A 57,671-nucleotide genomic window follows, 5' to 3' on the forward strand; every position below is an offset into this window, starting at 1 on the left:
CACGGGGTAGCACTAATTTGTTCAAGGCCTCTTTTAAAAAACGTATATCCGCGTATTCCGCTTTAAAATTTAATTCGGGTTGCCGAAGAACACCCGCCGTTATTCCCACCGCGGCAATATCACCGGAGGAAATTACCCGCTGAAAAAGGCTGGCAAAATGCTTCTTTTGTTTCGCCGGGAAAGTTTTTTCGCTGCGTAATTGAGCTAAGGCTTCTATACCGTAGGTGCGGATAACGGGTATTTGAGCGGCAATAATTTCTTGCTCCACCAAATTTGCACCCGCTATATCTTTTGCCGCCGCGCTAAGCAAAGCCGCTTTTTCGTAAACATTATTGGTTTGTTGATACCTTTCCTGAATGCTGCTTAAAACTTGTTTTTTATCCGGATGCAGTTTCATGGCTGTTGCCAGCAAATTAGCGCGTACCCGCCAGCGTAGTGTTTGTTCAGCTTTCTGCAAAAGTTCGGGTGCCGCTTCGGGAGTAGCTTTGGTAGAGATAAGTTCGGCGGCGGTAAGGGCCACATTTATATTTTTATCGCTTAAAGCGCGCCATACAATTGGTTTTACCTGAAGCCATTCTAAATTATTAAAAGCCCGAAGCGCATTCAACCGCACCCGGTAATCTGGCTCGGTTTCGATAATTCCGGCTAACTCTTCGAGTAAATTAACGGATTTGGCCTTACTTAAAGCCAACGCTGCGGCCATACGTACCTCTGGGGTCGGATCAATTTGGACGGCGGTTAAAATAGCTGCGGTGTGCGGGGTTAAATCTAATTTTGACGTTCGGGCCAGAAAATGGCTGGCTGCCAGTCGGGTTTCCGGGTTAGGGGTACTTAGTAAACTGACTACTTTAGGAATGGCTGTTTCGTATTGTAATTGTCGGGAATGGGTTCGGTAAATGCCCCAGGCTTGTCCTGCTTGAACTATTGGGTCAGAAAAATCAAATTTCACTAAAGCTTCTAAGCCTTTTTGGGTGGCGCATTTACCCAGAGCTTCTAGCAGTTCGGCTTTAACTGCCACCGCAGGTTCTTTCTCAATGGCCGCTAGTAAAGTTTCTTCCACGGCGTGTTTTCCGGTTTGCCCTAAAGCATAAGCTGCCGCTCGCCGAACGTTTGGCTCTGGGTCGGTAAGTAAGCTGGTAAGCGGGGCAATAGCCTGCGAATCCTGCACAGAAGCAAATGCTTGAGCTGCTTCTTGCCGGTAACGAGCATCGGTGTGCGATAAATAGGGTAACAAAGTAGAGGTTTGCCATTCGTCTTGCGCGGTGTAAATAGCGCGTAAAGTAGCATCGTTAAATTTATTGCCCGAAAGAGAAGAACTTTGCTGGCCTGGTTTGTGGCAGCTCGTACAAAATAAGTAAATCAGCAGAAAGTAATAGTATTTCATAAAGATGAACCTCCTGCCGGAAGATACTGAAAACAACAAAGAATTACCAGAATAGCACTTTTAAGAAAGAGTTTTAATGATTAAGGCTATTTTACGTCAGGTTCGGTAGTGAGATAAACCCTCGTACTCACATTATTCGAATAAAAGCTTCTGCTACTTCGCAGATAGCAAATTTCTATATACTAAGGCTCATATTTCTTACCCTCCATCTTTTCGTAAGCTTTTTATTTGAAATTCTACCTTGCCTTTTCTTTTAAGTAGTATTTATTCCTTATTAAAAAAAAAACTTTTACCCGCTTCATTTTGTAAAATAAAATTTTTGTTTTACAAAATTTTTATTTTACAAAATGAAAGAAATTAAGAAATTATTATTACTATTGAAAAGGTATTGTAAGTTAATATTAAAAAACTAAAAGCTAACGAAAGATATTATTTATCATATACTTGTGTTCTGTTTAAGGAATTAGATTTTATAAGAGTAAAGTAGATAAAGAGAAATATAAAAAATAAAGAATCTTCAAAAATGGGAGACAATGAGAGGGAAATAATAGAAAATTTTGAATCTGAATGAAATGAACTATCTGGGTGGAAAAATCAAGAAGGTAGCTGGTTGGAGTAAGCGATACCATAACCACCTAACTAAACAATCTAAATATTCTTACAACATTGCCTATGAATTTGATACTACTTTAAAATAAATACCACAATAAGGTTCCTTAACTGGTTCCTAGTGTACCTGCTCCAACAGACAATCATGCATAATCTTGATTATACTTCTGACATATTAATCTCCTATTCGGTAACTATTTACATAATCCTTAAACCTTTAAAATATGAAACAAGATTTATACACCCAGTTAATTCAGGTAATTGGAAGGGGGCTATTAGGCCTTTTATTTCTATTTGTTACTACTTATTTATCGCACGGTGCGGTTCGTTCCAATATGGATCATAGTAATTCTATTTTTAGAACAATTGGAAAAAGTAATAGTAACTTAGAAATTGCTAGTGCTGCTGTTGAGGAAACAATTACAGGGAAAGTAATTTCTACTACCGGCGAGCCCTTACCCGGAGTAACCGTTTTACTAAAAGGAACTAACACCGGTACAACTACCACCAGTGATGGGAGTTTTAGCCTGACCATTCCGGAATCCCGTGGAGCATTAGTTTTTTCTTTTGTGGGTTATGCCGAAAAGGAAGTAACCTTAAACGGACAGAAAACTGTAAATGTAACTTTAACGGAAGATACTAAAGCCTTAAATGAAGTAGTAGTAGTCGGTTATTCGGCCAAGAATCAAACGCAATTATCCAGTTCGGTTTCGGTGGTAAGCGCCGAAAAGCTGAGAGGCGTAACGGCCCCTAACCTGGGTAATCTGCTGCAAGGCAAAGCGCCGGGAGTCATGGTGTCGGGTACTACGGGCCAGCCGGGGGCGGCGCCGGTGGTTAGAATCCGAGGAACGGGTTCGATCAGCGCGGGCTCCGATCCTTTATACGTAGTGGACGGGGTAATTGGCGGTACCGCCAACCCGAATGATATTGAATCGGTAACGGTGCTGAAAGATGCCGCTGCCACGGGCCTTTACGGTTCTCGAGCCGCGAATGGCGTAATTGTAATTACCACCAAAAGCGGCAAATCCGGCAAAACTGCCATTAATTTTAATACTTCGGTAGGCGCCAACTGGGTGACTACCGGAAATTTAAAATTAATGAACTCGCAGCAACTCTACGATTTCGAAAGGCCAATGTTTATCAACGACTACAACGGCAAAAGAAATAATTTAATAGCCGAATTATCTAAAACCAACCCTAACCCGAGCGAAGCCGACATTAACGCTTACTTAACCAGTAAAAATTTAGCTACTTCGGTAGATGCCCATTTAAATACCGTTTTACCCGCCAGCTTAACCAACACTAATACCGATTGGTTAGATTTAATTTACAGAACCGGAATTACGCAAAATTATGAGCTTTCGGCTTCCGGCGGGAACGAAAGAACAAAGTTTTATCTCGGGGGCAATTACTATAAAGAACAAGGTACCCTGACCGTTACGGATTATAAACGGTTTAACGTCCGGATGAATCTGACGCACCAGATTAACAATAAGTTATCCGTTACGGGCCGGATAAATACGCGCATGGATTATACCACCAATGATACTCCTCAGCAGGAGCCGTCGGTAAACCAAGCTATTACCAATTTGCCCTGGGATAATCCTTTTAATGCGAATGGCTTGCCTAAAAAAGGGATTGAACCGGAATGGATGGGACGGGAACGGACCAATTATTTTTTCTACAAACAATACAACTATTCGAAAGGGCGAGGCAACAACCTGCAAGGCGATCTGGTATTAAATTACGATATTAACGATTGGCTGAGTCTTTCCACTTCTAACCGGGCCGAAATTTCAAACACCCGGGCCGAGATTTATCAGGACCCCTTAACGCCCGCGGCTTCGGCCCGGAAAGGTTTGTTGGCCAATAATTTTGTTTATACGCAATCGCTGTTAAATTCCAATCTTTTAAAGGCAAATAAAACTTTTGGTGCCCATAGCTTAAGCGGGATACTGGGCGCCGAATTCCAAACCAACTACGGCGATAATACCAACAGCACCGGCGGCTCGCTGCCTTCCGGATTAGCGGTATTAGATATTTCGGCCGTACCGGTTGGTATTACCGGGGCTAAATACCGCAGCGCTTTTAACTCTTATTTCTCGCAGGTAGACTACAATTTTGATAATAAATATTTTGCCGTGGCTTCCTTTCGCCGGGATGGATCTTCTAAATTCGGCGCCAACAATTTGTACGGTAACTTTTACTCCGTAGGCGGTTCCTGGATTATTTCGAACGAAGATTTTTTACCTAAATACGAAGCGCTTTCTTTGTTAAAAGTGCGGGCCAGCTACGGTACCACCGGTAACGCCAACATCACCGATTTTATCTCCCAGGATTTATACAGCTTTACGGCTTTGTTTTCCGGAACTTCCGGCCCCGTGCAGTACGCGGGTAATTCCGGCGCCATTCCGGCCCGACTGGCCAACCCCGACCTAACTTGGGAAAAAGCTTATACTACCAATGTTGGTTTAGACATAGGTTTATTCAAGCGTGTTAACTTATCTATCGATGCTTACCGCCGCATTAATAGTAATTTACTTTTTGATGTGCCTTTGTCCGCGGCGGCCGGTTTCTCTACCCAAATCCAGAACATTGGCAAAATTCAAAATAAAGGCATTGATATCGACCTGAATACCATCAATTTTAATGGGCAGAATTTTAAATGGGAAACCAATTTCAACGTAGGCTTCAATAACAATGAAGTACTTTCCTTGTACCGGGATCAACCCATCGATAACGGTCTGCGGCGGGTAATTGTGGGCCAACCTTTAAGAACCTGGTTCATGCAAAAATGGATGGGCGTAGATCAGCAAACCGGCGCTCCGCTCTGGGAAATGTTAACCTATGATGCGGACGGCAAGGTGGCGAAACGCGAAACCACTACCAATTATAATTTAGCCACCCGCCAGATAGTAGGCAAAGCCAACCCTGATTTTACCGGCGGTTTTACCAATACCTTGTCCTACAAAGGCTTGAGCTTAAATGTATTTTTGAATTTTGTGTCGGGTAGTCAAGTCTACCATACTTCCCGCGAAGGTCGTGATTCGGATGGCGCTTACCCAACTGGTAACATGATGCAATTAGCCGATGGCTGGTCGCGGTGGGAAAAACCGGGCGATGTGGCCACACACCCGCTACCCATGCTGAACGGCGGTGGTACTAATTCGAACAAACCTTCGTCGCGGTATTTAGAAGACGGCAGCTTTATTCGCCTACGGAATGTGCGGCTTAACTACGAAATTCCTACAGGTATTGTAAAAAGAATTGGGGTAGGCGGATTAAATGTATTTGTATCGGCGGATAACTTATATACCTGGACGAAATTCTCGGGTTTAAATCCGGAAAACAACTTCGATGATGGCGCCAACATTACTTACCCCATGAGTAAGAAAGTGCTTTTTGGTATTAACGTAGGCTTGTAATCTTGTTTAATTATTTAATGAATCCGAAAATGAAAAAATATATTATAAACAGCTTTCTAGCAGCAGGTCTAGTTTGCTTGTCGACCGCTTGTGATCTGACCATGGATCCTTACAACGGAAAATCAGCGGACACTTTACTTAGTTCCGACACTGGCGTGCAAACCGCTACTTTTGGTAACTACAGCTTCCTGAAAGATTTTGAATACACCCGCAGCTACCATTTTTTAAATGAATACCCCAGCGATAATGTGATGTTGAGCGGCACCACCACGGACCATTTAACTTTCGCGTATAATTACCGGCACATCGAAAGTATGACGCATACCAGCAACTTCTGGAAAAAGGCGTATCAGCTTATTTACGGCACCAACAAAGCGCTGGAAGCCATTGATTCGGGTACCGCTCCCCTGGCCCAAGCTACCGCAGACCAATTAAAAGGCGAAAACCTGTATCTACGGGCCATGGTGCATTTTAACCTGGTAAACTTATTTGGCCGGCCCTACGCCCAGGACAACGGTGCCAGTCCGGGTATTATGATTCGGAAAGATGCGGATGTTACCGCCTTGCCACCCCGCAGCTCGGTAAAAGAAGTATACGATTTTATCATTGCGGATTTGCTGCAGGCCGCCGAGTTAATGAAAGAAGTTAAAAACAGTAGCTTTGCTTCGAAAGAAGTAGCGTATGCGCTTTTATCCCGCATTTACCTGTACCAGCAAGATAACGCCAAGGCCATTGAATACGCCGATAAGGTAATCAGCTCAGGCCGGTATAAGTTATTGGATACCGAAACGTATAAAAGATACTTCACCCTAGCCAATGAGAGTAATCCCGAGACCATATTTGCCATCCGGCACACTTCGCTCGATGACCGGGGACAGTCTTCTATTGGTTCGTTATATTACAGTAAAAACGGAGCGGGTTACGGGGAAGTATACGCTTCGGCGGCTTACCGGGCTTTATTGGATAAATACCCCGCCGATGTTCGCCACAGTTTTTATGAGCCGGTATACGTTTTAGATGCGCAGGGTCAAATAACCAAAGATGCGAACGGTAACCCGATAATTGCTACCCGGAACGGATTTCCCAAGTACTTCATCAATAAGTACTCGAACCAGGAAAATTTAGTGACCTTAAGCTCGCCGGTATATTTGCGCTTAGCCGAAATGTATTTGAACCGGGCAGAAGCTAACGCTAAATCAGGTAACGACCAGGCGGCCCTGGATGATGTAAACCTCATCAGAACCCGCGCTGGATTAACCGGGGAGGCTTTATACACGCTAGCCGATTTAAAGGGCCATGCCTCGGTGTTGGAAGTAGTACTGGAAGAGCGCAGAATTGAATTAGCTTTTGAGGCGCAGCGGAAGTATGATCTTTTCCGGAATAATTTACCATTAGTCAGAGATTATCCGGGAACCCACCTGTTGGTTGGCCAAACTACCCAGATTGTTCAACCGAATGATCCCCGGGTAATTTATTTTATTCCCCAGTTAGAAACTGTATTGAATCCAAACCTGGTCCAGAATCCGTAGAATAACGAGCGTGCCCGGTTTTAGGATTATTTTTTAAAAAATCTGCCGAACCATGCTTTGGGGCATTTTGAAAATACAGAAAGAACCTCCCTTTTTAGTGAACAATTTGCTTCGCTAAAAACGGGAGGTTCTTTTGTTTGGCATATACCCGCAAAATTACTGTAAAAACAAACCCTTTCAAGCAACCTGAAAGCGCAGATAAAGCCTGCATAACCAGCTTACCGCTGACCTATCTTTTTTCAACCGCGGCTAATGGTTAGTATATGCAAGGGCCGTGGTGAAGCAAGGGTTTTGCATATACTAAACGTTAGCGGACGTTTTTTATATTTCTCCTTCATGCAAGTCCCATATAGGAAAACACAGTTCATAGTCATTCCAGACAATATCACCATATTCAATGCTGAAACCTTGGAACAGGTCCCTGTCCAAGTACTTCTTTGTCATTGGATTTTTGGCTGATTTTAAGAAGCTTTCAAAGTCAATAATTTGGCTAACCCCATCAGAAAAATCGAATTTTATTTTATAGCCGTCCAGATAAACTGCTTTGTCAATTGAAACTATCATAACTAATCAATCTTTTTAGTAATTATTTCTGATTTCACTTCTTTATTGTAAACGAAGAAGTCAACCCACTTCTGCACAATGTCCTCTCTAAAATGCTCTACTAATTTTCTGAGTCTTTTTTCATTTTTACTGTCCAGAGGCTCTTTGCCTTTTACAGAAGATACACGTACTTCTATAAATGCCCCATTTTCGAATATTATCTCGGCTTTGCTTTCTCTTCCTTGATACTTACCATGAACGTGAATGGGTTCATGTTCATTTGAATAGAATAATATAATTAATCCAAAATATTCGTAAAGCTTTGGCATAGGTAATTTCTTAAAAAATTAAAAATTACTCCTTATTCTTAAAATGCCCGCCAACGGCTAGTATAAACAGCGTGCAAGGCCGTCGGCCGTAGCATGCTGTTTATACATTGTTATGCTTAGTTTTTTTGTCAAATTAGGTAATATGTCCATCTTTGATTAATCTATCAATACACTTTTGTGCAAGAAGGTTTTGGATTTCTAATTCTGTTGCAATTTTTTTATGAATGTGCTTTGGCCATGGTTGAGGTGGTAGACTATCTTTAACTTTGAATAAAAGGTAATCAGTAACAACACTTCGATATTTCAGTTTGACATTTCCTTTTGAATGTTGCTCTTTCCATTTATCCAAATAAGTAGCTAATTGTTGTATCTCTAGTAATAAAGGTTTAATTTTTTCATCTTGGCTATGAAAGCTTGACATTGCTTTAGCTATGCTGTTTATACGAATTATTGTCTGTTCAAATTTTAACTTAGTTCTTTGTTGAATTCCATATGTCCTTATTGCTTCGTATAAAGTCTGCTGAATTTGAGCAACGGACTGATAAAGCCTTTTTAGTGATGAAGTATTTCCATAAGAAGCTAATCCACCCTGATTGGCTTGAAAGTGCAGATAGTTATGTATACTGGCTAAGAATCTATATGTACTGCGGCTAAGAGAATATAATTTATCATGATTATGCTCATCTAATGCTTTGTCAATTTGTTCGTCTATTAAATATAATTCCTTTTCAAAATCCACAATTCGACGTTGATGCTCGCTAGTATAAATAAGGCGGAGCATCGCTGATTGTCTTTCGGAAGCTATTTTACCAACAAATACTGCAATTAAGATTAATCCAGAGAGAACTTGAAAAGAAGCCATAAATTTCCCAAATCCAATGGGAGCAATGTCTCCATATCCTAGGGAGCTAAATGTAATAACACAAAAGTATAATGAATCAAACCATCTTAAATTGGTAGTATTAGTGCCATGTCCATACGGATTTATTAACCAAAAGTATAATGAGCAAAAAAGTATGACACCAAAAATACAAGCACCTATTGCAACATAGGATGTTTTGTCTATTGCTCCCCCTATAAATGTCGTAAGTGTTTGATTGTTTTTCTTTTTTATCATTATAAAATTAACCATAACTACCGGATAAACGACATAACATACGCTTATCGGCACTATGTACAGAGTTTACATATCTATTTTTATAATATTTGTAACGGCTTGATGACTGGTTACAGCTACATTCATTTATAAGAGTATTAATATGCAGAAATTTATTTAATTGTTTTACTAGCGGCCGTTTTCTTTATAATGCGTTTTGCCGAGGATAGTTGGTTTTATTAATATTTATAGCTGCTGTCTCCAGCGATTTTCTCCGTAGTTGAAAAATGGGGTATATCGATAAGAGGAAATAATTTAATGAAGACGATTTTTCTTCTAAAATGCTGAGCCGTGTATTTACGCGGGTAATACCCGGATAACTCGTTTATAACATGGGTAAGTAAGTTTGAAATAAAATGAACCGATAAGTACCAAGTTGACTTTAAGTAAGGACTATTTTTAAAATTCTACTTACTAAAAGAATGGGAGAAGGCTTGGTCGTACTGGGGTTTTCGGCGGTATTTTGTTACTTCCGCAAATTAATTTGTAGCTTAAATGTTCGGCTAAAGGGCGAGCTAAAGCTTTCGTAATAACGCTTAGTTTTAATAGTATGGATTTTAAAAAGGGCTACTTTAAACCAAGTAAGTACCATTCGCATACCTCAGCTGATTTTAACTTATCATCCAAAAACAAAACGGGCCACCCATCACGTGATAGGTGGCCCGTTTTGCTTTTAATTAGCAGGCATTTAAACAAAAGTAAGCGGCGTTCTTTCTTTCCATTTGCCGCGGGTAAAATCCGGGAAATCAACCGGGCGGCATTTGCCCGCCACCGAAGCTTCGGTAATCGGGGAGATGGCGCTGCTGGTAACAGAATCATACACATCCCAATCCGGCATTTTATTTTCCCGCAGGGCCATTACCAACCGGTGCCAGACAATGGGCGTTTGATTGGTACTGCCCCCGTGGCCGCGGGTAGCGCCACCTTTCCGGGGGGGCGGGTTGTAGTTTTTGGTCATGGGGTGTTCGTATTCTTTTAAATACTTATCCGCTGGTTCCCACTGGTCGTGTTGCGGGCTCAAACCTTCGATGTAAATGCGTTTGGAATCTTTGTCGCCTAAATATACCCCTTTGGTACCTTGTACCCGGTAGCTTTCCCGGGGGTGCGGAGTGTGGGTGTCATGGTTCAAAGTCATCATTTTGCCGTTTACTGTCCGGATGAGCGTGGCATTATAATCGCCCAGCTTAATGGGCATCTTGGCGTATTTTGAATCCGGACCGTACATTTTGGCGGCGTACTCATTGATCATCACGGATTTGGAGCTCATCGAAACCAAGAAATCAATGCGGTCGCCGTGGTTAATATCCAGGGCTGGCAGCATTTTGTTCATCGGGTGGTCCGGGTACAAGTTACCGTTGCGATCTACGGCGTGCTGCAAACGCCAAGGTTCTTCTTCGGGGTCAAATTTTACGCGCCGCAGGTCGTGGATATAACCCGTTTCGGCGTGGATGATATCTCCCAGCACGCCCTTCCGGATCATGTTTAAAACGGCGGGTTCGCCAAATCCTTCCAGACCAATAGTAGCCCATTTTCCGGTTTTTTCGTAGGTTTCCACTATTTCCCAGGCTTCATCCACGGTTAATACAATCGGTACTTCGCACACCGCGTGCTTGTCGTGGCGCATGGCCGCTAAACAAATGGGAGCGTGAATGTCCCAGGGGGTGGAACAAATAACGGCATCTAATTTATGATCGGAGCAAACTTTTAAATAATCCGTGTTGCCGCTGTACAGTTTCGGTTTGGGGCGCCCCGACTCCTTGACCCACGCGCCGGCCCGTTCCAGGCGCGAAGTGTTAATATCACAAACCACCGGTACTTCAACGCCCTCCATGCCCAGGGCGCAATCCAGGTGGTAAGAACCCCGGCCGCCCACGCCGATAAAGCCTAAGCGAATCGGTTTATTGGCCGCTTCTTTTTGCGCGAAGGTTTGCTGGGGTAAGATCAAGCCACCACCTAAAGCCAGGCTACCTAAGGCCGTGGTGGATAATTTCAGAAAGTTTCTGCGATCAAAATTGTTATTGCCCATAGTTGTTCTGTTAAAAAATTAGTCTCACTTATTTTTACTGGTTTTAAGCATCCCGAATAATTTCAAAGCATTTTTGTTGTAAATTTTTTCCAGCGCTTCATCCGGCAGGTACAATCCGTAAATCATCCAGCGGCCCTGCAAATGATGGCCCTCCGAGGGGTCGATGTATTCATCACTGGTTTCTAAAAAACGGTAGTAAATCCGGTAAGCTTCGGCGTTGGGTGGGGTGTCGGTGCCAAAGAGAATGCGGTCCTGGTGTTTAATCATAAACTTGCGAGCGGTGTAGGGCTGGCGACCTAATTCGCTGATGCGGGCGCTCATTTCCACGTAAAAATTCGGGTAAGTCGCCAGCCAGTTCGAAACTTTGCCCAGTTCTTCCGGTAAATTTCCCATGTGCGCTCCCACAAAAATGGTGTTGGGGTGCCGGGCCATTACCCGGTTGCGTTGGGCCAGAATTTCTTCTTTGGGTGGGTATTCGGGTCCGTAGGCCCAGTTGGGATGGCTGCCCAATTCGTCGTACCGTTCGTTAAATTGATCGACCGGCGTAAAAAAAGCTTTGGGATCCGAAACGTGCATGACAATCGGAATACCGAGTTCGCCGCACTTGGCCCAAATGGGATCAATGCGCGGATCGTCCACGGGTACTATTTTGCCGCTTTTATCTTTCACGGTTAAGCCCAGCGATTTAAAAATTTTCATGCCCCGGGCACCCAACTGCACGGCTTCTTCTAATTTTTTCGCTTCTTTTTGCCCAAAGTTGGGCTCGTCGATTTTACTGAAATCGGGGCTGAAAAAAACCAGGAATCTTTCTTTCGATACTTTTTGTGAGGCGGCTAAATGTTCTTTATAAAAATTTTCGGCGGAGCGGCCATCTAAACTAACGCACTGCCAAACGCCGGCTTTATCCATTTCCTCCAAATATTTAGCGGTATTTTTTAATTCGCGCAAATGATTGTGGATGTCAATCACCGGAAATTTGGGTTTCATGATTTTGGTTTCCGCCACTACCATCTGACTTTTGGGTTGCCAATCCAGCAGCTTTAAATCTTTGGTTTGGGCCAGCAAAACGTTGGCCAGCAGCAAGAGCGCGGGGGCGAGTAAATAGCGGCCGTTAAAAAGAAAAAACTTTACCATAGGACGTTGGCGGTTACAATTTTGCTTTGGTAAAACCAGGAAGCCATTTCTCGGCGTTTTTACAGTACAGCTTATCTACCACGGTCCGGGGCAGGTGCAAGCCTTTGTATGTGCTCTTATTGCTGTTAGTCAGCTGTTCGTCGGTCACAAAAAACTTCCAATCGCGCAGCCAGGCATTGTGGGTGTTTTGTCCAATCGCGGTGGGGTCGTTGTTATTATTGGTGGTGATATCGGAACCGTACAATATCCGGTCCTGGTACTTGATAAAGAAATCGTGCACTTTCGGCCAGTCAGTAACGGCCTGGTGCTGCAAATGCGCGATGCGGGCGGCAATATCTACGGCCAGGTTGGGGTATTTATCCAGGCGTTTGGCAATTTCGTCGACGCTCCACTCCAGGCTGGCCAGGTGCACACTCACTACTTTTAAATCGGGGTGTTTGGCCAGCATGTGGTCGCGGGCTTGCATCTGGGCTTCGTAACTCGGGTACTCCGGGTGCAAATACATGTGGTACTGGGGGTTTTTGCTGTAGTACCGCTTATTGCCTTCCACCGACATTTGGTCCAGGGGCAGCCAGCAATCTTTGGGCTCGCCCTGGTGACTAAGTAAGGTAATTTTGTTTTTAGCGATGTAATCGAAAACCGGATCAAACTTCGGATTATCGATCATCACGAATTTCCCATCTTTATCTTTCAACTCCATGCCGATGTTCTTCCACACTTTCACCCCGATGGCTCCCTGCGCGAAGGAATTTTTTAAATAAGCAATGGTTTCTTTTTGCCAGTTATCCTGGTTAAAATTTTTGACCGAAATAGTAGTGGCGTAATGCAGTTGCTTCGGAAATTCTTGCGCGTGCTTTACCGCTAAAGCTTGTTGTTCGGTGATAGGGGGGGAACCGGGAAAAAGATAACCGTTAATATCCAGCAGGTGAAAATTATCCTCTTGCGCTTGTTTAATAAAGGTGGCCTCCGGCGTATAAACGTGCACGTGGGTATCGTACTTTTTCACCGTTTTAAAATCTTCCACTGAATAATAATCCGGGGCTAGCTTCGCCTCCTTTTTACCCGCGGGAGTGCCGTATAAGCCAGCAACCAGGATGGTAAGATAAACGAGTTTAAGATACATCTTGAAATCTTTTAGTGGTCACGGTTAGGCGGTTTTTGGCCGCTAGAATGAAGAATTTAAAAAAACATTTCGCCAACCCTCCTTTGAAAAAGCGAGGACTAACTTCCTCCGCGCTTTTGCCTCAGCGGTAAATAAACCGGGAGCAACGCAATGGCGTACCGGACGAAGCAAACAGTTACAACTTCACGTTGGTGTTGCCGCCTTGGGCCAGTAGTACATCCACGGGCTTGTTGTTTTTCCAGGAACCGTTGGTGAAATCGGGTATATCTACCGAATTGGAACGTTTGGCCACGGATTGTTCACTCAAAGGCCCAATGGCACTCCAAGCGGCGGCATCATACACGTCAATATCCAGGGGTAAGCCGTTGCGTAAACAATCTACCAGGCGCCAGTTCATCAAAAAATCCATGCCGCCGTGGCCGCCCACTTGCTTGGCCAGTTCGCCTACTTTTTTTACAATGGGAGGTTGGTATTTGGCTTCCAAATCTTTCATTTCCTGCTCCGTTAACCAATCTTTATGGCCCACCGAAACTTTGCCCGGCAATGGGTATTTTTGCGCGGCGCCTTTGGTGCCGCTAATGAGTTGGATGCGGGAATACACACGGGGCGAGGATACGTCGTGTTGCAGCATAATGGAGCGGCCTTTGGCGGTACGAATCGTGGTGGTATTCATGTTGCCCCGGAACGATTTATTGGCGTAGGGTTTAAAAAAGTCGTCGGTGGCGGCTAGTTCTTTGGCCTTGGGGCCCATCATAAAATCGTTGCTCGACATGGCCACCAGGTAATCCATTTTGTCGCCCCGGTTAATGTCCATTACCTGCGCAACCGGTCCTAAACCGTGGCCGGGGTACAAGTTACCGTTGCGGCTGGCGTTTTGCTTGAGCCGCCACATGTCGTAGTAGCCGTCTTTTTTAAAATTTAGCTCCATCAGGTTATGAATGTAAGCCCCTTCGCCGTGGATAATATCCCCGAAGAAACCTTGGCGGGCCATGTTCAGCGTTAGTAATTCAAAAAAGTCGTAGCAGCAATTTTCCAGGTACATGCAATGCTTCTTCGTTTTCTCGGAAGTTTCGACCAATTGCCAGCATTCATCCAGGGTAATAACGCCGGGTACTTCAATGGCTACGTGTTTGCCTTGCTCCATGGCGTATACCGCCATAGGCGCGTGCAAATGCCAGGGCGTAGAAATATAGACTAGGTCCACATCTTTCCGTTCGCACAGCTTTTTCCATTCGTTTTCTTTGCCGGAGTACATGGCTGGATTATGGTTGGCGCCTAGTTTTTCTTTCACGGCGCTTACTTTTTCAGGCCGAATATCGCACAAAGCCGTAATTTGGACGCCTTCTACTTTGCTGGACCGGTAAGCATGCCCCGGCCCGCGCTGCCCTAAGCCAATAAATCCCATCCGGACGGTTTCCAGCTTCGGCGCACCGTAGCCCGACATGTTAAATTTCTGGTTGCGCGGTGGAGCCGGCTCTAAATTACCCAGTACCTTGGCACTGCTAACGGTGGGGGTAGCCAAGCCCGTCAGAAGGCCGGCTCCAACCAAGCCCGTAAATTTTAAAAAATCGCGGCGGTTGTCTTTCATGGTATGTATAAATAGTTGTTCCTTATGAGTTGTTCGTTGTTCGGCATATATGATTTTACAAATCAATAGATTAATCCAACCTATTCTTCTGGAAATTTCCGCCCAATTGCCTGGTTTAGAAACAGGGCGAATAAAGTTTATTGAGTTGAGCTTTTTTTTAATTTTAGAATAAAAAGCGGGTTAAACTTTGCAGGTAAGTTTTTGAGCGATATAGCTAGTTCTAAGTACTTCGACATAATTTATTCAGCTTAAGCTTTGTATTAATTCGCTGCCTATTATAGTTTTATGGATCTAACAACGAGTAACGAGTAACTAACAACTCCTTATTAACTGGCTTGCTTGATGCTGGGAAACCATTTTTCGGCGTTGTGCAGGTAAATTTTATCCACTACTTCGCGGGGCAGATGTAAGCCGTTAAATTCTTTTTCCACCTTGGGGGTTTTCATTTTTTCGCCGGAAGTAAAAAATTTCCAGTGCCGCAGCCAATTTGCGTGAGCATCAATACTTACCTGTTCCGGCGACTTCGCGCCGGTTACGCCTTCGTCGGTTGCATAAATCAGGCGGTCCTGGTATTTAATAAAAAAGTCGTGTACTTTCTGCCAATCCGTTACAGCCTGGTATTGGAAGTGCGAAATCCTTTCGGCTAAATCTACCGCCATGTTGGGGTACTTATCCAGTCTTTTGGCCAGTTCGTTCACGTCCCATTCCAAACTAGCTAAATGCGCGCCCACAAACCGCACGTTCGGGTGTTTTTCTAACATGTGATCGCGGGCCCGAATGATCTCTTCGTGCGAAGGATATTCCGGGTGCAGGTACATGTGGTATTGCGGGTGCTCACTGAAGTACTTCTTATCACCGGCCACCGTCATTTTATCCACCGGAAGCCAGGCGTTACGCGGCTCGGCCAGGTGCCCAATTAAGGTAATGTTGCTTTTTTCAATTAAATCAATGATCGGGTCGAATTTGGGGTCGTCGATCATCACGAATTTACCATTTGCATCTTTCAACTCCAGGCCAATGTTTTTCCAGACCTTCACGGCAATCGCGCCCTTGGCGAACGAATCTTTTAAATAAGCCAGCGTTTTTTGTTGCCAGTCGGGTTGGTTGAAACCTTCCAGGGAAAAAGTGGTGGCGTACAGGATATCGTTCGGTTTATCTTTTACCAGGCGCAGGGCCACTTCTTGTTGCTGCGCTACGGGCGGCGAAGAAGGCGAAGCCACGTTAATATTTAAAAATCGGAAATTATCTTTAGCTGCTTGGTTGATGAAAATCGTATCGTACAGCTTAATGTGGACGTGCGAATTAAATTTTTTAATTTTCGCAAAATCCTCGGGACCGTAAAATTCTTCCGTTGCATTACTGGCAACCGCGTTGTTATTGGCGCTTGCTTTTTCGCTTTTGCCCTGGGAACAATTCTGCAAGAAAAATGAAAGAGAACAAAGAAGGACACTTAATTGGATGGACTTTAACAAGTTTTTCATTCGCTAGGCTTTTCGGGTGAATAGTAATTTTCGGGGTGTGCTTTCCTTTTAAAGCCACCCGGTTACAGGTTTTTCAAGTGGCAAGCTGGGCAGATAAAGCATAAATCAGGGTCAGTTCTAAAAAAGGAAAGTACCTTTTAAACCTTACAGCTTTATTTCGGTGTTGCCGCCTTTTACCATGGATATATCCACGGGGGAGTTGGTTTTCCAACTGCCCGCCGTAAAATCTGGCACATCCACGGAATTAGAGCGATTGGCAACGGAAAATTCACTCAAAGGGGCCATGGAACTCCAAAGCACGCCATCGTACACGTCCATGTCCATGGGTAAACCGTTGCGGAAACAGTCTATAATGCGCCAGTTCATTAAAAAATCTTTACCCCCGTGCCCACCTACTTGCTTGGCTAATTCGCCTACTTTTTTAACAATGGCGGGTTGGTATTTTTCTTCTAACGCTTTTACTTCGGCTTCCGGCAGCCAATCTTGGTGGCCGGTAGCAATGCGGCCCGGCAACGGAAATTTTAACGCCGACGCTTTGGTACCACTCACCAAATGAATCCGAGAATACACGCGGGGCGAGGTGACGTCGTGTTGCAGCATAATCGTTCGGCCGCTGTTCGTGCGGATAGTAGTGGTGTTCATGTTGCCCCGGAAAGTTTTGTTGGCGTAGGGTTTAAAAAAGTCGTCAGTAGCAGCTAATTCTTTGGCTTTCGGTCCCATCATAAAATCGTTGCTCGACATGGAAACCAAGTAATCCATTTTATCGCCCCGGTTCACATTCATTATTTGGCAAATAGGCCCTAAGCCATGAGTCGGATATAAATTTCCGTTTCGGTTGGCATTCTGTTTCAACCGCCACATATCTTGGTACTGGGTTTTCGAGAAATTCATGTCGAAGAGATCATGAATGTACGCGCATTCGCCGTGAATAATTTCGCCAAAAAATCCTTGCCGAACCATGTTCAGGGTCATTAATTCAAAAAAGTCGTAACAGTTATTTTCCAGCATCACGCAATGCTTGCGGGTGCGTTCGGAGGTTTCCACTAGCTGCCAGCATTCTTCGAGGGTAGTAGCCGCCGGAATTTCGACGCAAACGTGTTTGCCTTGTTCCATAGCATATAGCGCCATGGGGGTATGCAAGTGCCACGGCGTAGCAATATAAATAACGTCGATATCCTTCCGGTCGCAAACTTTCTTCCATTCTTCTGCACCACTCGTGTATATTTCCGGCTTGTGGCCCAGGCCTTTCATGCGTTTTTGCGCCGCCGTGATGCTTTCGGGCCGCAAATCACACAAGGCTTTTATTTCGACGCCACCCAAAAGACTGGCATTGTTTAAATGCCCGGGACCACGACTACCCAAGCCAATAAAACCCAGCCGTACCGTTTCCATGCCGGGAGCGGCGTAGCCAGTCATGTTGAATACTTGTTTCCGCTCTTTTTTAGAAATAGTACTCGCCGCCGAACTAACTTTTATTTCTTTCGGAGAACATCCGGTTAATAAACCCGCTCCCGCCAGACCGGTAAATTTTAAAAAATCTCTTCGGTTATTTTTCATATCAGAATGCTTATTCGATTAAAAAAATAGGATGTTGATGCTATAATATATTTTAAAAAGTGGTTAACCTTTGTTCCGGAAATTTAAAAAAGTGGCTTTTAATTCTTGCCGGCAAATGGTATTTTACTGACTTACTAATTCATTCTTTACAATTTCTAATTTTTCTTTTACCAGGTTGGTTACGGCCTGAATAGCGGGTGGAAAAACTTTGCGCAAGTCAATTTCGTCGCTTTTTAACAGGTCGGCCTTTAGCTGGTACATGAATATATTTTTAATTTCCGTAGCCAGATTAATTTTACAAATACCCCGTTGAATAGCTTCTTGCAGCATATTGCCGGCTATACCGGAACCGCCGTGTAAGACCAACGCCGCATCGGTAACCGCATGTATCTGGCTCAATCTTTCCAAATCCAGTTGGGGTTCTTCGGTGTAAAAACCATGTGCCGAGCCAATGGCTACTGCCAGCGCATCAATGCCGGTTTCCTGCACAAAAGAATGGGCCTCATCTGGTTCCGTAAAGCCCATTTTTTCTTTGGATTGACCTAGTTTGGCCACGTATCCTAGTTCTGCTTCTACATTGGCGCCGTACTTTTGGGCCAAAGCAACTACCCGTTGCGTTAAGGCAATATTTTCCTGAATGGGTTTTTCACTGGCATCAATCATCACCGAATCGAAACCAGCGTCTAAGCACTGGGCTACTAAATCGTAAGAATCCGAATGATCTAAATGCAGCCAACCTTCTACGCGATGCTCTTGCAAGGCGCTGCGGGCCATTTTTACGGCCACCGGCAAGGTCATGTAATCGATGGAACTTTTGGTTAATTGTAATATAATAGGTTGCTGCATACTGGAGGCAGCTTCCAGTATGCCCTTGAGGGTTTCGTAATTGTAAAAATTGGTGGCCAGTAACGAAGCTTTTTTGGCTTGCATTCTCTGTAATCTCTCTTGTAGTGTCATGTTAGAGGGCATATCCAAATTTTTCCTGAGCAATTCTTTTGATTTTGTTATAGTCGGTAAAAGCCGTGGTACCGCCCGACTCTGTGGTTGAAATTGCGCCGGTGAGATTGCCAAATCGCTGACATTCTTCTAAAGAGGAGCCTTGAATGTATTTGTATATGAAGCCGGCGTTAAAGCTGTCGCCGGCGCCAATAGCATCCACTACCTCTTTATTTAAAAACGACTCCATGGGCAATACTTTGCCTTGACACCAGGAAACGGAACCTTTATTTCCCATTTTAACCAAAACTAAATGGGCGTTTTTGGGTAAAGTGGCCAGCGCCTCCGATAGAGTGTTCGTTTGCGTTAATCGTAATAGTTCTTTTTCGTTGGGTAGAAATACATCTACCAAAGGAAGTAATTCCGTCAGATTGAGATCCCATTTTTCTTGCGGGTCCCATTGGGTATCGAAAGAGGTAGTTAAACCGAGTGACTTAGCCAGCTGAAATAACGTAGGAAGCCCATTTTTTAAACCGGGTTGTAGAAAGTAAGAGGAAAAATGCAGGTGCCTGGCGCGAGCCAAATGTTCCGGTGAAATATCGGTTAACCGCAACTCGTCCATTGCTCCCGGGTGGGTTACCATGGCCCGGTCCTCGTCGAAATTTAAGACTACGGTGAGGCCGGTGTTTAAAGCAGGACTTTGCAGGATTAAGCTAGTATCTACGCCTTTATTCTGCAGGCTTTGTAAAACAACTTTCCCAAACTGATCTTGGCCTATTTTACCGATGAAAGAAACTTTAGCCCCTAAGCTGCTTAAGTTACTGGCAAATATTGCCGAAGAACTGCCCAGCGTCAAGGTCATTTGGTGCGCTAACTTTTCCTTCCCGATTTCCGGAAAAGAATGCATCTGGTTTAAAACCAAATCCACGTTTAGTTCTCCCACTACAATTACATCTATATCTTTCATCGTTTTCTCGCTTCAGGAAACAGAATTGGTTACACTCGTTTTGGCGGACTTATTTATAAGCACTTGTTTTTTTAAAATTTCTACATCTGATTGATAAAGCAACCCCAATTCGGGACGGATGCAGTTGGCGGCCCCACAAGCCACTGCCAGTTGAGCCACTGCTTGAATATCTAGTTCCCGGTTAAAAGCTACGGCTAAGCCCGCCAAGAGGCAATCGCCGCTACCTACCGCGCTGTACACATCTTCTACCGGGCATTGAGCATGTATTAATTCATCGCCTGCAACCAAGTATAAACCATCCGCCCCTGCTGTGACAGCCGCATAGGTACATTGCTTGGCCAGAAGAAAAGCTATTTGTTCCGGTGATTCTTCTTCGAATAATTTTTGACCTTCCCGACGATTTATATGCACCGAAAAAGGTTTTTGAATTAAGGCTTGATTCAACTGTTCACCGGCACAATCCAGAAAGATTTTTTTCCCCGCTTTATTTGCCAATGAAACTAATTGCGCATAAGCATCCACTGGTGCTCCTTTTGGCCAAGAACCACTCATCGTAATACAATCGGCTTTTGGTAAGATTTGAATAAAAGTGTTTCGAAAGCTTTCGAAATCTGCCGACGAGATAGTCGGCCCACTTCCTAATAGCTCCGTATCGTCAAAGTAAGTATCTGATTTAAGGATTAAACATGTTCGGGTCCAATCTTTTAATTCTGGTCCATAACACTCAATACCTTTAGATTCACAATTTTCCTTAACCCATTGGCCCGTTGGGCCGCCCCAAAATCCAAGTAGCATTACTTGCTCCTCTAATTCCGCAACTGCTAATGCTACGTGCACCCCTTTGCCGCCCGGAAACCGCTCTTCTTTTGTAATGCTATTGGCTTGTCCGGCTTGTAACGTGTTTAACCAGGCATACATATCAATAGAAGGATTTGGGCACAGGCACAGGATCATATCAGGAAATTATTTTTGCTGCTTTCGTATTGGAAGATGCATTCGCCATGGCTGGAAGATCAAAGGAATAAATGGTTACTCCCTGCACTACCCGGGTGATAGTGTCGGAGACGGACGGAGAATCTGGCTTTAGTTTTAAATGCAATGCTTTAAAGAAGCCAAGCATCTGGGCCGGCATAACACTACATACAGCTAATAACTCTTCCTCTATTTTATCTGCTCCGTCGGAAAGCTCAATCAAAAGATCTACTTCTAAATTAGAATCTTTCTCTGCCGATTCAATAATTCCAATTCGGTATAATCCTTTTTCTCCATCATTTATGTTATTGATTAGATCAACTTCATATTGATGGACATATTCCCTGTTCGAAAATAAATAGACCAGTAACGTATGAGTATCTATAACCGCTTTGGGACCGTGCCGGAAACCTAAGAAAGAATCATGTTTGCAGATTATATTGCCATCTGTTAGCTCCTGTACCTTTAAGTCCGACTCCCGGGCTGTCCCGTACAAAGGACCAGAACCTAAAAAAATAGCCCGGGTAAAGTCTAAAGAAGCTACCTCCTGAAGCTTAGTGGTATACTTTTTTAAAATATTCTTGCCGTATTCCGCTAGCTTTTGTACTTGATATTTAAGATCATCTATAAAAGAAAGGCGAGAAATTAATAGTCCGGCCAATAACATAGAAGAGAAACTTCCGGTCATGGCTAAACTTAGATCATTGGCTTCGGGAGGTAAAAGAAACACCGCCGTTTGATTTTGACTTTTATTCGTTACCAAATCACCAGATGGATTGCAGGTAATTATCAAATGGTAAATTTTGCGGCAAATTTTATCGGCTAAAACAACAACTGCCTTGCTTTCTGGGCTATTGCCCGATCTAGCGAAAGATATTAGTAAGGTGGGTACATCTTGCTGGAAGTATCCTTCCGGATGAGAAACCAGATCGGTGGAGGCGATAGCACGCGTTCTTTTTCCGGAATTCCGTTGAAAAGGTCCTTCCAGTACAGTGCCGATAAAAGCGGAAGTACCGGCACCCGTTAAAATTACCTCTAAATCAGGGTGAGCATAAGCTTCTTCCAGAAAGCTCTCCAAATAATATCGCTTTTGGGCAACCAAATTCCAAGTATCTAACCAAAGTGTTGGTTGCTCTGAAATTTCCTTAGCTGTAAAAATGGCTCCTTGGTCTTCTAGTTCCGCCAAACTGTAATTCAGATACTCCTTTGTTTCCTTTGGTTCGGCTACGCCCGTAATCTTAATCATAAAAAATGTGTTTCATTTCCGTTCGATGTAAACATACATATTTATTATTTCCTTGTCAAATACTATTTAAATATTTTTATTATCTTTCGAAATCTTTTATCAAAGTTATTTTATCTTTTCAACATTACATGTACAAAGCCACTCGCTCATACTTAGAAAAGAATTATTAAAAGTTTTAGATAGCTAACCAAAGTTTTATTTGTATTTAAATTTCGAAAAAGGAATATTGCGAAGTATACTATCTTTCGTAAACCTTGTAATAAATAGAATAATGTTAGAGTTAGATAAAAAATCAACGGTAAAGCGCCGAGCTTTTATTTTAGAGAAGTTGGAAACCGATGGGCAAGTAGATGTTAATACTTTAAGTAGTGAGCTACAGGTTAGTGAAGTCACGATTCGTAATGACTTGAGCAAACTGGAAGAAAAGAATATGCTTATCCGGGCCCGAGGCGGTGCTATAAAATTAGACCGAGTAGGAATTGATTTTGCGCTTTCGGATAAAAACAAGCAGCACTACGAAGAAAAGAAAAACATTGGTCAGGCAGCGGCTCAACTAGTGGAAGAAGGTGATACCATTATTTTAGATTCTGGTACCACTACTTTAGAAATAGCTAAAAATTTACAAAAGTTTACGGATTTAACTGTAATTACCAATGCCTTGAATGTGGCTAACCAATTAGCCGAGCATAAGAATGCTAATGTAATTATTCCAGGAGGCTTTTTAAGGAAAAATTCTTTATCGCTTGTAGGATCTACGGCTGAGGAAAGTTTTCGAAATTATTTCTGTGACAAGTTATTTCTGGCGGTAGATGGCCTTAGTACCACGCATGGGCTATCAACTCCGAATGTAGAGGAAGCTCATTTAAACCGAATAATGATTCAAATTTCTAAAAAAGTTATTGTGGTGGCGGATTCTAGTAAATTTTTGAAAAGAAGCTTCGCTTTTATTGCCCCTATAACAGAAATAGATGTGGTGGTAACGGATGCCGGAATTTTACTGGAAGAACAGAAAAAACTGGAAAACATGGGCATACAAGTAATTATAGCCTAACAAGGCTTCCTTATAATATTATGTAATATAAATACTTATACAAATGACGAGACAACCTTGGGTGCTTTATACTTTTATAACTACTCTGTTTTGGGGGGTTTGGGGAGCCTTTATTGAAGTTCCTGAAAAAGCTGGCTTTCCGGCTACTCTTGGTTATTCCGTCTGGGCCATTACCATGATTCCTTGTGCAATAGTAGCCCTCTTAAATAGTAATTGGCAACTGGAATATGATACCCGATCCATATTTTTGGGTTCGGCGGTAGGTTTGCTCGGAGCGGCCGGACAGTTAATTTTATTTCAGGCTTTACGTACCGGCCCGGCCTATATAGTATTTCCTTTTATTTCCCTTTTTCCGGTAGTTACTGTTTTTCTTTCTGCCCTATTTTTAGGGGAAAGAACTACCAGAAAACATTGGATTGGCATTATTCTATCGCTAATTGCTATATTTTGCCTTTCGTACCAAGAACCAAATAATAAAATGTAACCGGTTCTACTTGGTTGTGGCTTTCCATAATTGTTTTTTTCATGTGGGGCATACAAGCTTATGCTATGAAATTCTCTAATAACACCATGAAGGCAGAAAGCATTTTTTTCTATATGATGCTAACGGCAGTTTTAATGATTCCCGTAGCTGTGCTAATGACTGATTTTTCGCAGAAAATTAATTGGGGAATAAAAGGCCCTTATTTAGCGGGTTTGATTCAAGTATTTAATGCTATTGGTGCCCTTACCTTGGTCTATGCTTTACGATATGGCAAAGCAATAATTGTAGTACCTATCACAGCGCTTGCCCCGGTAATTACCATTATAATTTCCCTGATTTTATACGCGGTATTTCCCCACTGGATAGTTTTAACGGGGATGGTTTTAGCCGTAATTGCTATTTATATATTAGCTGAATAAGCTTAAGCTATTTTACTTAAAAAAGTTAAATTTTTCCAGGCTGGATGGGAGCTGAAGCAGTTAAGATTGTTAAACTAAATAGTAATGGTGAGATCGAAGGAAATTAACTCCAGGAAAAATTTAATTAAACGTGTTTCCAATATATTAGGGAGTAGCCATCCTGAAGGACTTGACGGAAAACAAACTATGAAGAATGAACATGTAAGATATTTATTAGAGCATTCCTCTTTTCTCGGTAGGCCTCTTCCTTAATTTTATGCTAATTAATTTTGCTACTGACATACTTGATGTTTTACTCCGTTATGTGAGAAATTAGGGTAATCTTTGAATAAATGATTAAATCAAAATATTCGCTCCTTCGCTTTTAGGTGTCTTCCTTCTTTCGCCATGTGCCTGTTCGTATTGTTAGTTCAGATACCTATAAGCTTGCCGGGAGTACTATTTTGGGGTATTAAAATATTTCAGGAAATGGCCAGTAGAACTTACAAAAATATTCTGCAAGTGAATCGGCAATAATCATGTATTAGAGTTCCCTTTATACTTAATCTAATGGCAGAGAGCAAATTATTACATATGATGTATAAAGGTGAAAGTCTTGAGCAACATTTAACAATAAACCTAGCAGGAGTAAAAGAGTATTGGTTTTATAATTCCCTTTGCTGATGATACTCATAAATAGGCAATAACTTATTTGGATGGGTCTAAACGTATTTTCACTAGATCATCGGCAAAGTAAATTTTTAATACTTTAGGTTCGCGTTTTAACCCTAAACACTCGAGGCAGATAGTAAAATAATTCCTATCCGTAGTTAATTAAATTTTAAAAGTCTTCACTACCCCGAGGGCTTTTTTATGACCCAAAAGCAACCCACCTTTCTCCTTAAGCTTTTCTACTGCTTCTTATCGTTGCACATATCTTAGCTTCGACAGTACCCCCACAATTCGGTAGTTTTAAGTTATGTTAAAGAAAGGCGACATATGGCTGCTGCATTTAAACAACCTTATTCAAACAAGTCAGTTAAGAATAATACCAGGATAGAATACATTGGGATGTGTGACTTTGAATCATTTACAGGTAGAGAATTCTTTCCCCCATGATATAGAGCTGTGGGCAAATTGTGTGCGAACAAAAAAGCACTTACAGAAATTTATCTATAAGTGCTTGAAAATCAGTGGAGAATATCGGAGTCGAACCGATGACCTCTTGCATGCCATGCAAGCGCTCTAGCCAGCTGAGCTAATCCCCCTTGCGTTTGGTGCTACAAAAGTAACAGAAACTTTTAAAAGTAGTACGAGTTGCAGTGAAAATTATTTTAAAATAAAAAAGCCCGCCACTAGGGGGCGGGCTCATGTTAAATCCTAAGCAAAATTCATTAGAAACTATAACGTACCCCTAACTGCATTCTCCAGGTAGCCGTGTTGTTAAAAGTATTTCGGAAAGGGGTAGTGGGCAGCACGGTATTTCCTTTTTCATCCGTAATAGTGATCATATTAAAGGTTGGCACACCATCAGGTGTGACGCTGGCAACATTTAACAAGGGATAGTTAAAGCTAGAACCGCTGTTAAGTTGGTCAGAAATACCCCAATTAGAGTTTAGGAGATTGCCTACGTTTTGTACGTCCAAGCTTAATTGCAGCGTATGCCGATTTTTACCAATATCCGTAAATACATCTTGCAGCAAACGGAAATCAAAACGGTTTAGCCAAGGCAGTAATCCATTATTTCGTAATACGTAGTCGCCTTTACTGTTTTTCAGAACTTTGCTGTTGTTTACAAATTGGTTAAAAGCAGCTCGTTGCTGGTCAGCAGTAAAAGTTACTCCATTAACGGTTCTATCGGCAAAGTTTAATTCCGAAGCATTATTTGGAATGTATAGCAAATCTAAAGTTACGCCGTCCAGGTTTAAATCGCCGTTGGTAGTATAAGCAAAGCGGCCTTGGTTAGAGCCATCATAAAACAAGGAAATGGTAGTACCTAAATGGTTCAGGTATTCTTTGCGGTAAGAAATACTACCCACAATGCGGTGCGGAATAGCATACTGCGAAATACCCAATAACTGCTCGTTCGGATCATTAATGGAATAATTACTCTGCCACACCGAGGAAGCCGTTGAACCCGGATTACCGGTTATATCCTTCGCATTGGTATAGGTGTAATATAAGGAACCGAAGAAACCATTCTGATTGGGTAAGGTAATTCCTACCGTAGCCGCTAGCGAATAGCCTTTTTTAGAATTAGCCAACACCGTAGCAATATTACCCGTGGCCGGATTGTACCGGGCATTAGCGCTGCCACCCCAGAAATCCCGAGTATCACCAGAGTAATTCATTGTTAGCGTGGCGGGTTTCCGGTTAGCGTTAAATTGGTAAACCGACCGGATATCTTTTGTAAATAATAAGTCGGTAGTCGCTACTAAAGGAGTACCCGGAATGCTGTAATCCGCGCCTAAGCTACTTCGCCAAACCTGCGGCATTTTAAAATTTTTGTCAACTAAAGCAATACTGCTGGGGGTACCAGAACTGGGAGAACGTAAGAAAACCGTTTCGGGACCATTGTTATACCAATAGAGTGGATCGGGATTAAATCTAATACTTTCCAGAGCGGTGGCGGGCGCTGGGTCTAAGGTATTCGTAATTAAACCGGTAGCTCCAGGCATGTTGGTAAAATAAACAAACGGAATACGGCCGGCAAAAATACCCGTTCCCCCGCGCAGTTTAATAGTTCCATCGCCGGCGGCATCAAAGTTAAAACCAATCCGAGGTGATAACATTACCCGGGATTTAGGCCAGGAACCGCTGGAATAAGTAGTAGGTTTACCGTCCTGATCTAATAATTCTAACTGATCAATTTGGGGGTTAGCGCCAATATCATTCAGGTAAACGGGTAACTCTGCCCGTAAGCCAGCAGTTATGTCTAATTGGTTATTAATGGAATATCTATCCTGAACATAAAGACCGCCTAAACCAAAACTAACCCGCGTATACCGATCCTGGCCCGGATACGCATAGGAAAGACCGTAAGAAGTAGGTTGAGCATTGTTAATAAAATCATCTACCGAAGCATAGCGATAGTAAGAAGTGGCATTCCGTAAAAATAAATTACCGTACTTAATTAATTCATAACTCGCCCCGGCGGTAAAGGTATGTTTGCCCGCCAAGTAAGTAAAGTTATCGATAAAAGAATAGTTGTCGTTGATCAAATCGTTGGCGCCGGAGAAAAGTTCGGTACCAAAGCTGATGTAATTATCGCCCCCTTGCCAAATATCTACAAACGGAAAGGTTGATCCCGGCGTAGTACGGGTAGCTTGGTTAAAGCTGTAGGTAGCCAGAATCTGGTTGGAAATTTTAGACGTTATGGTGCTGTTTAATTCACCGGTAAGGGAGCGAACTTTGTTTAAGAAACTATAATTAGCATTCTCAAACGCCAAAGCATTAGAACCAATCCGGGCAGAGCTGGCCCGGGGGTTGGGAGCAGAAGTAGCATTTACCGTTTGGTCGCTGGTTCCTTCGGCATAATTGTAACGAACACTTAACCGGTGGTTATTTGTAATGTTCCAGTCAAGGCGAGCCAGGTACCGGGTACTGGTATTAGCAAATTCGTTGGCGTAGTTTTCGTAAGCGCCTGGGTCGTAGTTGTAAGTGTTAATTAAATGCTGGCGAACTCTTTCTAAATCCACCGCAGTAGTGCGCGATACGTTACCGGTGGCTCCCGGACGATTAGCCACCCAAGTTACTCCCGGAAAAATTTCGTTTTCGTGCTCGAAGTTGGCGAAGAAGAATAATTTATTTTTTATGATTGGTCCGGCTAACCGAGCCCCGTAAGTTAAGGTACTGTTATCGGGCTGGGTTGGTAGTTCCCGGCCGGCAACATTCGTTCCTCTTAAATCCTGATTCCGGTAAAAAGTGTAAGCCGAGCCGGTAAAGGTATTGGTACCGCTGCGGGTTATGGCATTAATACCAGCTCCCGTAAAGCCAGACTGACGTACATCGTAGGGCGCAATGTTTACCTGTACTTCTTCAATGGCGTCAATAGAAATAGGACGGGTGCTTCCCCCGGGTAATAAATCGCTAGAGCTGGTACCAAAGGCGTTGTTAAAGTTAGCGCCATCAATCTGTAAATTGTTATACCGGTTATCGCGACCAGCAAATCCTACACCATTAGCCTGGGGAGTAAGACGAGTAAAATCTTCTAAACTTCTGGTTACAGTGGGCAGAGTAGCAATTTGCTGGGTGCTAATGTTGGTGGCGGCGCCGGTTTTATTGGCATTAAACACGTCGGTCCGGTCGGCGGTAATCTCTACTTCTTGTAAAGCAGTGCTGGCCTGGCCTATTCGAGCATCCAGTGCGTACGGTACTCCTAAAGCTAAAGAGATATTGTTGTAGGTTTGAGTTTGATAACCAATATAACTAACCTCAACGGCATAGGGACCACCTACCCGCATATTTTGAATGTTAAACCGTCCATCGATATTAGTAACGGTACCGTATACGGTACCGGAAGGCTGGTGAGTAGCCTTAACAGTGGCGCCAATCAGGGCTTCTCCGTTAGCATCTCTGACCGAGCCGGTTATACTACTAGTTGTTACCTGGGCATACAGACTTGCTGCACCTAGTAACAATAGGAGGATAGTAAGTAAGTACTTTCTCATAAAAAGATTTTTGTTTTTGTTGTGTGTTTAAGCAAATAGAAAATTAAGTAGGATAGAAAATAAAACGATTAATTACAGGATTGGTTATTAAGTATTTAGCCAGAATTAAGTTGATTGTATCTATAAAGGAACTTAAAACCTTAAAAAATAAAGCTCTTTACTAAAATTTATTATTTTAGTAATACAAAATTAATTTAAGTTTTTGGTATTTATGTTAAAAAAATATTAATAAATAACAAAAACCTTTTAAAAAAATGTAATGAGTTGGAATAGAATAATTTAAAAGCTTATCCTAAAACTTTACTTGGAATCAATTTTTCTAGATAGGAAAAAAGGCTCTCACTTTTTTATAACAGTACCTTTTCAGATGCTTAAAGGGCAAAGTGGGTTCCGTATCTTTTATGGAGCAGTTATTCGAAAGTAATTCTACAAACTGAAATCAAAGCAAGAACTTTGGGTTTAATCTTTACTATAAGACAAGCTTTGTTGCAGAGTTGCTTTAATAAAAGAAAAGGATTTTGGATAATGAATAAGAATTTAAATTTTAGGCCGTACGGCTTTTATAAAAATTTTCTGGTAATAGCGCGAGTATAAATTATCTTCAATTACTCCCAAACTGGAAGAGGCATGAATAAACATTATCTGGTCTTTACTTTTTACGTCGGTTACCATACCTACGTGCGTAATTCGATTGCTGAATTTGCTGGCGCCAAAGAAAACTAAATCCCCTTCTCGAATCTCGCGTTCTCGTACCGGGCGGCCAAACTTACTCTGATCGGTAGAGTTGCGGGGTAGGGTTACATTAATAGTTTTAAAAGAAGTACAAAGCAGGCCGGAACAATCCATGCCGATGCGGGTAGTGCCGCCAAAACGATAAGGGGTACCCCGGTAAGAACGAGCCACTTGAATTACTTTAGATACTTTCCTGTCTATTCGGGTTTTAGCTAAACGAGCATTCCGGCGCTCCATACGGCGGGCAATGCGCTCTAGCTTGCGGGATTTTTTTAGAAATGCTTTTTCCAGTAAGCGCTGGCTGGTATCTACGGCCATACCCGACGGTCGCCGGCCAAAGCTAACGGTTTGCCTGGCGGAACGACAGGAAGCCATAGCCAGTAAAGTGCCTAATAAAATAGTAATGTATAATTTAAATAATTCTCTCCGCAACATAGCCCGACACGTTTAGCGATAGGGGTAAAAATAAAAATTCCGGCAGTGCAAAGAAACGAATCCTTCTTTAAAATTTATCCACGATAATTTAAGACAATTGTGGAATAGTATGTGTATAAAATAAACGTTTATAAACCAATTGCTTACCTTTTGTTTTTCAATGAAGTATGTTTAATTTAATTAATGATAGGAAAAAATTATCTTATTTTTGTAAAACAAGGCTCGAAAAATCAGATAAAATTTTAGGATACTAACAGCAAAGTATTCTATAAATGAACTACCCTCGCGTAAAAACCAATACGCCAAAGAATTGCTTTAGGCCTTTTTGTTTAGTAAAAAGATGCGGAACCCGAAAGAAGCATTAAGCGTTTGAAGCCATAAACAATATGGTGCATCTATACTATTTAACCAGCAACACTTTAATTTTACCGTATTATTCTTCCGGGTTATAATTCTTCGTTCATAACCATTAGCAAAACCTGTTTTTACCAGTTAGATACTAATCTATTTAAGCTAGGTTGTGGCGTTAGCGTGCCGGATGCCATATAATAAGGTGAGGGTTGAGTTAAATAGTTTCGGGATATCTAGTAATTTTGCCTCATGTGCGGAATATCAGGAGTATATGCTTTCAGCGACAAAGGACGCGAGTCAATTATAAAATTAAAGAATTCAACGGATGCCATTGCAAGCCGGGGACCAGATTCTCAAGGTCAATATGTGTACGATAAAGTAGGCTTAGGGCACCGGCGCTTATCCATCCTGGATTTAAGCTCAGACGGGGACCAGCCTATGGTAGACGAATCAGGACGTTATACTATCGTATTTAATGGTGAAATATTTAATTTTCTGGAGTTAAAAAGGAAGCTGATTAATAATGGCTACACTTTCTTTTCAGGAACGGATACCGAAGTATTATTGAAGCTTTATATCACCGAAGGCAAAGATTTCTTAAAAAGACTAAATGGTTTTTTTGCTTTTGCTATCTACGATAAAGAAGAAGATTCCTTGTTTATTGCTCGTGACCGTATGGGCGTAAAGCCGTTGTTGGTTTACAAAGACGAAGATCAATTGTTATTTGCCTCCGAAATGAAAGCCATGCTGGCTTTTGGTATTCAGCGAAAGATTGATTTTGTATCGTTGTACCAATATTTGCAGTTCAATTATATTCCCGGACCGGCCTCTATATTTAAAGGAGTAAAAAAACTGGAGCCAGGGCACTACTTATATATCAAGAAAAACCGGGTTCTAAAAAAAGCCTGGTACCGCATTCCTTACGACCGGAAAAAAGCCCGTAAAAACGACTTGTCGTACGAAGAACAACAGAAAAAGCTGGTTAATTTACTCGATGATGCTGTACAGCGTCGCTTGATTGCCGATGTTCCTTTGGGCGCTTTTCTTAGCGGCGGCATTGATTCGTCGGTAATTGTGGCTTTAGCCTCCCGGCATACGCAGCATTTAAATACTTTTTCTATTGGTTATAAAGACGAGCCATTTTTTGACGAAACCCGATACGCGCAATTAGTAGCCGATAAGTATAAGACCAACCACACGGTATTTTCGCTTACCAATCAGGATTTATACGATCATCTATTCGACGTATTAAATTATACCGATGAGCCCTTTGCCGATTCATCCGCACTGGCAGTATATATTTTAAGTAAACGCACCCGCGAAAAAGTTACCGTGGCTTTGTCCGGAGATGGTGCCGATGAGTTGTTTGCTGGGTACAACAAGCACCTGGGCGATTTTAAAGTAAGAAAAGGAGGCTTTGTAGCCGAAGTCGTTACTTTCTTAGGACCCCTCTGGGATGTATTGCCCAAGTCGCGCAACTCTGCCTTGGGTAACCGGGTACGCCAATTTAAGCGCTTTTCCGAAGGAATGCTGGTGTCCGCCAAGGACCGGTATTACAATTGGGCCACTCTTGCTGACGAAGAGGAAGCTAATCTTTTATTAAGTAAACGTATCCGTCGGGCTCTTTCTAAAAACATCTACAAAAAACGGAAAAAACATATTCTGGAACATATCCATCAGGAAGGTGACTTAAATGAAGTGCTTTACACGGATATGCAACTGGTATTACCCAACGACATGCTAACGAAAGTAGATTTAATGTCGATGGCTAATAGTCTGGAAGTTCGCACTCCTTTTCTGGATTACAAAGTGGTGAATTTTGCTTTCACGTTGCCTCAATCGTCTAAAATAGATGCTGATATAAAGAAAAGGATTGTGCAGGACGCCTTCCGACCTCTATTACCTGCCGAACTGTACAAACGACCCAAACACGGTTTTGAAGTGCCTTTACTTAAATGGTTCCGAAACGAACTCCAGCCATTGATTACAAACGAGTTACTTTCCGATGATTTTATTCATTCCCAAGATATTTTTAGCGTAAATGAAATCCGGAAATTGAAAGCTAAGTTATTTTCATCAAACCCGGAGGACGTTCATGCCCGCATTTGGGCGTTGATAGTGTTTCAGCACTGGTGGAAAAAATGGATGATGTAAGTTGATTTCTTTTGTAGAGAAGTTAGAACGCTACTTTTGTTTTTTACCTAAAAAACAAAAGTAGCGTTCTAACTTCTGCTAAAATTAACAATTATCCCCTAGTTTCCGGCTGAAGTTACCTTCCTGTATCTTGTTTTAAATTATTTTATTAAATAATTGCAGATTTTTAACACTTATCAAACTTTTTTATAAAAATCGGAACAATAATTGTAAAGACTGGCAAATATATAAAAATTCCTTTTTAATAATGTCTAGATAATGTATTAGTAATTAGTAATGAACTGTTTATAATAAATATATCGTTTAGCTTATTAAAATTTATCACTATCATATTATCTAAATGTAAAATTTTTTACAAAGAATATCGTTTTTCATCTTTTTTCTTTCATTCAAAAATAATTAGTAATTTTATATCTTAAAATCTTGTATAACCAAAAATTTCTAACTAATAACTTAAAATAATATGAAAATTGCAGTTGTAGGAACAGGCTACGTAGGCCTGGTTACTGGAACCTGTCTGGCCGAAGTGGGCATGGATGTTACCTGTATTGACATTGACGTTAAAAAAATTGAAAACCTGAAGAAAGGTATCTTACCAATCTATGAGCCAGGATTAGAAGAAATGGTGTTACGGAACACCGCTCAAGGCCGTCTGCAGTTTTCAAACGACATTGAAGCCAGCATTCAGGACGCTGACGTAGCATTTATTGCTGTTGGAACCCCTCCCGGCGAAGATGGCAGCGCTGATTTAAAATATGTATTAGCTGTTGCCCGGAGCATCGGTAAATACATGAACAATTACATTGTAGTAGTAACCAAAAGTACAGTACCAGTTGGTACAGCTATTAAAGTTAAAGCTGCTATCACCGAAGAATTAGCTTTACGCAATTCTTATGAGGAGTTTGATGTGGCTTCTAACCCTGAGTTCCTAAAAGAAGGAGCTGCTATCGAAGACTTCCTGAAACCAGATCGTATTGTAGTTGGTGTTGAGTCTGCTCGTGCTGAAGAAGTAATGCGCCGTCTGTACAAGCCTTTCTTATTGAATGGTCACCCGATTATTTTCATGGACGTACCTTCCGCTGAAATGACTAAATATGCCGCTAACTCTATGCTGGCTACTAAAATTTCCTTTATGAACGATATCGCTAACCTTTGCGAAATTATGGGTGCTGATGTGAATATGGTGCGCAAAGGTATTGGTAGCGATCCCCGGATTGGTAATAAATTTATTTACCCAGGTATTGGTTACGGTGGTTCTTGCTTCCCGAAAGATGTGAAAGCATTAATTAAAACTGCATCTGAAAATGGGTATAGCATGCAGATTTTAAAAGCAGTAGAATCCGTTAACGAAAACCAAAAATCAGTATTATTTAACAAAGTGTTGGAGCATTTTGGTGGTGAACTTGCCGGTAAAACGTTTGCCTTATGGGGACTTTCCTTTAAGCCAAAAACCGACGACATGCGTGAAGCGCCGTCTTTAGTTATTATTGAAAAGTTATTAGCAGCGGGTGCCAACGTACGGGCTTACGATCCAGTGGCTATGAACGAAGCAAAACATACTTTAGGTGATACTATTGTTTTTGCTAAAGATCAGCACGATGCCCTGATTGATGCCGATGCTTTGTTAATTATTACCGAATGGCCTGAGTTCCGTACTCCTAATCTGAAAGTTTTAGGCAAGTTAATGAATGATAAAGTAATTTTTGACGGTAGAAATATTTATGAAGCCAAAGAGATCCAGGAAGCAGGATTTGCGTATTATTGCATCGGCGTGAAGACTAATCTTCACGATGTAGCAACCGTCTAAATTATTAATGACTAGAAAACGCGTACTTATTACCGGCGGAGCCGGCTTCTTAGGCTCGCATCTCTGCGACCGCTTTATCCGGGAAGGTTACCATGTTATTGCCATGGATAACCTTATCACCGGTGATTTGCGCAACATCGAGCATTTGTTTAAGCTCGAACAATTTGAATTTTATCATCACGACGTATCCAAATACGTGCACGTGCCCGGTCATTTGGATTACATCTTACATTTTGCCTCTCCGGCAAGTCCTATCGATTATTTGCGTATTCCTATTCAGACCCTGAAAGTAGGGTCTTTGGGTACGCATAATCTGTTGGGTTTAGCCAAAGGAAAAGATGCCCGGATGTTGATTGCTTCCACTTCGGAAGTATACGGCGATCCGGAAGTTCACCCGCAGGTAGAAGAATACTGGGGGCACGTAAACCCCGTGGGACCCCGTGGTTGTTACGACGAAGCAAAGCGTTTCCAGGAAGCTATGACAATGGCGTACCACATGCACCACGGTTTGGAAACCCGCATTGTCCGGATATTTAATACGTATGGCCCGCGCATGCGCCTGGATGATGGTCGTGTATTGCCGGCTTTTATTACGCAGGCTTTACGGGGGGAAGAGTTGTCTATTTTTGGCGATGGTTCACAAACGCGTTCTTTCTGCTACGTAGATGATTTAATTGAAGGCATTTACCGTTTACTGCTTAGTGATTATCCTTTACCGGTTAACATTGGCAACCCTGATGAAATTACTATTAAAGAGTTTGCCGAAGAGATTTGTAATATTACCGGAGTGCCGCTCAACTTAGGATACCAGCCTTTACCAAAAGATGATCCACAGAAGCGTCGACCGGACATAACGAAAGCGAAAGAGATTCTCGGTTGGGAACCGAAAGTTTCGCGGGCAGAAGGCTTAAAACGTACTTTAGAATACTTTAAAGAACACGTATAGTTAAGAAAAAGAACTTACTAAAATAAGAATCAATAATTTCTTTTAACTTGTATAAATAAAAACACCGCAGATGTTCTGCGGTGTTTTTATTTATACAAGTTAAAAGAAATATAAGGCAATAGATCAGAAAGCTGTTAATGTTCCTTTTCTGCTTTTTCCATCATGGGTACTAATCTCCAGAAGCCAAGAGCAGCTAAAGAAGCCAAAGCTCCGGTAAACCACCACAGCCCCGAAAAGCCAAAGTGGGTAATTAAACTGGAGCCCAGGTAAGGCCCTACTACAAAAGCAACGGAATACGATAAAGTAAACATACCCATATAAGCTCCGCGGTTATCTGATTGGGATTGCAGCACCGGTACAGTTGCCATAAATGGCATGGCTAAAATTTCGGCTATACTTAATATAAACATGGCCAGGTACAATACCCATATACCTTGAAACCAGATAAACAGGATAAAAGAAAAGCCGGCCAATAAGGTACCCGCACTAATTAGATGTGTTAACTGGTAGCGTTTACCAATGAGGTAGACTAATACCATTTCTAAAGAAAAAACGACCAGTCCGTTAAGAGCGAAAAGTATTCCAATAGTTGTTCCGGGTAAAAAGTATACTTGTCGGTAGTACAGAGGCAAATTTGAAAAAAACTGGAAGAAAACTATTCCAAAGCAGCAACTCAATAAAGCATATAAAATAAATTTTGTGTCGCGGTAAGGCAACTTATTTGGTGCTAAAACAACTGCTTTTGACTTTATTGTTGAAACTGCTCTCCTACCCGAACGATGGCGAAAGTAAAAGTAAAAAAATAGCCCGGCAGCCAGACTGCTACATCCATCGGCAATAAACAACCACTGAAACGAATAAGTAGCCAATAAACCTCCCAGAGCGGGACCAATAGAAAAGCCCAGGTTAACCGCCATCCGGTTCAGGGAAAATGCACGGGTAATATTAGTGTTGTTGGTGTAAAAACTAACGGAGGCTGAATTAGCTGGTCGTAGACACTCGGTAATTAAACTAAGTACAAAAACACCTGTGGCAAAGGAGATAAATGTTTTCAAAGTTAGAAGTAAAAAGAAAAAGCTGCCGCCTAACATTAAACTAATTATCTGAACCCAAAAATGGCCAAACTTATCGGTAAGCCAACCACCCAGAAACGAACCGAACATAGATCCTAAACCAAATAAACTTAGCGTAAAACCCACCTGTTGCACCGTAAAATGCAGAGTCTCGGTGAGATAAACGCTAAGGAAGGGCAATACCATTGCCCCGCATCGGTTAATAAACATAACCAAAGCCAGCATCCAGGCCGCCCGCGATAAGCCGCCAAAGGCATTGCGGTAAAGGTTATAAATGGAAGTGGAGACAAGGTGGATCACGCACCAAATTAATGATTTTAATAAAATATGTAAGACTAACTTAAGGTTGTAAAAGCATTTATATAGGCTAGGCGACTCTCAGGCTACCGCAACTTGCTATTATCAAATAGTTCAGATACATAAAGTTGCGCGTATAAGTATAAATTTAAAGTAATCCCGTACCGAATAGTTTTAAGAACCTTAAAAGTTAATGGATAATGTGGTTTAAATTTCTCGTTAATTCTAACAGCTTCTTCTGATGATAATCTTCTAGTAATTTAGTTAAAGGTATGGATTCGCCTCTTTCGTTATAAACAAAACGCTCCTGCTCGTACTCGCCAAAAACACGTTCTCTTCTTAAATATTCAGGTGCATTTATTGTTTCCATGGCTATTTACAGTTTAAACTCTACATTGATTAATATCCATAATCAGGAAAGGTTAACCAGCGAATACCAAAAAAATCAGGAAACTTTCAGCAATTTTCACCTGGAAGGTAGATTCGTAGATCTTTATAAATTGTTAATCTTAACTCTTCTTGAAACTATTATTCCGGTAAAATCAGGTTAAATCAGTTTTAATCCAAATAGGGTTGATTTAACAGAAAATCATCCGCAAAAAGAAAAAGCTGTGTTCTTACTTTGTTTTTATTACTAATAATTGCTCAATCTAATATTAACGCCAAAAAATACGGCTTGGCAAAGCTTGCAACTTGTAACCTGTAACTTCTAATCTGTAACTTCTAATCTGTAACTTCTAATCTGTAACTTACAACTACTTACTGGTATCCTTTGGCTTGGAGCCGGAACAATTCGGCATAACGGCCATCTTTTGCCAGTAATTCAATGTGAGAGCCAATTTCCAGAAGTTGTCCGTTTTCAATAACTAAAATGCGATCGGCCATGCGTACCGTAGAGAATCGGTGGGAAATAAGCACGGCAGTTTTACCATGCGTTAATTCGGCAAAACGCTGAAATACTTCGTGTTCGGCACGGGCATCCAAGGCGGCGGTTGGTTCGTCCAGAATAAGTAGTTGGGCATTGCGCATGTAAGCCCGGCCCAGTGCCATCTTCTGCCATTCACCACCCGATAATTCTACTCCTTTGGCAAAGCGACGACCAATCATCTGGTCGTAACCCCCGGGTAATTTCTGAATAACCGAATCGGCCAGGCTTTGAGCTGCCGATGTTTGAATACGAGAAAGATTTTCTTTTTCCTCAATCCGACCTACGGCAATATTGTTTGAAGCGGTCATTTGAAACCGGACAAAATCTTGAAATATCACCCCAATTTCTTTGCGTAAATCTTCCGGATTATATTCGCGTAAATCGTAACCGTCAAGTAAAATGCGACCTTCGCTGGGGTCATAGAGGCGAGCCAGTAATTTAACCAGGGTAGTTTTACCGGCCCCGTTTTCCCCCACCAGAGCCAGTTTTTCGCCGGCCGCGAGAGTAAAGTTCAAATGCCGGATGGCCCATTTATCCGGTGAGTTAGCGTATTTAAAGCCGACATTATCAAAGGTAAACCCGTGCCGGATAGGTTGGGGAAAAGGCCGGGATTGTGGGTTCGTTTTAATGTGTGGCGTTAATTGGAAGAAATCGAAAAAATCCTGAAGATACAAAGCTCCTTCGGCAATGCTGGAAAACCGGTTTAAAATACCTTCCAGCAGACCCCGTAACCGCGCAAACGAACCGGATAAAAAAGTTAGCTGCCCAATACTAATCTGGCCATTGATGGTTTGGTAAATAATATACAAGTAAGCACCGTAATAGCCAATACTACCCAGAGCAGCAAAAACACTGCCCCAGGCGGCTCTTCTTAAAGCTAGTTTTTTATTGTCGTTATAGAATTTATCAGAAAGTTCTTGAAACCGGTTAATGAGAAAATCGGCTAGCCCGAAAATTTTAATTTCTTTGGCCGTTTCGTCGCTGGCTCCGGTTAAACGCAGGTAATCAAGTTCGCGGCGTTCGGGTGTCCAGCTGTGCACGAGTGAATAGCTTCGTTCGTTAAAATGCGATTCTCCTAGAAACGCTGGAATTACGGCCACTAGCAACAGTAAAATTAACCACGGATTAAAAGCAATTAAGCCAACGGCCAGAAATCCCATGGTTATAATATCTTGCATCTGCCCCAAAACCTGCGACATTAAAATGGTCCGGCTCAAAGTCTGACGTCGGGCGCGTTCCAGTTTATCGTAAAACACCGAATCTTCAAACTGTGCCATGTCTAAGGTGGCAGCGTGTTTCATTAGTTCTACGGAGCTTTTATTGGCAAATAAATCTCCCAGCAAACTGTCGAGTAAAGCGGTGCCCCGGTTTAGAATATCCGAAAAAATAGCCAGGCCAAATTCCAGTGCTACCAGCGAGAGGAGGTAGGAAGTGTTTACATCATCCGGAGACTGGGTAATCCGGATTACTTCGTCGATAATGAGCTTGGCAATGTATAAAGTCGCTAGCGGAATAGCCGAACGAATAAGCCGTAAAAAAATGTTGCCCGCTGCCAGAGCAGCATTGGTTTGCCAGATCAGTTTTAAAAAAGCCGGTATATTTTTCAGCGCATTTACCCGCTCTTTTAAGCTTAAAGGCGATTTATCCGCAGATTTAGCACTGGTTAAACGAGTAAAATTTTTTATTCTGGACCAGAAAGACATGTAAAATGGAAAAGTGGTGTATTAATTATACGGAATAAGATTTCATTATTTAAAATAGAAACGTAACAAAATACTCGTGCAGAGAGAATAACACAATTATTAAAAAAGAATATCCCTGCTATTAGATTAAAAAAACAGCCGTTTGCTACTCATTTTAGAATTAAGAGTACTACAACTATTTATTGTATTAACTCAGCACCTTAATAAGGTTAAACTAAGTAGAAGCTTATTTGTTTAAGAAGAACACCTCTCAACTGCTTGTCGTTTGCTAGTAAAATTTATTTATTGTTGAAAGTTTATCAAGGATTTATTAATTCTAATAAAAATTAATAAAAATAATTAGGTAAAAGTTAAAACTCCTGTTAGTTTTGCGCCCTCCCGAATGAACGTTCGTTCGGTTGAAGAAATGAGAAGATAGCAGGTGGAACAAATTACCGATAAAAAGAAAATAATCTTCGCCACCACTTTGGCGCTTGTCCGGGAAAATGGGTTTCATGGTACTACCATGAGCATGCTCATTAAAAACTCGGGAGTAGCAGCCGGTACTATTTACCATTATTTTGATTCGAAAGATACTCTTATAATGGACCTGCATGCTTATATCCGGGAAATAATGGCTAATGCCATTTTGGAGGGCGACGATGAGAATAAAAATTTTAAAGATCGGTTTAGCGCTTTCTGGACCCACCAATGGGAGTTTTATACCCAACATCCGGACGCTTTATACTTTATTGAGCAGTTTGTGAATTCGCCTTACATCCATCGGTGCCCCCAAAATGGTAATGATCGCTGCCAGAATATTATCACCCAATTTGTAAAAACGGGAATTGATACCGGAATTTTGAAACCAATGAATTATAAACTTATGGGTACTATGGTGCACAGCAGTGTCATTACGGCCGCCAAGGTAAAGCTGAATAACCGGCTCCCTTTAAGCGACGAAGAATTGAAACAGGTAGTAGATATGGTTTGGGATGGAATTGTAAAGGATTAAAATTTAACTAATACCTATTGCTTGTAAAGCAATGCAGGGTAAAAAAGTAGTAAAAAGTATGATTAAAGATTACTTAAATCGGCAAAAAGCTTTATGAAAAAAATAAAATGGTGGGCATGCCGGGTGGCATTGGGATGCTTGTTCGCTCCTTTAAACTTATTAGCGCAGGTAAACACCCCAAACACAGCTAATGGACTTACCCTGGAGCAATGCATCGAATTAGCGCTTAAAAATCAGCCGGCAGTACAGCAGGCGCTCATTGATGAAGAAATAGGCGAGCGGGAGATTAACATTGGTTTGGCGGGTTGGATGCCCCAGTTAAATGCGCAGTATAATTTTCAGCATTACTTAAAAATGCCGGTTACCTTCTTCCCGAATGATGCCGGGGTACCTACTCCGCGCACGATTGGGGTAGCGAATACCTCTACGCTGCAGTTACAAGCTAACCAAACTTTATACAGCAACGACGTATTGCTGGCATCGCGGGCAGCCCGGTTTATTCGGTTACAAGACGATCAAAATACGCAGAACGTAAAAATAAGCACGGTAGTAAATGTAAGTAAGGCTTTTTACGATATTCTGCTTACCCAGGAGCAGCTACGTATTCTGGCCGAAGCTATAGTGAGACAAGAAAAGCAACAAAAAGATGCTCTGGCACAATATGAAAACGGCATCGTAGATAAAACCGACTATCAGCGGGCAACTATTTCGCTGCGGAATACCCTTAGCGACCGGAAAAGAACTCAAGAGTCCATTAAATCCAAAACTGCTTTCCTGAAAGAGTTATTGGGTTATCAGCCCGAAACTGGTTTGCAATTAGCTTTTGAGCGTAATAAGATGGAACAAAATATTCTGGCAGATACCACCGAAGCGCTAAATTTTGCTAACCGGGTAGAATTTCAGCAACTGCAAACGCAAAAACAACTGCAAAATTTGAATGTTACCTACTACCGATGGGGCTTTTTACCAACTGTTTCCGCTTTTTTAAACTACAATATTGTTAATCAGAACAATGAATTCTCGGAAGTATTTAAACAGACTTTTCCTAATTCATTAGTTGGGTTAAGTGTGGGCTTACCTATTTTCCAAGGTACCCGTCGTATTCAAAACTTACGCCGGGCTCAATTGCAAAATCAGCGGTTAGAGGTAGGAATAGCGAATACCAAAAATATAATTAATACCGAATACCAAGAGGCTCTGGCCAATTATAAAAGTGATCTGAATGAGTATAATACTACCAAAAGTAACGTGGCAGTAGCCGAAGATGTATACCGTATTATTAAACTACAGTACGACGAAGGTATTAAAACCTACCTGGAAGTAATTACCGCCGAAACTGATTTACGTACTACCCAGCTGAATTACTTCAATTCGCTTTATCGGTTGCTCGCCAGTAAATTAGACTTACAGCGTGCTCAGGGAACAATTAATGTAAACTAATTCTCAAGTAAACATTCTGAAACTTATCATGAATAGCAATTTATTTTCTTTGGCAACTGGCATTATGTTTACGGTTGGGCTGGCGGCTTGCAACAAATCTCAAAATGCGGGTCAACCTAATCCCCTGAACGCCCCAGTGCCGGTTAATGCTTATACCGTAGCGCAGGAAAAGGTAGTAGGTACCGATACCTACCCCGGAACCGTAGTAGCTTTAAACGAAGTAGAGCTTCGCCCGCAAGTAGCCGGTTATATTACAAACATGTATGTGCAAGACGGACAAATGGTAACGAAAGGCCAGAAACTGTACGAAATTGACCGCACCCAGTACCAGGCTACTTATAACCAAGCGCAGGCAAATTTACGGAGTGCTCAGGCTAACCTGGAAAGAGCCCGGCAAGATGCAGAACGCTACGAGAATTTAGCGAAGCAAGATGCGGTAGCCCGGCAACGGGTAGATTACGCGCGTGCTGAATTAGGTACGGCCGAGGCGCAAGTAGCGGCGGCTCAGGCGGGTGTTTCCGGAGCGTCAACTAATTTACGGTATTCTATTATTACCGCTCCTATGAGTGGCCGGATTGGCATTGCCCAAGTTAAAGTAGGTTCGCAGGTTTCGCCAGGAACCACGCTTATTAATACTATTTCGGCGGATAATCCTATTGCCGTGGATATTGTAATTAATGAAAGTGAGGTGCCGCGTTTTATCCGGTTACGAAATAAATCCGCTGCTGATTCTACTTTTACCATTCAATTTACAGATGGCAGCGTTTATCCGTATCCGGGTAAAATCCAGGCGATTGACCGTGCTATCAACCCACAGACGGGTACCATAACCGTGCGGGTAGGCTTTCCCAATAAGGAGCGCCAGTTAATTCCCGGCATGATTGCCGTTTTACGAGTACGAAACGCCGATATTGGAGAACAGTTGGTTATTCCAAACAAGGCAATTACAGAGCAGATGGGTGAGTTTTATGCCTATGTTATCCAGGGAGATTCGGTTATTCAGAACAAAGTGGCTTTGGGTAGTAGAGTGGCCGATAAGGTAGTAATCCGCGAAGGTTTAAAAGCCGGCGACAAAGTAGTGGTAGAAGGAACGCAAAAACTGCGGCCCGGCGCTAAAATTACGTTAGGTGCCCCAACCGCTGCCGCCGGTCCAGCTACTGGTAGGTAGAATTTTGAATGAGTGGATGAGTGAATACTAACAACTTGATAAGGAATATGAAGTCTTGTACATTTTTAATCCTTAGTTTACTATTTTAAGTTATTCATCCGGTTATTCCTGCATTCAAAATCCACTTATCCACTCATTCAACATTCGCTTATTCCAACATTCACTCATTATATTTATTTAGAAAATGATTTCAGAAGTATTTATAAGAAGACCCGTTACGGCTATTGTTATATCCCTTGTAATTTTACTGGTGGGTACTCTGGCTATATTAAACCTGCCCATCAGCCAATACCCTAATATTTCGCCGCCGGTAGTTTCTATCCAAGGCAACTATACGGGGGCCGATGCGCAAACGGTAGAACAAACCGTTACTACTCCCGTGGAAACCCAAGTAAATGGTACCCCTGGCATGACTTACTTGTCATCCAACAGTACCAGCACCGGGCAAATGTCCATGGATGTAAACTTTGAAGTAGGTACCGATGTAGACATTGCTACCCTGGATGTGCAGAACCGGGCTAGTATTGCTGAACCCCGGTTACCCGAAGAAGTGCGCCGCTTAGGCTTAACCGTCCGGAAGCGGAATCCTACTATCATGATGGTAGTAACTTTTTACTCACCCAATGGTACGCACGATATTAAATTCCTGGATAACTACACTAACATTTACATCCGCGATGCTATTTTGCGGGTAAAAGGGGTAGGTGATATAAACACTGTAGGCGAAGAGTTTAGTATGCGGGTTTGGTTGCAACCAGATAAACTTTCGCAATTAGGAATAGCTCCTACCGAGGTAGCTGCTGCTTTACGGGAACAAAACGTACAGGTAGCTGCCGGTTCGGTGGGCGGAGCGCCGCAATTTTCAACTCAAGCTTTCGAATACCCCTTAACGGTAAACGGGCGCTTAACCGGCCAGGAACAATTCGAAAATATCGTGGTGCGTACCCGTCCCGAAGATGGCTCCGTTGTTTACCTGCGGGATGTGGCCCGTTTAGAATTAGGTAGTTTTGGATATACGCGGCAAGCCTTTATCAACGGCAAACCGGCTACCTTTTTACTCATCTATCAATCACCGGGTAGCAATGCCTTGGATACCGCCGAAGGTGTTTATGCCGCTCTGGCCAACCTGAAGAAAACCTTTCCGGCCGATATGGATTATAAAGTTTCGTTTGAGACGGTTTCGGTGGTGGAGGTTTCCATTGAAGAAGTAATCCATACCTTGGTAGAAGCTTTGGTGCTGGTAATTTTAGTGGTATTTATTTTCCTGCAAAACTGGCGGGCAACCCTGGTACCTATTCTGGCTATTCCGGTTTCTATTATTGGTACCTTTATTTTCTTTATTCCGCTTGGGTTTACTATTAATACGCTTACCTTATTTGGTTTCGTGTTAGCTATTGGTATTGTGGTGGACGACGCTATTGTGGTGGTAGAGGCCGTACAACATTACATTGACCACGAGCGGCTTTCGGCGAAGGAAGCTACCCGCAAAGCCATGAAAGATATCACGGCACCGGTAATTGCTATTGCCTTAGTTTTGGCGGCGGTATTTATTCCGGTAGGGTTTATTCCGGGTATTGTGGGCCGTTTGTACCAGCAATTTGCGATTACTATTGCTATTTCGGTGCTTATTTCGGCTTTTGTGGCGCTTACTTTAACTCCCGCATTGTGCTCTTTAATGTTAAAGCCTATGAATTTGAATAGAAATTCACGCGGTATAAATAAGCTCTTTTATAAATTTAACCGTTGGTTTGCCCGGGTTACGCATGGTTATTCTAATGGTGTTCGGAAGAGCATAAAGGCAGCTCCTTTGGTGTTGATTTTGCTGGTATGTATTTATGTCGGCACTTTTGCCTTATTCCGCACCAAACCCACCGGCTTTATTCCAACCGAAGACGAAGGCCGTTTATTTGTAACTTTTGAATTGCCTCAGGCGGCATCCAGTACTCGTACCATTGCCGTTTTAAAAGAAATATCCGAACATTTAAGAACTACACCGGGGGTTAACAATTACTCGGCCATTGCCGGATTAAACGTTTTAAACTTCTCCATTAAATCGAACAGCGGTACTATTTTCGTGCAATTAAAACCGTGGGCCGAACGGAAGAATGCTGAACAGCAGCTTTTTGCGATTATTGGCACCTTGCAGCAGAAATTTGCTACCGTTAAGGATGCGAACATTGTAGTAGTGCCCCCGCCGGCAGTTCCGGGCTTAGGTCGTACGGGTGGTTTTAGTTTTATTTTGCAGCAGCGCGAAAGTACCGATGATATCAAAGCGTTTGAAGGCGTAGTAAATAACTTTTTGGCGGAAGTCCGGAAACGTCCCGAAATAACCGGGGCCTTTTCCTTCTTTACCGCCCGGGCGCCGGGCTATCAACTCCAGGTAGACCGCGAGAAAGTAAAGAAAATGGGTGTTTCCCTTTCAGACGTTTTTTCAACCATGTCAACGTACATGGGCAGCCAGTACGTCAACGATTTTACCATGTACGGTCGTAACTTCCGGGTAGTAGCTCAAGCCGATACTGCCTTCCGCGACGATATTAAAGATTTAAGTCAATATTACGTATTAAACCGCCAAGGAGTATCGGTGCCACTAAGTGCGCTGGTATCGCACCAGGTAACGGAAAGCGCGCCGGTAGTAACGCATTTTAATTTGTTCCGGTCCACCGAAATAAATGGTAACCCGGCTCCGGGCTATAGTAGTGGTCAGGCCATTCAGGCTCTGGAAGAAGTAGCCGCTAAAGTGCTCCCGGCCGGTTATGGCTACGAATTCTCCGGGTTAAGCCGCGAGGAATTATCGTCGGGCAATACCACAATTTACATTTTCGCTTTATCTATTACCTTAGTATTCCTGTTAATGGCGGCCCTTTACGAAAGCTGGTCGGTGCCGTTTTCGGTTTTGTTGGCCGTGCCGTTAGGGGCTTTCGGGGCAATTTTGGCTTTAACTTTTCTGCCGAAGTTATCCAATAATATTTACGCGCAGATTGGTTTAATTACTTTGATTGGATTGGCGGCGAAGAACGCTATTCTGATTGTGGAGTTTGCCAAAGAACGGGTGGACCATGGTATGGAAATATTAGCGGCTACGATAGATGCCGTTAAATTACGTCTTCGTCCTATTATCATGACTTCATTGGCTTTTATTCTGGGAGTACTGCCTTTGGCCTTTTCATCGGGAGCAGGAGCGGTAGCCCGGCAAACCATTGGCTGGACGGTAGTAGGGGGTATGCTTTCGGCTACTTTCTTAGCGCTTTTTGCGGTTCCAGTGCTGTTTATTGTCATTACTAAATTTGCCTACGGTAAAAAGCAATTAGAAGAATTACAAAAATCCCATCCAAAGGTAAATTACGATCACGCGGGAGCTTAAAGCTTTACCCTTTACTAAGATTTTAGAATAAAACAAAACCCTGAACACTGTTTAAGCTGCGTTCGGGGTTTTACTATTTTGGACTGTTACTTTCTTATTTCTACTGCAATAATTTTCTACTGCAACAATTATTTTAAGGTGCTAACGTAAGAGATTACCAATACCCAATTACCTTTAACTTATTTTCTACGAATTAGAGAGTAGTAGATTTTGGTCCAGGTAAAATTTTAATTGATTCTGGCAATTCTTTATCTAATTGTACTAATCGATTCTCTAAGCTTATTTTGTAAAAATAATATTTCACTATTCTATCCAAAGAAGTTTCCTGCTCCGTTATTTCTTTTAAGTATATCAAATGATTTAAAATTTCGTTTCTATCTAAGCTTTTAGGATCTAAATTTTGATAAATCCAATCTGTTAATCCAGCGGACATGCTACATTTTAATTAAAATATTTGTAAACTACTATGAACAAGTAACATGCCCGCCGGAATAGATAAATGCGGAATTAGTTTGTATGAATACGGAAACAAAATAATAATTAAAGCAACTAACTTTAGTAAAGAAGAGCAGTTTTTAAAATGGATAAATTTTGCTCCTTAAGATCTATAGTAGGCAAATGGTTTTACTTAAAAATCTGGTCGGTTTATTTTATGGCTTATTCTTATGCTGCCCAGCTTATGTTGCCAGATATTTCGTGTAACAACATTCTTTATCTTAAGTAAACCCATTTGAAACTTAAAGGCAGGTTCACTAAAATAGCTGGTACCTTAACCTAGTCGAAAATGAAACATAATTACTTTACTGGGCTGGATTTGTGGGAAAGATTGAATTAAAAAAAGAAAACGGCGACGTGTTCTTAATTGCCGAACGAATGCCGGATAATTCGTATGTTCTGGCGCAATGGATTGGCATACAAACTTTAGATACCGTAAGGCAAGGGGGCAATCATTATATAAAAATGTTGCAGAACCAGCCTTGCGCTAAACTATTAAACAGCCACGCCGAATTAATTGGTCCCTGGACGGTTGCCAACGACTGGATTGTACAGGTTTGGACCCCTAAAGTACAAGCCTTAGGACTACGTTACATGGCCCAGGTACTAGCCCCCGGGGTTTATGGGCAAATGTCGTTTCACCAACTGCACCAGCGCCTTAGTAATACCTGGGAAATTAAAATGTTTGATGATGAGCCTTCTGCCCGGGATTGGCTGCTTTCTTTACCATAGAAAATTTTCTGGTATTAATATGAATTCCGCTACGAACCAATTTTATAAAAAAGGAAAACCTAACTTTTATTACTGCTCTTTTAACACCTGTTTTCATGGAGCAGGTGTATTTTAATTTTCTGGGAGTTACGCAAAGTGATGAATGAATGCACGCTGTACGGTGAGGAAAAGCGTTCGTGGCAGCGCATACACATTCCAATTGAGCCTCTGAAAAGCAGGTAACACCCAGAAGAGATGGTTCTGGACAGCTTAGGTGCGGCGGATAAAGAAATGCTGAGCATGACGTTCTTGTTTAACAGTACGGAAACATTTCTCTATGTTCCAGCGCCGGGCTTTTACTTGCTCCAACTGCTGGCGACTGACTGATCAGCATTGCTCATCATGGTGGAGTAAATACAGGGCATAGTGTCTCACGTAGTCTTCTTAAGTCCACCGTCCGAAACACTTTCCCGAAATCAAAACCCTTTAAGTGAGTAAACAATCTCTCTTCTGACAAGAGTTCTATTTGGCCCACCTGCCCATAACGACCGGGTATGGTGGAGGCGAGGCAATTAGTCTCCAGCCTTATTAGAAAACCCACCTCCTGGTTTCTCAGGAACTTTAAGTTCTCTAGTCAGGCATACCAACTATTCGCCGTTACCCAGTTCGGACGCAGCCCCCACTGCCAACACTCCTAGACTATTTCCTGAAAATAGGCGTGTTTACTTTTTCTCTCCTGAAGGTGGTATATCCGGAAGTTAACCGGCAAACCCAAACCCCTCGCATCGGTGTAAAACAAAGTAATCAAGTTGATGCCTTTCACGGTTCGATGATGCCGGCCCGACCAGAAATAATTCACCATGAGAGTTAACCAGCACTTCACGAGCCTTCATCCAACTTAGCTTGCGGAGCTCACTTACAAATAAGCAATACTTGGGCAGTTCCCATCTTTTTGTCTAAGTACCTTCTTTTTGTTTTGGGCCTAACTCCTATTATTATCCAAATATTTAAGCAGGCTCAAGAGAAGCTATTATTGTTTAAACGTAGTAATGGATAATCTTATTAAATAATTATGCGGATAGCTGAACTTAATCAAGGACTTACTAATTACCAAAAGGTGAGGTGTAAAGCTGCAAATTCTACCTGAATAATATCGGGGAGGGTATTTTAATTAGTTCATTCGTAAATAAGAAATTTATTCTCAGCATCTGCAAATTTAAAAACTTTTCCTTCTTTTATATAATTGGTTTAATAAAATATTTATTTATCTTAATTTTAATATATTTATTTTCAGTATCTTAGCATTTATATATTAAAATAAATAAAAAAATTATATGAGAACTGCAACTTGCGCATCATTCTTGTTAAAGGGTATAAAATTATTTTGATTTTATATTATAAAACTAATTAACGCATACTGCCAACAATTACCTTGAAAACTACAATCATTAGAAATTATCATATTAAATCCATGAAAAACTTCTACTAACCAATCTAATTAACAAGCAAACCAATTGAGTATTTTCTCGCCATATTCAAGAAAATCGACCTAATCTATCTTACTACCTTAATCAACCAATACCATTATATTATTGATAACTTTTTAGTTAACAATAAATTAGAAAAGAAACTTACAAAACAATTACTTAACCAGATTTAAAAATCAGTATGAAAAAGGGATACTCCTTTATTCAAAATCCGAATCGATATCTCTCTCGATTTTGGTTAGCAGTTATAGTAACCGGATTGCTCATTAGTTTGCAATCTAATGCCTTCCACCTCGCCAAAAAATATACGGCAGGGTTGGCAACTAGTATTTTAAGCGAAATAAATGTAATCGCTGCCAATGCCGCTCCCATTATTGTGTCTTCCCCGGAGGCTCAAACCTTGAGCGGAGGCCAAGCCTTTTCCTTCAAAACCGGTACTTTCTCCGACCCAGATGTGGGGGATGTGCTGACTTATTCGGCTACTATGTCGGATGGAAAAGCATTACCCAACTGGCTTAAGTTTGATGCCGCTACTCAAACTTTCAGTGGAACAGCTCCTGCTACCGCGAGCATGTCCTTGGTTCGGGTTACGGCTACCGATAACTCCCAAGCATCAATTAGTGCATCTTTTTCCGTAAATGTAGAACCAACTGCTCCCGTGGTAGCTTGTTCGCCGGTAAGTACTTTGCCGTGTGCAGAAATTGGTGTTTCCTTGCCGTACATGTTAATTTTTGACAGCAGTGAAGGAGGTTTAGCCGATAAAAACGGTGCTAAAATTGGTTTTACAATGGTAGATGCCCCATCTGCCCGATTAACCAGCGATGGTACTGCTGCTTATTCTTCGGTTCCGGGTTATGAGCCTGGAAAGTTAACCCTTGATCCTTCCGGTACTGGAAAACTCACTATTACTACCACCCCGGGGATAGCTTACTTGCGTAACGGCAGTACTTCAACCACTACTACAGCCACCAACTCGCAATTAAATGCTTTAGGAGTAGGTGTAGAAACCAGTAATCAGGATGTGGTAATTGAAACTACCCTTTTACAACCGAATGCAGGTACGAACAAGTCGGAACAAGCTGGTTTGTGGTTTGGCCTGGACGAAGATAATTTTGTGAAAATAGATGTGGTTTCAGCCGCTAACTTAAGAAGCAATATTGAATTTCGTCGGGAAGTGAATGGCCTATCGGGAACTACCGATCAGGCAACTACTGCTTCTACCTTAGCCTTAAGTAAAAGTGTAGTAAAATTAAAACTTATTGTTAAACGCGGCACTACTGCCGAAGCCGATGGCATTGTAGAAGGGATTTATTCTATTAACGGAGGAGCTGAGGTTTCTTTAGGTACTTTGCCGTTACCGGCAAAATTTGTAAACGGGAAACAAATCGGCGAAAAAAATCTTTCTTATGCCGGTATCTTTGCTACTCACCGCCGAGCTACTACAGCTGTTGATTATTCTTTCGACGATTTTAGTGTAAAACCATTAGAAGTTAAATCAGATAAAACTTTAGCGTTCTTACCAAGCGCCCTTGATTTTTACGCTGTACAAGGCGGAACGGTGGCCACTAAGTCAACTGTGCTTTCGGCCAGTAAAGACCAGCCGGTAGTAACATTTAGCCAGACCTCTGCTAGTTGGTTAACTTTACCTAACGCTAAATTAGGTACTATCTCTTTTGGACCAAGCAACTTCAGTTCAACCATGGCTCCTGGTATTTACGAAGCCATTGTTACTGCTACTGCCGAAGGTTATGAACCCGCTACTCTCCGTATTAATTTAACTGTATCCGTACCTGCTATTGCTCAAGAAGTAAAAGTAAACTTCCAGGATCCGGCCACGGTACCACCAACCGGTTGGGTAAGAGATTACGGTCAGGCGTTTGGTTTAAGAACCGGCCAATATCAGGGTGAAAATTTGGAATATGGTTGGAGAAAACGCAGCGATGGTTCGAATCTGGATTTATCGGTGGGTGGTTCTACCCCTGGTAACGGCCGGAACCGGAATTCTACGCTTAACCCGGATATTGATGTGCTGCAAGCTACTTTCATGCACATGCAAGCCAATCAAATTACTGGTTCTGCCTTTTCCGGTACTACCGTTGAAGGTTATTGGGAGTTAAAAGTAGCCAATGGCCAGTACGATGTAACCGTGAGTGTCGGGGATGCCGTTTCAAGCTCTACTCCGGAGAGTCATAGCCTTAATGTAGAAGGAGTAAGTGCCATCAGCGGGTTTGTGCCTAGCGGAGCATCAGGAAGTGCTACCCGGTTTAAATCGAATAAAGTGCGGGTAACTGTAACCGATGGCTATCTCACCATTAACGCCGATGGCGGTACCAATACTAAAATTAACTCGGCTCTTATTACCCCGGTAGATACAAAACCATATCTTTTGTGGTCGGCAAGTTCGCATAGCCTGGTAATTGAAAAAGGAACTACCAGCACCAATAAAACTTTCTCCTTAGATTTAAATAATTCTGGTACCGACGAAAACTTAGCCGTTGCTTTAAACGCTACTTACAGCGATGAAGCTACTGATTGGTTAAGCTTTGACGCTACTCATATTAACAGCGAACCAAACGTAATTTTTGACTATACCGCGGCGAAGAACCTGCCGGAAGGTACCTATACGGCTACCGTAATTGCTTCGGCAACGGGTTACAGCAGTGCCAGTACTTTGGTGCAAGTTACGGTAGTAGCACCGGGGAGTAATCAACCTTACGTTATATCATCTACCCCGGCTAATGGCGCTACTAATGTTAGCGTAAATACCGCCAGCATTGCCGCGAACAATTTGTACGTACCCGAAGTATCTGGCTTTAAAGGGGGAGTAGATAATGCTACTTTAAATGCTTCTACCGTAAAATTATTAAAAATAACGGGTGGTTCTTCCTCCGAACTCCAAGGTGTTATTCAGGGAACCGGTGGTGGCGATGCCATCAGCTTCTCTCCCTCTTATGCCTTAGAACCAAATACAACCTACAAATTTGTTATTACTAGTGGAGTAAAATCATATAGTGGTGCGGCTTTCTTGCCCTATCAAGCTACCTTTACTACTGGTAGTGTTTCTGCTCCTAACAACACAGCCGCCATTGAGTTTGCCAAACAAACTATTCCGGGTACTACCGGTAAAAAATACACGAGTTTAACTTTTGGTCCGGATGGCAAATTTTACGCTTTGCGTTTAGATGGGGTAATTGAGCGTTTTGATGTTAACCGGGAGACCGGTATGCTATCGAATGCTTTTGAAATAAACTCCTTAGTAGTGAAACGGGGAGCCCGTTCGGCAGTTGGATTAGTCTTTGATCCTGCTTCTACGGCTTCAAATTTAATTGCCTGGGTATCGCATTGCAGCGCTGGTTTAACCAATGCTCCCGAGTTTGATGGCAATATCTCTAAACTTTCCGGTCCTGAATTGGGCAGCGAAGAGTTAGTAGTTACTAAACTGCCACGTTCCCAGAAAGACCACTTAGTAAATAATATTGTATTCGGTCCGGATGGCGCTTTGTATTTCTGTCAAGGTAGTAACAGCTCCATGGGTAACTACGATGGAACCTGGCAGCGGGACGAGAGCTTATTAGCCGGAGCGGTTTTACGTCTGGATATGGAAAAGCTAGCGGGTGTAACTTTACCATTAGATGTTAGAACTACGGCTAACCAAAGTGTTATAAATGCGGCTCCAGCGAATAACATACGTATGTCGGATGGAACATACAATCCTTATGCGACCAACTCGCCTTTGACTATTTACGCTTCTGGTGTTCGTAATGCCTACGACTTAGTATGGCATTCTAACGGCCAGTTGTATGTGCCAACCAATGGCTCGGCTGCGGGCGGCAACTCGCCGGCTTCGGTAAAAGGTACCCGCCGACCAAACGGCACCTTTTACGATGGTCCGACTATTCCGGCTACCAACGGAGTGCAAGTACAACCTGACTGGCTGTTCCGGGTTAATCCATTAAAACCAGTAGGCTTTTACGGTCATCCAAACCCATTAAGAGGAGAATATGCTGCTCACCGTGGTTATGTGGATAATCCAAAATATCCTTCTACCGTGGTACCGGATGTAAACTACCGGGGAGCCGCTTTTAATTTTGAGTTGAACAAATCGCCTAATGGTGTAATTGAGTACAAGAGCAATGCGTTTAATGGAGCTTTAAAAGGTAGAATATTAGTGTGCCGTTTTAGTGGTGGCAGCGATATTATCGTGCTGGAGCCAGGTACTTTGGTGAAAGATCCGTCTGTTAACTCAGCTACTGCCGATGATAAAATTTATGATATCGTAAATGCCCGGACGGGCTCTGGAACCAACGGGATTACCGGTCTGGGTGGATTTGTGAACCCACTGGATTTAACCGAAGACGTACAAACCGGTAATTTATACGTAATTGAGTATAACTGGAATAACTCTACTGGTAAAACCTCTCAGATAACTTTACTGAAAGCTACTGCTCCATCGGCATTAGCCGGTATAACTACCGTTAGCCCGAGTGAAGTAGTGGATAACGATGTAATAGGTGGCGCCGCTGGTAAAAACCATACCATTACCGTGGCTAATACCGGTAACAGCAGTTTGCAGGTAACCGGCATTGCCCTCGACGGTTTAAATAAAACTGAGTTTCAATTAGTGGGTGCTCCTTCACCAACGGCGGCAGCTCCCGTTGTAATTGCCCCTAATAGTGCCATGACTTTTACTCTGGTGTTTAATCCAGCTACGGTTGGGGTTAAAACGGCTAAAATCGTGGTAACTAGTGCCAACAATCCAGTAAAAGAAATAGCCTTAAGTGGTTTAGGTACAAGCGGTTTATCTGGTACTAACGAACCATCTTTACAAGCAGTACTGGATGTACACGGAGTTAAAGTGAACGTAGGGGACGATAATAAGTCAACTAACATCATTCACAGCACTAATTTTAAAGCGGCATTATTAGGTGAAGAAATTGCTGCTCAAAAATTTATTCGGGCAGAAGACGGACCAGTAACCATACAGCCACTGTCGGTATTTGGACCACAGCATAGTGCTGGTATTGTTACCGCTTTTGGCTGGTATACTTCCGGCGATGCTACGGCTAAAAACGAACTATTCACGGTAGATAATACTAATTACCAAACAGTAGATGTACAAACTAACGGTAGCCTATCGTTCGACCCAGGTGCCCTTAATTTTGGGTTCTACTCGCGCTGGCCATACTTCGAAAACCGTCATTTATACAGCGAAGATGCTTTAAATAATTTTTCGGGCGCTGTTCCGCATCACGTACGGGTATACCCACTTAAAAACGCGGATGGTACTTTGGTGCAAAACGCTTACATTATTGCCACCGAAGAACATATTTCCGGCTTCGATTACCAAGATATTGTGGTAGCAGTGTATAACATTAAGCCTGCAAATTCTATCGTAGTAAAAGAACTTAAATTCTCCGGCGAATCCCTGGCCTTTAGTTATACTCCTGGTACAGCTACAGCGGCTAAAACGGTAGTATTATCAGCTACCACGGGTACTCCGGCCGTTACGCTTACTCAATCAGAAGGCAGCAGCCAGTGGTTAAAAATTCCGCAATCAGCATTGGGAGCTTTACCGTTCAACATTCAGGATGCGGGCTTAGCCGCTGGTACGTATACCGCAACTATTACTGCTTCTGCTGAGGGTTATACGCCGGCCACGCTTAAGATTAACTTAGAAGTAGTACAAGTAGGTAACCCCGTGCCAAGCAATGCCAATTTGGTAGTGGAGAACCTGAACAAGTTCCCGGCAAATGACCGTCTTACCTTCTCTTTGGTGCAAGCACCTTGGGCTCGTAAGAATGATGATGGTACGTACACTCCTTTTAATCAAAATCACGATAGCGTAACGGTTAAAATCAGCAACCGTGGCTACGGAGTTTTGACTATCAAAGATTTAAAGTTATCGAATGCTACCTCTTGGAAGATTACCGATATTGATAGTGTAACTTACAATGCCGCTACCAGTCTGCCTATTACTATTAATCCGGGCGGCTCGATAAATGCTACTATTCAATTCATTGCCCGTAATCAGTCTACCCGGGTGAAAGTACTGAATGATACGCTCCAGATTGTTTCTAATGATGATGTAGCACCTAAAAAGAATATTGTGCTGCACGGTTTGTGGCAGATTAAAGGAGAAGGCGTGAACGAACCTTATTTACAAGAAATCATCGACGCTTTCGGCTTCAAAACCAAAGTAGGTTTCACGCACATTGATGGGAATAAGGGTACCAAAGTTATTGCAAATTCCGACGAAATATTCTCTGAGTTCTTTGTTCGGGCCGATGCTTCTAAACCGGCTTATGCTACTCAGATGGCCGCGTATCACGGTTGCTGCGCGTCTAAAGAATCCTTCCAGTGGTTCCTGCAAGGCGCTACTACCAATACCAACATATTTACCCATCGTGCTCTCGACGGACAATCCTTACTGCCTTTGAAGAACTTAACTAAAATTCTTGCAGAAGGAAACTTCTCTCCAACTGGTGCTTTTGGTTTTAGATCAAGTGCACAGTATACCGAACTTGCCCGTAATTCAGAAGGTAGAATTGGTTTCCGGGTATATAAAGCCGTTGATAACAATGGTAATGTTATTCCGAATGCCTACATCATCGGACACGATTATATCGGAAATCCAGGAGTAACAAATTACGATTACCAGGACAATGTTTATTACGTAACGAATATAAGACCTCTAAATGGTCCGGCGAATTACTCGGAGTTAGCTGCCGCACCATCGGCCCAGGACTTTGGCTCTGGCCAGGTGGGTACTACCACTACCCGGACGATTACATTAAACAACCTGGGTCAAATTTACTCCGCTGGCAGCGATCCCGCAGTTGTAATTAAAAATGTAACCATTGTGGGTGATAACCGCTCCGAATTTAGCGTAGCAACCCCAACTGCAACTACTATAGCAGCGCAGGGAACGGCTACGGTGAATGTAACCTTCCAACCTAGCAGCCAAGGTATTAAAAATGCCGCTTTGCTCGTGTACTACAACAATGCTCTTTCCCCACTACGGATACCACTTTACGGAATCGGCGATAATAACTGTGCAGCTATTACCTTAGTAAAAAGGATTAAGAGTGCGGCTGATGCTAGTGTTACCATTAATGGCAAGGTTTGGGAAGCAGATAAAGCTTTCCGGCAAGGATCCATCAAATTAGATAAACCAGCGGTTACGCCAATAGCTGGCACCGAAGATGATGCCGTATATCAAACGTATTTATCCTCTGCTGCTGATTTAGCGGAAACTCGTTATCAGATTCCATTAGCAAATGGGAATTATATGGTCCGGATGCACTTTGTAGAGAACTTCTTCAACGTAGCAGGTGGCCGGGTATTCAGTGTAGGTATCGAAGGCGAAACTCGTTTGTCTAACCTGGATATTTACCGGGAAGTAGGTTATAAAGCAGCCATGGTGAAAGACTTTGCGGTAAGTTTAACCGATGGTAAACTGGACTTGAAATTTAATCCTACGGCTAACCGCCTGGCAATTGCCGGTCTGGAAATATTCTCGGTTTCTGGTGGTCAAAGTACCTTAGTATTGAATCAGCAAGCAGTTACCGGGGCTCAGTGTAACTTAGCCAATGGCTCTATTACCTTAAGCGTATCTAATACTACGGCTACTGCCTTCCAGTATAAATTAGGCGCGAATGGTACGTACCAGTCTTCACCGGTATTCGAGAACCTGGCCGCTGGTGTATATACCTTCTTTGTAAAAGAAAATTCTACGGGAGCCTGCGAGACGTCTAAAACCTTAACTATTCCGGTTCGGGAGAATAACATGGCCTTTACTGTAACGGCTCCATTGGTTAGTTGCGATGCTTCAACAGGTTCTGCTACCGTAAGCAATATCACGGGTGGAACAGGTAACTACACTATTTCCTGGAGTACAGCTCCGGTACAAACCGGAGAAACGGCTACTGGTTTAGCTCCTGGAGTTTATACAGTAACGGTACAGGATGCAGCTGGTTGCAGCAAATCGCAGCAAGTTACCGTAAACCGTGACCAAAACTGCGCGGTGTCAGCTATTCGAATAAATGCTGGCGGACCAGTCTTTAATGCTACTAATAACCGGACCTTTATTGCCGATGCTTATTACGGCGGAGTAGATCGGGTAGGTGCTCCTATAACAGCTGCTATTGCTAACACTACCGATGATGCTTTATATCAGACCTATCGTTCGTCTACGGCGTTTAACTACAGCATTCCGGTACAAAACGGAACCTTCAATGTGGTGCTACACTTCGCCGAAGTTTACTTCAGCGCCGCTGGTAAGCGGCAGTTTAACGTAGACATCGAAGGACTCCGTAAATTAACCAACTACGATATTTTTGCGAAAGCCGGCGGATTACGGATTGCTATACAGGAAACCTTCCAGGTAACCGTAACGGATGGAGTATTGAATATTGACTTTACCAGCGGTGCCGTGAACTTGCCAGCTTTAGCAGCTATTGAAGTGGTAGCTACCACCACCAGCACGAACCAGGCACCGGTATTAACTGCCATTGGTAATAAATCGGTAATCACAGGCCAGGAGCTTACTTTTACCGCTAGCGCCACGGATGCGGATGCCAACCAGACGAAAGCTTATTCCTTAGTAGATGCCCCAAGTGGAGCCGTTATCAATGCTTCCACCGGTGTGTTCAACTGGACGGCAGTTACCGCAGGTACGTACACCTTTACCGTAAAAGTAACGGATAACGGCTCCCCAGCATTATCGGATGACGAACAGATTACCGTAACGGTAAATGATAACGTAGAGGTAAACCAAGCTCCGGTATTAGCAGAAATTGGTAACAAAACAACTAATGTAAACCAAACTCTTACCTTTACCGCTAATGCCACCGATGCAGATGTAAATCAAGTAAAAGCATACTCTTTAGTAGATGCCCCAACGGATGCCGTTATCAATGCTTCAACGGGTGTCTTTACTTGGACTCCTACAACAGCCGGAACGTTTACCTTTACGGTAA

Annotated in this window: 35 protein-coding genes and 1 tRNA gene (2 of these 36 cut by a window edge); 14 read left to right on the forward strand and 22 right to left on the reverse strand. The window is 42.5% G+C overall.

Going from position 1 to position 57,671, the window contains the following annotated elements:
* On the reverse strand, nucleotides 1-1,384 hold the 5' portion of the coding sequence (locus AHMF7605_RS23420; RefSeq protein ID WP_146153658.1) for a peptidylprolyl isomerase. Its footprint begins 545 nt before the window's first position; the window shows 1,384 of its 1,929 coding nt (coding positions 1-1,384); it begins with the start codon at nucleotides 1,382-1,384; its stop codon lies off the left edge, out of view.
* A gap of 833 nt (nucleotides 1,385-2,217) precedes the next feature.
* Between AHMF7605_RS23420 and AHMF7605_RS23425 the strand changes: the two genes are divergently transcribed.
* Together AHMF7605_RS23425 and AHMF7605_RS23430 are read left to right on the forward strand one after the other, a co-directional pair.
* Nucleotides 2,218-5,418 carry a SusC/RagA family TonB-linked outer membrane protein gene (locus AHMF7605_RS23425; protein ID WP_106932412.1) on the forward strand — a complete coding sequence of 1,067 codons (3,201 nt, stop codon included), beginning with the start codon at nucleotides 2,218-2,220 and terminating at the stop codon, nucleotides 5,416-5,418.
* A 29-nt stretch (nucleotides 5,419-5,447) separates the two neighbouring features.
* Nucleotides 5,448-6,947: a RagB/SusD family nutrient uptake outer membrane protein gene (locus AHMF7605_RS23430; protein WP_106933588.1), complete on the forward strand. Its 1,500-nt coding sequence runs from the start codon at nucleotides 5,448-5,450 to the stop codon at nucleotides 6,945-6,947.
* Nucleotides 6,948-7,268: 321 nt separating this feature from the next.
* On the opposite strand, the gene AHMF7605_RS23435 is transcribed toward AHMF7605_RS23430, so the two are convergent.
* The 13 genes from AHMF7605_RS23435 to AHMF7605_RS23495 all read right to left on the reverse strand — a co-directional run bounded on the left by AHMF7605_RS23435 (nucleotide 7,269) and on the right by AHMF7605_RS23495 (nucleotide 22,005).
* The gene (locus tag AHMF7605_RS23435) at nucleotides 7,269-7,511 is read right to left on the reverse strand and encodes a DUF2442 domain-containing protein (protein WP_106932413.1); all 243 of its coding nucleotides are present in this window, start codon (nucleotides 7,509-7,511) and stop codon (nucleotides 7,269-7,271) included.
* A 2-nt stretch (nucleotides 7,512-7,513) separates the two neighbouring features.
* Complete coding sequence (locus AHMF7605_RS23440; protein WP_106932414.1) at nucleotides 7,514-7,819, reverse strand: DUF4160 domain-containing protein; 306 nt, start codon at nucleotides 7,817-7,819, stop codon at nucleotides 7,514-7,516.
* A 133-nt stretch (nucleotides 7,820-7,952) separates the two neighbouring features.
* On the reverse strand, nucleotides 7,953-8,936 hold the full coding sequence (locus AHMF7605_RS23445; RefSeq protein ID WP_158267601.1) for a potassium channel family protein: 984 nt from the start codon (nucleotides 8,934-8,936) through the stop codon (nucleotides 7,953-7,955).
* Nucleotides 8,937-9,663: 727 nt separating this feature from the next.
* Nucleotides 9,664-11,001 (reverse strand): Gfo/Idh/MocA family protein, encoded by a 1,338-nt coding sequence (locus tag AHMF7605_RS23450; RefSeq protein ID WP_106932416.1) that lies wholly within the window; start codon nucleotides 10,999-11,001, stop codon nucleotides 9,664-9,666.
* 24 nt (nucleotides 11,002-11,025) lie between these two features.
* Entirely contained in the window at nucleotides 11,026-12,135 is a 1,110-nt protein-coding gene (locus AHMF7605_RS23455; RefSeq protein ID WP_106932417.1) for an amidohydrolase family protein, read from the reverse strand.
* Nucleotides 12,136-12,148: 13 nt separating this feature from the next.
* On the reverse strand, nucleotides 12,149-13,258 hold the full coding sequence (locus AHMF7605_RS23460; protein WP_233219231.1) for an amidohydrolase family protein: 1,110 nt from the start codon (nucleotides 13,256-13,258) through the stop codon (nucleotides 12,149-12,151).
* A gap of 175 nt (nucleotides 13,259-13,433) precedes the next feature.
* On the reverse strand, nucleotides 13,434-14,846 hold the full coding sequence (locus AHMF7605_RS23465) for a Gfo/Idh/MocA family oxidoreductase (RefSeq protein ID WP_106932418.1): 1,413 nt from the start codon (nucleotides 14,844-14,846) through the stop codon (nucleotides 13,434-13,436).
* A 326-nt stretch (nucleotides 14,847-15,172) separates the two neighbouring features.
* On the reverse strand, nucleotides 15,173-16,327 hold the full coding sequence (locus tag AHMF7605_RS23470; protein ID WP_106932419.1) for an amidohydrolase family protein: 1,155 nt from the start codon (nucleotides 16,325-16,327) through the stop codon (nucleotides 15,173-15,175).
* 144 nt (nucleotides 16,328-16,471) lie between these two features.
* On the reverse strand, nucleotides 16,472-17,884 hold the full coding sequence (locus tag AHMF7605_RS23475; RefSeq protein WP_106932420.1) for a Gfo/Idh/MocA family oxidoreductase: 1,413 nt from the start codon (nucleotides 17,882-17,884) through the stop codon (nucleotides 16,472-16,474).
* Between the two features lie 123 nt (nucleotides 17,885-18,007).
* Complete coding sequence (locus AHMF7605_RS23480; protein ID WP_317046557.1) at nucleotides 18,008-18,853, reverse strand: class II fructose-bisphosphate aldolase; 846 nt, start codon at nucleotides 18,851-18,853, stop codon at nucleotides 18,008-18,010.
* Nucleotides 18,843-19,787, reverse strand: a complete 945-nt coding sequence (locus AHMF7605_RS23485) for a carbohydrate kinase family protein (protein ID WP_106932422.1) — start codon at nucleotides 19,785-19,787, stop codon at nucleotides 18,843-18,845. The genes AHMF7605_RS23480 and AHMF7605_RS23485 overlap by 11 nt, the downstream gene beginning before the upstream one ends.
* 12 nt (nucleotides 19,788-19,799) lie before the next feature.
* Nucleotides 19,800-20,741: a 1-phosphofructokinase family hexose kinase gene (locus AHMF7605_RS23490; protein WP_106932423.1), complete on the reverse strand. Its 942-nt coding sequence runs from the start codon at nucleotides 20,739-20,741 to the stop codon at nucleotides 19,800-19,802.
* A 1-nt stretch (nucleotide 20,742) separates the two neighbouring features.
* The gene (locus tag AHMF7605_RS23495) at nucleotides 20,743-22,005 is read right to left on the reverse strand and encodes an SIS domain-containing protein (protein ID WP_106932424.1); all 1,263 of its coding nucleotides are present in this window, start codon (nucleotides 22,003-22,005) and stop codon (nucleotides 20,743-20,745) included.
* A 271-nt stretch (nucleotides 22,006-22,276) separates the two neighbouring features.
* Here AHMF7605_RS23495 and agaR point away from each other — a divergent pair, with 271 nt between their 5' ends.
* The 3 genes from agaR to AHMF7605_RS30645 all read left to right on the forward strand — a co-directional run bounded on the left by agaR (nucleotide 22,277) and on the right by AHMF7605_RS30645 (nucleotide 23,959).
* Nucleotides 22,277-23,056, forward strand: a complete 780-nt coding sequence (agaR, locus tag AHMF7605_RS23500) for a transcriptional repressor AgaR (protein ID WP_106932425.1) — start codon at nucleotides 22,277-22,279, stop codon at nucleotides 23,054-23,056.
* Nucleotides 23,057-23,099: 43 nt separating this feature from the next.
* Nucleotides 23,100-23,540: an EamA family transporter gene (locus AHMF7605_RS30640; RefSeq protein WP_233219233.1), complete on the forward strand. Its 441-nt coding sequence runs from the start codon at nucleotides 23,100-23,102 to the stop codon at nucleotides 23,538-23,540.
* 65 nt (nucleotides 23,541-23,605) lie between these two features.
* A complete protein-coding gene (locus AHMF7605_RS30645) occupies nucleotides 23,606-23,959 on the forward strand; it encodes an EamA family transporter (RefSeq protein WP_233219234.1) in 354 nt (117 codons plus the stop codon).
* 1,173 nt (nucleotides 23,960-25,132) lie between these two features.
* Here the strand turns inward: AHMF7605_RS30645 and AHMF7605_RS23510 are convergent.
* The 3 genes from AHMF7605_RS23510 to AHMF7605_RS23520 form a co-directional block, all read right to left on the reverse strand.
* Nucleotides 25,133-25,206: transfer RNA gene (locus AHMF7605_RS23510), tRNA-Ala, on the reverse strand.
* Nucleotides 25,207-25,332: 126 nt separating this feature from the next.
* On the reverse strand, nucleotides 25,333-28,608 hold the full coding sequence (locus AHMF7605_RS23515; RefSeq protein WP_106932426.1) for a TonB-dependent receptor: 3,276 nt from the start codon (nucleotides 28,606-28,608) through the stop codon (nucleotides 25,333-25,335).
* Between the two features lie 537 nt (nucleotides 28,609-29,145).
* Nucleotides 29,146-29,775: a C40 family peptidase gene (locus AHMF7605_RS23520; RefSeq protein ID WP_233219235.1), complete on the reverse strand. Its 630-nt coding sequence runs from the start codon at nucleotides 29,773-29,775 to the stop codon at nucleotides 29,146-29,148.
* Nucleotides 29,776-30,375: 600 nt separating this feature from the next.
* On the opposite strand from AHMF7605_RS23520, the gene asnB reads away from it, so the two are divergent.
* From asnB to AHMF7605_RS23535, 3 genes are all read left to right on the forward strand, one after another.
* Nucleotides 30,376-32,280 carry an asparagine synthase (glutamine-hydrolyzing) gene (gene asnB / locus AHMF7605_RS23525; protein WP_106932427.1) on the forward strand — a complete coding sequence of 635 codons (1,905 nt, stop codon included), beginning with the start codon at nucleotides 30,376-30,378 and terminating at the stop codon, nucleotides 32,278-32,280.
* 463 nt (nucleotides 32,281-32,743) lie between these two features.
* On the forward strand, nucleotides 32,744-34,087 hold the full coding sequence (locus tag AHMF7605_RS23530) for a UDP-glucose dehydrogenase family protein (RefSeq protein WP_106932428.1): 1,344 nt from the start codon (nucleotides 32,744-32,746) through the stop codon (nucleotides 34,085-34,087).
* Between the two features lie 7 nt (nucleotides 34,088-34,094).
* Nucleotides 34,095-35,033 (forward strand): UDP-glucuronic acid decarboxylase family protein, encoded by a 939-nt coding sequence (locus AHMF7605_RS23535; RefSeq protein WP_106932429.1) that lies wholly within the window; start codon nucleotides 34,095-34,097, stop codon nucleotides 35,031-35,033.
* A 134-nt stretch (nucleotides 35,034-35,167) separates the two neighbouring features.
* Here AHMF7605_RS23535 and AHMF7605_RS23540 read toward each other — a convergent pair whose 3' ends face one another.
* The 3 genes from AHMF7605_RS23540 to AHMF7605_RS23555 all read right to left on the reverse strand — a co-directional run bounded on the left by AHMF7605_RS23540 (nucleotide 35,168) and on the right by AHMF7605_RS23555 (nucleotide 39,034).
* Complete coding sequence (locus AHMF7605_RS23540; RefSeq protein WP_233219236.1) at nucleotides 35,168-36,406, reverse strand: MFS transporter; 1,239 nt, start codon at nucleotides 36,404-36,406, stop codon at nucleotides 35,168-35,170.
* 187 nt (nucleotides 36,407-36,593) lie between these two features.
* Nucleotides 36,594-36,773 carry a hypothetical protein gene (locus tag AHMF7605_RS23545; RefSeq protein WP_106932430.1) on the reverse strand — a complete coding sequence of 60 codons (180 nt, stop codon included), beginning with the start codon at nucleotides 36,771-36,773 and terminating at the stop codon, nucleotides 36,594-36,596.
* Nucleotides 36,774-37,162: 389 nt separating this feature from the next.
* On the reverse strand, nucleotides 37,163-39,034 hold the full coding sequence (locus AHMF7605_RS23555) for an ABC transporter ATP-binding protein (RefSeq protein WP_106932432.1): 1,872 nt from the start codon (nucleotides 39,032-39,034) through the stop codon (nucleotides 37,163-37,165).
* Between the two features lie 421 nt (nucleotides 39,035-39,455).
* Here AHMF7605_RS23555 and AHMF7605_RS23560 point away from each other — a divergent pair, with 421 nt between their 5' ends.
* The 4 genes from AHMF7605_RS23560 (at nucleotide 39,456) to AHMF7605_RS23575 (ending at nucleotide 46,000) form a co-directional block, all read left to right on the forward strand.
* The gene (locus AHMF7605_RS23560) at nucleotides 39,456-40,028 is read left to right on the forward strand and encodes a TetR/AcrR family transcriptional regulator (protein WP_106932433.1); all 573 of its coding nucleotides are present in this window, start codon (nucleotides 39,456-39,458) and stop codon (nucleotides 40,026-40,028) included.
* Nucleotides 40,029-40,121: 93 nt separating this feature from the next.
* Nucleotides 40,122-41,468 (forward strand): TolC family protein, encoded by a 1,347-nt coding sequence (locus AHMF7605_RS23565; protein ID WP_106932434.1) that lies wholly within the window; start codon nucleotides 40,122-40,124, stop codon nucleotides 41,466-41,468.
* Nucleotides 41,469-41,496: 28 nt separating this feature from the next.
* Nucleotides 41,497-42,636: an efflux RND transporter periplasmic adaptor subunit gene (locus tag AHMF7605_RS23570; protein ID WP_106932435.1), complete on the forward strand. Its 1,140-nt coding sequence runs from the start codon at nucleotides 41,497-41,499 to the stop codon at nucleotides 42,634-42,636.
* 184 nt (nucleotides 42,637-42,820) lie between these two features.
* The gene (locus tag AHMF7605_RS23575) at nucleotides 42,821-46,000 is read left to right on the forward strand and encodes an efflux RND transporter permease subunit (RefSeq protein ID WP_106932436.1); all 3,180 of its coding nucleotides are present in this window, start codon (nucleotides 42,821-42,823) and stop codon (nucleotides 45,998-46,000) included.
* Nucleotides 46,001-46,193: 193 nt separating this feature from the next.
* On the opposite strand, the gene AHMF7605_RS23580 is transcribed toward AHMF7605_RS23575, so the two are convergent.
* Nucleotides 46,194-46,433, reverse strand: coding sequence for a hypothetical protein (locus tag AHMF7605_RS23580; protein ID WP_106932437.1), 240 nt, complete (start codon nucleotides 46,431-46,433; stop codon nucleotides 46,194-46,196).
* A gap of 383 nt (nucleotides 46,434-46,816) precedes the next feature.
* On the opposite strand from AHMF7605_RS23580, the gene AHMF7605_RS23585 reads away from it, so the two are divergent.
* Nucleotides 46,817-47,227: a hypothetical protein gene (locus AHMF7605_RS23585; protein WP_106932438.1), complete on the forward strand. Its 411-nt coding sequence runs from the start codon at nucleotides 46,817-46,819 to the stop codon at nucleotides 47,225-47,227.
* A 673-nt stretch (nucleotides 47,228-47,900) separates the two neighbouring features.
* Here the strand turns inward: AHMF7605_RS23585 and AHMF7605_RS29935 are convergent.
* Nucleotides 47,901-48,068 (reverse strand): hypothetical protein, encoded by a 168-nt coding sequence (locus AHMF7605_RS29935; RefSeq protein ID WP_158267602.1) that lies wholly within the window; start codon nucleotides 48,066-48,068, stop codon nucleotides 47,901-47,903.
* Nucleotides 48,069-48,874: 806 nt separating this feature from the next.
* Here AHMF7605_RS29935 and AHMF7605_RS23590 point away from each other — a divergent pair.
* Nucleotides 48,875-57,671: the 5' portion of a malectin domain-containing carbohydrate-binding protein gene (locus tag AHMF7605_RS23590; RefSeq protein ID WP_106932439.1), read on the forward strand. 854 nt of this gene lie beyond the right edge of the window; only the first 8,797 of its 9,651 coding nucleotides appear in the window; the start codon lies at nucleotides 48,875-48,877; its stop codon lies off the right edge, out of view.

It is taken from the genome of Adhaeribacter arboris (genome assembly GCF_003023845.1).
GTDB classification, from domain to species: Bacteria; Bacteroidota; Bacteroidia; order Cytophagales; family Hymenobacteraceae; genus Adhaeribacter; species Adhaeribacter arboris.

Excerpts from the sequence above, each read along its gene's own strand:
- AHMF7605_RS23445 (WP_158267601.1), bottom strand. The coding sequence starts at position 8,936 with ATGATAAAAAAGAAAAACAATCAAACACTTACGACATTTATAGGGGGA.
- AHMF7605_RS23470 (WP_106932419.1), bottom strand. The coding sequence starts at position 16,327 with ATGAAAAACTTGTTAAAGTCCATCCAATTAAGTGTCCTTCTTTGTTCT.
- AHMF7605_RS23475 (WP_106932420.1), bottom strand. The coding sequence starts at position 17,884 with ATGAAAAATAACCGAAGAGATTTTTTAAAATTTACCGGTCTGGCGGGA.
- AHMF7605_RS30645 (WP_233219234.1), top strand. The coding sequence starts at position 23,606 with ATGAAATTCTCTAATAACACCATGAAGGCAGAAAGCATTTTTTTCTAT.
- AHMF7605_RS23455 (WP_106932417.1), bottom strand. The coding sequence starts at position 12,135 with ATGGTAAAGTTTTTTCTTTTTAACGGCCGCTATTTACTCGCCCCCGCG.
- AHMF7605_RS23530 (WP_106932428.1), top strand. The coding sequence starts at position 32,744 with ATGAAAATTGCAGTTGTAGGAACAGGCTACGTAGGCCTGGTTACTGGA.
- AHMF7605_RS23575 (WP_106932436.1), top strand. The coding sequence starts at position 42,821 with ATGATTTCAGAAGTATTTATAAGAAGACCCGTTACGGCTATTGTTATA.
- AHMF7605_RS23435 (WP_106932413.1), bottom strand. The coding sequence starts at position 7,511 with ATGATAGTTTCAATTGACAAAGCAGTTTATCTGGACGGCTATAAAATA.
- agaR (WP_106932425.1), top strand. The coding sequence starts at position 22,277 with ATGTTAGAGTTAGATAAAAAATCAACGGTAAAGCGCCGAGCTTTTATT.
- AHMF7605_RS23430 (WP_106933588.1), top strand. The coding sequence starts at position 5,448 with ATGAAAAAATATATTATAAACAGCTTTCTAGCAGCAGGTCTAGTTTGC.
- AHMF7605_RS23580 (WP_106932437.1), bottom strand. The coding sequence starts at position 46,433 with ATGTCCGCTGGATTAACAGATTGGATTTATCAAAATTTAGATCCTAAA.
- AHMF7605_RS23515 (WP_106932426.1), bottom strand. The coding sequence starts at position 28,608 with ATGAGAAAGTACTTACTTACTATCCTCCTATTGTTACTAGGTGCAGCA.
- AHMF7605_RS23495 (WP_106932424.1), bottom strand. The coding sequence starts at position 22,005 with ATGATTAAGATTACGGGCGTAGCCGAACCAAAGGAAACAAAGGAGTAT.
- AHMF7605_RS23545 (WP_106932430.1), bottom strand. The coding sequence starts at position 36,773 with ATGGAAACAATAAATGCACCTGAATATTTAAGAAGAGAACGTGTTTTT.
- AHMF7605_RS23485 (WP_106932422.1), bottom strand. The coding sequence starts at position 19,787 with ATGAAAGATATAGATGTAATTGTAGTGGGAGAACTAAACGTGGATTTG.
- AHMF7605_RS29935 (WP_158267602.1), bottom strand. The coding sequence starts at position 48,068 with ATGGTGAATTATTTCTGGTCGGGCCGGCATCATCGAACCGTGAAAGGC.
- AHMF7605_RS23520 (WP_233219235.1), bottom strand. The coding sequence starts at position 29,775 with ATGTTGCGGAGAGAATTATTTAAATTATACATTACTATTTTATTAGGC.
- AHMF7605_RS23425 (WP_106932412.1), top strand. The coding sequence starts at position 2,218 with ATGAAACAAGATTTATACACCCAGTTAATTCAGGTAATTGGAAGGGGG.
- asnB (WP_106932427.1), top strand. The coding sequence starts at position 30,376 with ATGTGCGGAATATCAGGAGTATATGCTTTCAGCGACAAAGGACGCGAG.
- AHMF7605_RS23570 (WP_106932435.1), top strand. The coding sequence starts at position 41,497 with ATGAATAGCAATTTATTTTCTTTGGCAACTGGCATTATGTTTACGGTT.
- AHMF7605_RS23555 (WP_106932432.1), bottom strand. The coding sequence starts at position 39,034 with ATGTCTTTCTGGTCCAGAATAAAAAATTTTACTCGTTTAACCAGTGCT.
- AHMF7605_RS23535 (WP_106932429.1), top strand. The coding sequence starts at position 34,095 with ATGACTAGAAAACGCGTACTTATTACCGGCGGAGCCGGCTTCTTAGGC.
- AHMF7605_RS23440 (WP_106932414.1), bottom strand. The coding sequence starts at position 7,819 with ATGCCAAAGCTTTACGAATATTTTGGATTAATTATATTATTCTATTCA.
- AHMF7605_RS30640 (WP_233219233.1), top strand. The coding sequence starts at position 23,100 with ATGACGAGACAACCTTGGGTGCTTTATACTTTTATAACTACTCTGTTT.
- AHMF7605_RS23490 (WP_106932423.1), bottom strand. The coding sequence starts at position 20,741 with ATGATCCTGTGCCTGTGCCCAAATCCTTCTATTGATATGTATGCCTGG.
- AHMF7605_RS23465 (WP_106932418.1), bottom strand. The coding sequence starts at position 14,846 with ATGAAAGACAACCGCCGCGATTTTTTAAAATTTACGGGCTTGGTTGGA.
- AHMF7605_RS23450 (WP_106932416.1), bottom strand. The coding sequence starts at position 11,001 with ATGGGCAATAACAATTTTGATCGCAGAAACTTTCTGAAATTATCCACC.
- AHMF7605_RS23565 (WP_106932434.1), top strand. The coding sequence starts at position 40,122 with ATGAAAAAAATAAAATGGTGGGCATGCCGGGTGGCATTGGGATGCTTG.
- AHMF7605_RS23460 (WP_233219231.1), bottom strand. The coding sequence starts at position 13,258 with ATGTATCTTAAACTCGTTTATCTTACCATCCTGGTTGCTGGCTTATAC.
- AHMF7605_RS23480 (WP_317046557.1), bottom strand. The coding sequence starts at position 18,853 with ATGCCCTCTAACATGACACTACAAGAGAGATTACAGAGAATGCAAGCC.